We start from the raw sequence: 57,671 nt of genomic DNA on the forward strand, positions 1-57,671 counted from the left end.
CTTTCATCCGACCCTACAGGCGGCAACTGTGCGGTATCGCCCACCAGCATCAGCTTACAGTTTTCGCCGTTGTAAACATAGCGCATCAAATCGTTCAGCAAGGTTTCGTTACTGTTACCGCTGATGGAATCGGCTATCATGGAGGCCTCATCCACAATAAAAATGGTATCGGTAGCCATATTGTCGGCCAGCAGAAAACTTTCGTCGATAGTTAAGGCCGATTTTTTACGGTAAATGCGTTTATGAATAGTGTAAGCTTTCCGCTGCGCATAACTGGTGATCACCTTGGCGGCACGACCGGTTGGCGCCAGCAGTACATATTTATAATTGTACGATCGCAAGGCCTTTACCAATGCACCCAGTACCGTGGTTTTACCCGTACCGGCATAGCCTTTCAGTATAAAACATTCGTCACCAGTACCGCTGGTTAAAAACTGATGCAACTTACCAAACAGCTCCAATTGCTGGGCGGTAGGCTCATGCGGGAATGCTTTACGAATAATATCTGTAGGTGCGGACACTATGCAAAGGTAGTGAGTTTTTTGGCCTCACCCAACCCTCGCCAAACGATAGGAATTTTGCTTGTTTTTGTAAAAACTGAATGGGGTTAGCAAGCAAGACTATTTTTCGTTACCACCCCAACCGCATAGCAAATTCATTAATAACTGGGCCGAATCCGGGTTCATATCGTTTTTAAAGGTGGTAGTAGTATTGCCAAAAATATCATTTACCGTTTTTATGGATGATACCTCGCGGCCCGTTCTATCTACAACGCTTCGTTCTTCATTGCCAAAAATATCTGTCGAAGTTTTTTATGGTCGAATTGATTTGCCCGTTGCTATTGCTGATCTCTATGATCTCGTTGCCAAAAATATCCTTTGATTTTTTAACCGAACCAATACGCTCATAGTTGGAGCCGGTCACTTCCTTTGTTTCGTTACCAAATATATCTGTTGAGGTTTTTATGGCTAAGGTTCTTTGTCCGTTTCCGTCAAGCATTTCGATGGTTTCATTGCCGAAAATATCTTTCGATTTTTTAACCGAACCAATGTTTTCATAGTTTGCCCCGGTTACACTTTTTGTTTCGTTGCCAAAAATATCTTTCGATGTTTTTATGGTTTTCGCGGGCCTGCCGTTGCCGTCGCTTATCTCAACAATATCATTGCCGAAAATATCCCTTGATTTTTTAACAGATCGTATTTCTTTGCCGCTGGCATCGGTAATGCTCTTTATTTTATTGCCGAATATATCGGTAGAGTTTTTTATAGTCGCCGCGGTGTGCCCTGTTCCGTCAGAAAGTTCAATGATCTCATTCCCGAAAATATCCTTAGATTTTTTTACTGATTTTATCTTTTCGCCATTGGGGCCGGTAACCGTTTTTATTTTATTGCCGAATATATCGGTAGAATTGGTGACTACTACGGCCTTATTGCCGTTTTGATCTTTATAGGTTTCAATACTATCCCCGGTGATGGTTACAGTTTTTGTAACGCTATACTCCTGGGCATTAACCGCTACGGTAGTTATTAATAAAAACAGTGATAGAAAAAATCGCGTTAGCATAGGTGTTCAATTGAAAATATTACTCTTAGGATAGTATTTTGGGTATAAGGTTTAATCATTAATTGCTGTTTACTGCGGGTTATAATTGCTCTACTCATACCCGAACCCCAAACCTGAAACCCCGAACCTCATAACAGAAGAAGTCAAATATTTGCCACAACAAAAAAAATACTACTTTTGCTTAGCTCATGAACGAACCTGACTATAATTATTACGATGACGACTTTAGCCTCGACCAGGCCGAAGGTTATGTATTGCTGTTGCAAATTGAGGCAGCTTCGTTCGCTTACGCGGTAACGCAAGGCAGTAGGCTATTGGCCTGGGGCAGCGGCCATCCGTTAGATGAGCTGACCAATCCTGATGAATTGCGCGACCTGTTGACCGCCAAGTACAAACAGGTAATTACCGGCGTGCCTGCACTTAGCTTCACCCTTGTACCCGAAGGCGTTTACAGCGACGCGCATATTGGTTTATTAGCCCGCTTGTTAAATGTACAAGCCGATGAAAAGGTATTTGTACAGGAACTTGATACCGAAAACCGTGTGGTATACAAAGTAAGCAACGGCACTGTTGCCGCCGCCGAAAAATTTGAGCTGAACAATTCTGTTTTTGGCTTAAAGGGCTGGATAAAGGCTATTGCCAACAACAACCCTAACGACGATACGCTATACCTCGAACTCAACGAGAACAAGGTTAACTTTTTATATTACAACCAGAGTAAGCTGCGTTTTTTTAACAGCTTTGAGTTTTACAACGCCGATGAGCTAACTTATTATACTGCCTTTGTAGCCGAGCAATTGAAGCTGCAACCCGGCAGTATACACCTGAACTTAAGCGGCAAAATAAATAACGATGATGCCAATTTTAAGCGACTGGCTGAATTTTTTAAACACGTTGAGCTGAACACCGTACAATTACTGCAATTGCCTGTTTCGGTTAAGGCGCAACATATCCTGTCACTTTCGGCATTAACGTTATGCGGATAATTGGGGGTACATTAAGGGGTTTAAGGATCAATCCGCCGCAAAATTTACCTGTACGCCCTACTACAGATCTGGCAAAGGAAGCCCTGTTCAACATCCTGCAAAATCAAATTGATCTTGATGGCATTAAGGTGCTCGACCTGTTTAGTGGCACGGGCAATATCTCGCTGGAGTTTGCTTCGCGGGGCGCGTCGTTAGTGCAGGCGGTTGACCGTAACCAGGGCGGCATCATATTTTTAAAAGATACCGCGCAAAAACATCGCCTCGAAAACATCAAAACCTTTAAGGCCGATGTATTCAAATACCTGGATATAGAAAGCGAAAAGTACGATCTCATATTCGCCGATCCGCCGTATGATCTGAACAAGATCCCTGAAATCCCTAAGATCGTTTTCGAGAAAGAATTACTTGTAACCGGCGGTTTACTTATTGTAGAGCATCAATCGCTGCAAAACCTAAGTGGCCACCCCAATTTTACCGATCAGCGTAAATACGGGCATTCATCCTTCTCCTTTTTTAAAGCACCTTAACCTCGTTCATACATAAAATGACAAACGAAAAAATAAGAAACATACACACAGAGGTTTTATCGAACAATTGGTACACCTTAAATAAAGTAACGTTTGATCATCAATTAAAAAACGGGGAGTGGGAAACCATATCGCGTGAGGCTTATGACCGCGGCAACGGCGCTACCATATTACTTTACAACAAGCATAGCAAAACGGTAGTTTTAACCAGTCAGTTCCGGATGCCTACTTATCTTAACGGCAATAGCCAGGGTTACCTTATTGAAACCTGCGCGGGTTTGCTGGATAAAGACAATCCGGAAGATTGCATAAAACGCGAAACCGAAGAAGAAACCGGCTACAAGGTATCATCAGTAAAAAAAGTATTTGAGGCTTATATGTCGCCGGGCTCGGTTACCGAACTTATCTATTTTTTTGTGGCAGAATACGATAAGGGCATGAAAGTGAGCGAGGGCGGTGGTATTGAAGAAGAAACAGAAAACATTGAAGTACTCGAAATTCCGTTTGCAGCTGCACTTGAAATGGTAAAAACAGGCGAAATACGCGATGGCAAAACGATAATGCTGTTGCAGTATGCTCAAATAAACCTTGACTTGCTGGGGTAAACAGGGACCTTGATTTTTCTTGATTAGGATTGATTGATGAGATTTTGACTTTGATTGGTTAGGAGTGAAAGTAAACCATGATTTTCTTGATTAGGATTGATTGATGGGATTTGACCTTGAATGTGATTTACTTGAATGTGATCAATCCAATTTTGATTAAAGGATTTACTGATGCTTTAATCATTATTCTTGAACATTAATAGCTACTTTTGGGCAAACAATTGCTGATACTATGAATATCGCTCTTTTTCCGGGTTCGTTTGATCCTGTTACCAAAGCTCACGTTGATATTGTTAAACGCTCGCTGGCCTTGTTTGATAAGGTTTATATAGGCATTGGGGCAAATAGTTTAAAATCGAGCTTTTTAAGTATTGAAACCCGCCAGCAAATGTTGCGTGCCGTTTTTGAGCACGAACCCAAAATTCACATCATCGCTTACGAAGGCCTAACAGTTGATTTTTGCAAAAGCATCGATGCCAACTTCATGATCCGTGGGATACGTACCGTATCAGATTTTGAATACGAAAAGGGTATAGCTCAAATGAACCATACCCTTGCGCCCGATATAGAGAGTATCTTTATTGTAAGCAAACCCGGTTACTCGGCCATCAGCTCAACCATTGTGCGCGAAATTTTGCGCCACAACGGCGATATCAGCCAGTTTATACCAAAGGAGGCACTGGCTTTTCTTTAACCAGTTCGGTTTTTACCAGCACATCCATAATTGACGGGAAGGTATTTTCAACAATGGTACCTACCTGGCCTTTTTTAAACCAGCGTACATCGGTAATGCCTTCTTCTTTTTGAGGCTTCAGCTTTTCCTGGCCTTTATATTTCATTTTGTACCAATGCGTTTTCTTTAATACCACTTCTTTTTTAATGGTATACACATGGTAGGTTTTGCATATTTTTTTGCCCAGTTTATTTACCGATATGCCGCATTCTTCCTCTACCTCGCGCACCGCGCCTTCTTTAATGCCTTCGCCCTTTTCTATCTTTCCCTTAGGCAAATCCCACTTATCGTTACGGTAAATGAATAAAAAATGCCCATCTTCATTCTTTACCAGGCCGCCGGCAGCTACTATGGTTGTGGTAGCGGCTTCTATTTTTTTAATAAAGGCCTTTGCATCTTCACATACCACATAAAAAACGGCTTTGCCCGATTTTAAAATTTTAGGGTAAATAGTTTTCAAACTAAAAGTTTGAGCATCAATCAATTGATCGGCTTCAACTTTTTCGGGTGCGGTTTCTGTTATAAGAATAACCGTTTGGTTGATATAAATTCTGTATTTTTGAGCCATGTTTAATAATACTGAAATAGAACAGCAGGTAGCTGAATTCCTGTTGCAAATTAAAGCAATTAAATTACAACCTAACAATCCTTTTACATGGGCATCGGGCTGGAAATCTCCAATTTATTGTGATAACCGTGTTACATTGTCCCATCCGTCAATCCGTACGTACATCAGGCAAAAATTAACCACTATAATTCAGGAGACTTTTGGTGCTGTAGGATGTATAGCGGGCGTAGCTACGGCGGGTATTCCGCAGGGCGCGCTTGTTGCGCAGGAGTTAGGGCTTCCTTTTATTTACGTACGCGCCAAGGCTAAAGAACATGGCCGCGGTAACCTTATTGAAGGCGAAATAATGAGCGGACAAAGGGTTGTAGTAATAGAAGACCTAATATCGACAGGTAAAAGCAGCCTGCAAGCTGTTGATGCTTTACGCGAAGCCGGTTACGATGTAGCAGGACTGGCAGCCATATTCAGCTATGGCTTTGATGTAGCTACCGAAAACTTTAAAAATGCTAAATGCCCTTTTGTTACGTTATCTAACTATAACGCGCTGTTAAAATATGCCGAAGAACAACAGTATATTTTACCTGCCGACGTTGAAGTACTTAAACAATGGCGTACCTCTCCGGATACCTGGGGACAATAAAACATTAGCATCTACCTATGACATTATTTGAAAGCACTGTAAATATAGCCCGTCCGGTTAGTGAGGTTTATCAGTTTTTGAACAACCTCAACAACCACCAGCAACTAATGCCCGAAAGCATACAGGACTGGCGCTCAACAGCCGACGAAGCAAGCTTTACCATAAAAAACATGGCGAAGCTTGCCTTAGTGGTTGAAAGCCGTATAGAAAATTCGGTAATAAGTATTGTTGCTGCTGATACACCTCCCTTTGAAATTAAACTGCAGTGGTTACTGGCGCAGGAGGCGGAGTACACATCAGTTCAGTTCACCATTGCGGCCGAACTGAACATGATGATGAAGATGCTTGCTTCGGGCCCGCTACAAAAGCTGGCGGACCACGAAACCCAAACCTTAGGCACCATACTGGGCTAAGCTTGTTATATGTGTTGGCGGCTTATTAATAAAGCCCTCTTGGTGATGATTTGCGGGCCAGTACCACTACTAAGTTGATAACTACAAGGCTTGCGATTAATGCGATCATAACTTTGCTTTTTAAATTGTTATTGAAATCTGTTCCTGTTATAAATAAGTCAAAGTTTGTTCCAAAATTTCCCGGTTTTAATTGGCATGCGTAATAATGTATGTATAACGCTGTAAATCAGCATTTAGTTTACATTTAAGCCGTCATAATTGTGTAAAACAGCATTTTACAACCAAGGGTTGTAAGTTTTGATTGCACAAATTGGGGAAATACGGGAAATGCCGACAATCGCGCTGTGTAAAAGTGTGTAATTAAAATACAAAAAGTGTCAGCATTTCTCATCAACTGACAAACACCCTGAACGTAGTACCCTCATCTACCTTACTTTCCACATCAATTTTACCGCCCATAGCCTCAACCTGGCTCTTGGTGATGAACAGGCCCACGCCCCGTGCTTCTTTATTACCATGAAAGGTTTTATACATACCGAACAGGTTTTTGCCATGCCTGGCCAAATCTATCCCCAAACCATTATCGGCAACGGTTAATACCCTGCCCCCTACCGTATCGGTAAGGTTAATAATTATTTCGGGCTGCCTTTCGGGGTGGCGGTAGCGAATGCTGTTGGTAACAAAGTTGAGCAGTATACTTTCGAGATAGGCCGGGTGATACAGCACCTCTGCCGCGGGGTCAACATTATTTTTAATGATCACCCTGTGTTTGCTTACATCGCCTGCCACTACATCAATGGTACGCTCTATATAGCTATTAAGATTGATACTGGCCTTTTTAAGGTTACTGGTTTGTATAGATACCACATCGTTAAGGTTAACGATGGTGTCGCTCAACTGGGTTGATACGTTTTGCAGTAATTTCAGTAAATGTGTTTTTTCGTCGGGTTCCGTTTCGGGGTCGTTCACCATATCAATCAGCGACTGAAAATTCCCCGAATGCGTACGCAGGTTATGCGACACAATATAAGCGAAGTTAAGCAGGCGCTCGTTCTGATGGTTCACCACGTCGAGCGTGGCCTTTATTTGCTCTTCCTGTAATTTTTTATCGGTAATATCCTGTATCTGCGATACAAAGTGTAAAGGATTGCCCCTTTCATCGCGCACTAATGATACACTAAGCAGCGCCCAAATAACACTGCCGTTTTTATGAAAATAGCGTTTCTCCATTTGGTAATGGTGTACTTCGCCTTTTATCAGCTTGTTCAGCAGGTCGAGGTCTTTCTCCAGATCTTCCGGGTGGGTAATATCCTGAAAGGTGATCTGGTTCAGTTCATCTTCGGTATACCCCAAACAACTGATCAGGTTTTGGTTTACCTTCAGCCATTTACCTTCCGGCGATACCAGCGCCATACCAATGGTTGAGTTTTCAAAAGCTCCCTTAAAGCGCGCTTCGCTGCTTTGCAGTTCGAGCTTTATCTTCATTTCCTCATCAATATTTTGCAGCGTACCGAATAGCCGTACACATTTACCATCTTCAAACTCGGCATTGCCAATGGTGCGTACCCAAACCTCGCGCCCGGTGGTGGTGATCAGTAGGGCTTCTGTATCGTAGCTCTTCCCGGTTGCCATAGCCCCCTCTACCCCTTTACGCAATGCCTCGCGCCCCAACCCTTCCTTATAAAAACCCAGGGCATCATCTACCGAAGGTTCGTAGTTAAACGGCACTTCGTGTATTTGCTTGGTTACACGTGTCCAGGCCAGTTTATTGTTGGCTACATCGAATTCCCAGCCGCCAAGGCTTACGCTAAGGTTGGTTTTATTTAAAAGATCTTTGGTTTTTTTAAGTTTTTGTTCAATTACCTTATACTTGGTAATATCAATATGCACACCCACCATGCGCAAAGGCTGGCCATTCTCACCCCACTCTATTACACGGCCGGTACAGGTAACCCAAACTATCGATCCGTTTTTGTGGTAATATCTCACATCGGGGCTGTAGGCTATTTCGCCTTTACTGTTAAAATGGGCTTTTAAGGCCTCATCTACTATGGCGATATCATCGGGGTGCATTATATCCCGCCAGGTGGCAAACTCAACGAGCTCATCTTCGCCATAACCTATCATGGCTTTAAGGGAAGGCGATACGTACAGGTAATTGGCTTTAATATCCCAATTCCATGTTCCGGCCAAAACATCGTTCACCAATGTTTTATAAAGCCGTTCATTATTATGAGGCTCAATAGAATAAACTGTCATCAATAGTTATTATAGGGGGATATAAATACTACTGCCAACAGAATACACGGCACCTATTAAATTTAACAAAGGGGGTAATATTAAATTGAATACAGGAATATTTAATATCCTAAAATTACAAAATAATACCGCCACAGCAACACTTAGCCCCAAAAAATCGTCAAAAACATAAATGAGATGCGCAAAAGTTAACAAAACCGATTTTGATGTTAATTTCTCAGTCGCTTTTATCTTGAATTAATTAACCGTATTTTTGCGCCAAATTACAGGTGCAGCATGATCACAGTATCAAATTTAACATTACGCTACGGCAAACGTACATTATTTGAAGACGTTAACTTAAAGTTTACCCACGGCAACTGCTACGGTATTATTGGCGCTAACGGCGCGGGTAAGTCAACGTTTTTAAAGATATTATCAAAAGAGATTGACCCAAGCAGCGGCTCGGTAAGCTTTACACCCGGCGAGCGTATGGCCGTGCTGAAGCAAAACCACCACGAGTTTGATGAGTATACTGTTATTGAAACCGTACTGATGGGCCACAGCGAAATGTACGCTGTAATGAAAGAGAAAGACGCTATTTACCTAAAGGAAGATTTTAGCGATGCCGATGGCGAACGTGCCGGCGAACTGGAAAATCTTTTTGCCGAAATGGATGGCTGGAATGCCGAAAGCAATGCCGCTACCCTATTAAGCAACTTAGGTATTAAAGAAGACCTGCACTACAAACAGGTAAAAGAAATTGATGGCAAGCAAAAAGTACGTGTGTTACTGGCACAGGCACTTTTTGGTAAACCCGAAATATTATTGCTAGATGAGCCTACCAACGATTTGGACATTAACACCGTAAGCTGGCTCGAAGACTTTTTGGCAAGCTACGAGGCTATTGTACTGGTAGTATCGCACGACAGGCACTTTTTAGATACCGTGTGTACCCACGTGGTTGATATTGACTTTGGCAAGATGACCATTTATACCGGTAACTACTCGTTCTGGTACGAATCGAGCCAGTTGGCATTGAAACAACGCAGCGACCAGAACAAGAAACTGGAAGACCGCGTGAAAGAATTACAGGATTTCATCCGTCGCTTTAGCGCGAACGCGTCGAAATCAAAACAGGCTACCAGCCGTAAAAAGGCATTGGACAAGATCAACCTTGACGAGATCCAGCCATCGAACCGTAAATACCCGGGAATTATATTCAACAATCTTGGCCGTGAGGCGGGCGACCAAATACTACAGGTTGAAAACCTGGGTAAAACTCAAAATGGCGAGGTAATGTTCGGCAATATATCGTTCATGGTGAACAAGGGAGATAAAATAGCCATCATTTCGCAAAACAGTTTGGCTACCAGTGCTTTTTACGAAGTATTGATGGGCCGCGACACCGACTTTAAAGGTCAGTTTAAATGGGGCGTTACTATTAATGCTGCCGATATTCCTATCGAAAACTCTGAATATTTTGCCGGTAAAGATCTTAACCTGATCGATTGGCTGCGCGAATACTCACCGGGCGAAAAGGACGACCAGTTTATCCGTGGCTTTTTAGGCCGTATGCTGTTTAGCGGCGAAGAGGTATTGAAGAAAAGCAATGTACTATCGGGCGGTGAAAAAATGCGCTGCATGTTTAGCCGTATGATGCTGCAACAAGCCAACGTACTGTTATTTGACGAACCTACCAACCACCTCGACCTGGAATCGATCACGGCATTAAACAATGGCATGAAAGATTTCCGCGGAACGGTATTGTTTACCTCACGAGATCATGAACTGGTAGAAACCGTTGCCAACCGTATTATTGAGATAACCCCTGCCGGTTATATTGATAAACTGATGAGCTACGATGAATACATTAACAGCGAAGCCGTTAAAAAACAACGTGAAGAACTTTATGCTTTAGCATAACAACATACTTCATTAAATAAGCAAAGCGCTCCTGTAAACTACAAGAGCGCTTTTTTTGTGATTGTGATTTAGATGGATTGGCTATTTCCAATATTTTAACGTACCGGCAAAATTTGATCAGGACTGCTGTTTTTCCTTTGGTAGTGGTAAATGTAGGGTTGTCCTTATCAGTAAATCATCTTACCAATGGTGTAAAGATAGCACTGCATTATATTCCTGAAAGGGGTGAAAACACGGTATTATTTGTTGTTTTAACCCGGCAACAAAAAAAGGGTTATGCCGCAGCATAACCCTTCAAATCCGTTATAGTAACTAATGATCTATTTTACTGTTGCCGATGTAAAGTACAGGTCTTTATTTTTTAGGCCAGCGGCAGGAGCAGCATCGGGTACGGCGCTCGACATGCTGTACATTTTGCTGCCAATTAATATCATTTGCAGGTATAGCTTCGTTTTTTTAGCCGCGTTGTTGCCTGTTAAGCTATAAGTAGTATAACCTTTCCATTTGCCTATGGTAATATCGCTCAGTACTATACCTTGCAGGCTTTGCTCTAAACCAGCCTTAAGCTGACCGGCAAACTCTTCGGTATCTTTCATAGGCGCCAGCGCGGCCGAATCAAGATTGGCAACGGCTTGAAAGTCGACAATGTTCAGGGCATAGCCAACGCTATCTTTATCTTTCAGGCGATAAACGCCGTTTTCAACCTTTGGCGCCGATGGAAATTTCACCGATACCTTATCGTCTATTTTTTGTGTAACCCAGGCGGTTTGGGCATTAACTGCTGTAACTGCCAGTACAACAACTATAAATAATGAGAATACTTTTTTCATAGGAATTAATGTTTTTAACAAATATAACAGCCTCTTTTTAATATACAACCCTGCGGAATGTTATTATTCGGCGTGTGCATCTATCCCAAATAAATTTTTGAGAAATATTTTATCAAATAAATATAAATAAATCCTAAAAATCGGCCTCAGCCTAAAACACTTAATACAACGGCGGGTTGTATGTGCAACCAAATTTATAAATACCAATAATGCCAACCCACATTATAAACAGAATAACTGTTACCAATAATCATTTGATATCGACTGAAGCACACCCTCCGCTGATCAGTATTTAATAAGCATTATCAAAACCAGTTAAAATTCTTTACCCTAAATAAATCCGCCCAGTTATTTACTTCGTAGTTAATTTAATTACCTATAATTACTAATTTATTACTAATAAAATATGCACCCAAAAGCCAAGGCAGTGGCCAATAAAATAAGAAGGATGAGAGAAGACAGAAATTACAGCCAGGATTATCTTGCTGCAAAGCTGGGAATCTCGCAAAATGCTTACAGTAAAATTGAGCTGGGCTATTCGCAGGTAACTATTGAACGGCTATATCGTATTGCAGAGGTACTGGAGTATAACTTTGCCGATTTTTTTGATGAGGACGAGCTCCCCGGAAAGAACAACTTTCGCACTTTAGGATAATATGAACTACAGCTGCAATACGGCATTGCAACTGTAGTTCATCATCTATATTGTTATTTATCTTCTTTTATAGCCTTTAAGCCTTTTGCCCAACGTACCAGTTCGTGCAGTTGTACAGCGGCAGATTTTTCTGCGCTTTCGCTTGGGATAAATTGCCCGTCATCATTAATATATTGTGAGAAGAACGGAATATTAACCGCCTCATACAATGGCACTATCCTGAAGGTTGATAGATCGGCCTTTAAGCTGTTAGCCGCCCTTGTACCGCCCGATAAACCACCATAACTTACAATACCCGCCGGTTTATAACCCCACTCATGAAACAGGTATTCAAAAGCGTTGCGCAAGGCAGCAGGATAACCATAATCATACTCGGCGGTAACAAATATAAAAGCATCTGCCTCGCTAACAGTAGCGCTCCATTTTTGGGTATGCTCGTGCTCGTATTTTTGCATGGTTGGGTGATTGGCCTCGTTCATCAGCGGCAGGTTAAGCTCGCCCAAATCGATGTATTCCACATTGAAATTACCGGTTTGCTCGGCCAGGTTTTTGATCCAGTTAGCCACAATAGGGCCTTTACGGCCGGGCCTTACGCTCGAAGAGATGATTTTTAAGTTATACATACAGTTATTCTTTTTAAAATGGTGCAATTTGAAAACGGAATGCTAAACCCCGTTCGGTAAAGCTAAAATATAATAAGTATACATTTTAAAGGGCAAAAAAACATTACATTTTAATGGAAAGCCCAGCGATGTGTTGATAAACCGATGATCTACAATTGTCGTTATCAACCCCTTAAGCTGTCGCTTATTCACCCTGCCAATGCTTTTAGGGTACTGTAAATTTGTATTAGTTAAAGCAATCAACTCAATACAATTATGGAAACCACACTCAATAACTTCGAAAAAACCATTGGCGAATTCATCAATATCGTTTCATCGTTTGATGACCGGCAGATCAACACCGTACCATTTGCCGGTAGCTGGACACCCGGACAAGTCGCCCGCCACATCATCATGTCTAACTCAGGCTTCGCGGATATGCTAAGCGGCAGCGTTGCCAATACCACACGCGATGCCTCCGAATTTGCAGATCAGATCAAGGCCGATTTCCTGAACTTTAACATCAAGATGAAATCGCCGGATTTTGTAGTGCCCGAAGATACCGACTTTAAAAAGGCCGATCTTTTGAACGACCTGCAACATATTGAGCAAACTATTCAAAAGGATATAAAAACCATGGACCTCAGCAAAACCTGCACTTCTTTCGCGCTGCCGGTTTATGGCAACTTAACCCGACTGGAGGCTATTTACTTTGTAATATACCATACGCAAAGGCATATCCACCAATTAAAGAACATCCGTAATACGATGGTTAATTAAACCGCGCGCCTGCTTAATATGCTTGGGTAGTGTGTTCGTTTCCATACAAACATATAGGCGAGTGCCAATACGGAAATACCTGCTGAAAGATAAAATATGGCAGGCACCTTGCTGATCACGTCCTGGTACATCCAGCCTGCAATGAGCGCGCCGATGCCGATGCCTGCTTCCAGCGAGATATACATGGTAGCTACAGCCTTACCGCGCGATTTAGGGTCGCTCAGGTCAATCGTCCAGGCGTTAACGGCGGGCGATAATATGCCCGAGCCTATACCGTAAACTACGGCAGTAAGCATTAGTCCGCTTACCGTATCGGCATAACCGGCAATAAACAGCGATATCACGATGATGAGCAAACCTGCCTTGATCACCGAGATACGGCCATACCTGTCAGACACCTTACCGGCTATAAACCGGATGAGCAACGAAGCTATAGTAAACACCATGAAGAACAAACCTTTATTGCCGATGCCTAAATGCTGGCTCCAATCGGGTATTAGGGTAATGATAATGCCATAAGGCATGTACGATAAAAAGGTAACGATGCCTGCGGGAATCACCCGGATATCGATAATATCGTACTTCGATATTTTAAACAGCCTGAAACTGAACGGGTGTTTATGGCGTACGGTTTCTTTCATGTTCATCAATATAATAATGGACATGAGCGCGAATAACGATGAACAATAGAACAGTACATTGATAGAAAAGCTTGAAGTAATGGCACTGCCTATTGCCGGGCCAACCGCCATCCCTGTACTAAAGCAGAGGCCATGGATCCCCAAAGCCTCGCCCCAGCGTGACTGCGGAACAACATCGGCCACGTAAGCGGCGGTGGCGGTGGGTTTAAACCCTGTAGAAAAACCGTGGATCAACCTCAACAGCAAAAAGCCTGTAACATTAGCCAGCAATGGATACAAAAAGCCGCACACAAAACATACGATAGAGCCCACCGCCATCACGGGCACACGGCCTAATGTATCGGTAAGTTTACCACTGACCGGCGGGAGATACCGGCAGTTAAAGTGAACAGCGCGATGATAAGGCCCTTATATTCGGCACCGCCGAGGCCGCTTAAATAACCCGGCAACTCCGGAATAAGCATATTATAGCTTGCCGAAAACAGCAGCGAGCTTAAACATAACAGCGCGAATTGTAAATTATATATTGGCTGCGCGGCAGCCGTACCCGGTAATGCAGATGTAGCAGAGGAGCTACCCGGTCGATCTTCTGTTCCCATTGGCAAAGATAAAAATTATTGCTTTGTTTACCTTTAAAACGTAAGGTTTATTAGTAACGCTACAAAAGGTCGGGGCTAAATACATTCAAATATGATAAGCGGCTTTAAACAAATTTCATCCTGTTATTTTTCAACTGTTATAGTGGCAGATATGGCAATATCAGTGGTATAATTAAGTTTTTCAGCGCTTACCCATTTACCGCCAATTTCGCTTAATAACCAGGTAGTCGGCTTTTTATCTTTAGTACGGGGTTGTACTCCGTAAAGTATAGGATCATATTCGAGGGTATATTCAGCGTAGCCGCGTTTGCGGTGCTTTACTTCATCATCAAAATCTACATACCAGGTGCTCAATGTTTCATTGTAGGGTATAAGTAACCACTCTACCGCTAAAAAGAATTCCTTTTCGTTTATCAGTATATTTGATCTGCTCAAATCGATCTCTATAAACGTATTTCTTTTATTTTGCATTTCTATAATTTCCGTATTGATATCTTTTCCGGGGCCGCCGGTTATGGTGTCTACCCCGTAAATACGGATCCTGAAACGGGTATGCCCATTCTTGTAATTATAATAACCATAAAGCGTATCTTCAATTGGCATACGTATTAGTCGTGCAACGCGTACCGCGGTAAGCCTGGAAATATTCTTTGGAGATATAAATTTACGGGCGGCCTGAACATAATCCTGGTAATAGATGGGATTAGCTTCAAAACCGGGATCGTATACAGAAAACCCATTCAGCTTAATTTCTTTCCTTTTAACTTCTTTTGAGGATATTTTGACTTCATTCAATATTATTTCGTCCTCCTGCATTAAAATAACTCTCTTTTTAGCTAACGCGTTTGCCGCTATTTTAAGCGTTACATAACCAACAGAAGTAAATACGAGGCTATCATTCGGCAGTACTTTACTTGCATTGAGTCTAAATACTCCCTTGACATCGGTATTAGTAGCAATGTTCTCTTTGAGCAATGTTACGCTTACATAAGGTAATGGTTCCTCGTTTTTTTATCTATCACGTTACCAAAATAAACGTGTTGGGCAAACCCACTTAGCGGCAGCAGCAATACAAAGATTATTTTAAGGCAGATTGCTTTCATTTAATCATTATTATTTTTCAACCGCTATGACAGCCGATATCGCGGCATCAGCATTATACTGCAACTCAACAGCGCTCGTCCATTTACCATCGTGAGCTTCTAACAGCCATGTGGTTGGCAGCTTATCTTTGGTACGGGGTTTTACACCGTAAAGCACCGGGTCGTATTCGAGCGTGTATTCGGCATAGCCATCTTTGCGACCTTTTACTTCCTCTGCAAAATCAACATACCATGTACTAATGGTTTCGTTGTAAGGTATCATCAGCCACTCTACCGCTATAAAAAAATCCTTTTCGGTAATGCGGATGTTGTTTTTGGTGAGGTCTATCTCGATAAAGGTGTTCCGGTTATTTTGCAGTTCAATGGTATCGCGGCAAATGCTTTTGCCCGGACCGCCCGTTACAGGGTCGACCGCGTAAATGCGGATCCTGAAACGGGTTCGGCCATTCCTGTAATTGTAATAGCCCTCAACAGGGTCATCGATAGGGAAACGGATAAGCCTTGCCACCCGTACCGATCGGAGCCATGAAGTATTATTGGGCGAAATGAACTTGCGGGCAGCCTGTACATAATTACTATAATAGATGGGGCTTGCCCCAAAGCCCGGATCATACACCGAAAAGCTGCCCAACTTGATTTCTTTTCTTTTAACCTCCTTTGAAGTGATCTTTACTTCGTTCAATATCACCTCATCCTGCTGCATCATAATAACGCGGCTTTTGACCAAGGCACTTGCCGCTATCTTAACAGTAATGTAGCCTACCGAAGTAAAGGCGATACTATCATCACGAATAATTTTACGGGAGATAAGCCTGAACGCGCCTGTTGTGTCTGTACCGGTAACAATGTTTTCTTTTATTAAAGTAATGGTTACGTAGGCCAAAGGCTCTTTAGTGTTTTTATCAACTACGCTGCCAACATAAGTGCGTTGTGCCAGGCAGCTTAGCGGCAGCAGTAACATAAAGATTATTTTAAGGCAGATAGCTTTCATTAAAAAGTACTTATTTTTCAACCGCTATTACTGCCGAAATAGCGGCATCGGCATTGTATTGGTGACTTGCAGCGCTCATCCATTTACCATTAGGCACGGCCATAAACCAGGTACCCGGTATTTTATTTTTGCCGCGCGGCTGCACGCCATAAATTACCGGATCGTATTCGAGCGTATATCTCGCAAAACCTCTTTTGTGGTTTTTAACCTCATCATTATAAGCCTCATATGCTGTGGTAATGGTTTCATTATAGGGGATCAGCAGCCATTCTACAGCTATAAAAAACGCTTTATGGGTGATCAATATTTTTGACTCACTCAGGTCTACCTCGATAAAGGTGTTCCGGTTATTTTGCAGCTCAATGGTATCGCGGCATATATCTTTACCGGGGCCACCTGTTAGCGTATCAACATCATAAATACGGATCCTGAAACGGGTGCGCCCGTTCTTATAATTGTAACTGGCCATATCATTTGGGAAGCGAATGAGCCGCGCTACACGTACCGATTTGAGTATTGAAATATCATTAGGCGAAATAAACTTACGGGCCACCTGTACATAATTCAAATAAAAATCAGGCATTGCCGTAAACCCCGGATCATAAACCGAAAAGCTGTTCAGCTTCAGTTCTTTCTTTTTAACTTCTTTCGAGGTGATGTTTACCTGATTCAGTATCACCTCATCTTCTTCCATTATAATTGTCCGCTTTTTTGCCAAAGCCTCAGCGGCAATTTTTACAGGTATATACCCCACAAATGTAAATAACAGACTATCGTTAGCCTGCGCTTTGCGCGATGCAAGCCTGAAAGCGCCCTTCTCATCTGTGCTGGTAGCAATATTCTCCTTAATTAAAGTGACCGTTACATAAGCTAAAGGGGCTTTTGTTTTTTTATCGGTTACGTTACCAAAATAAGTTTGTGCAAACCCATTCAGCTGTATCAGCATAAAAGTCAAGAGTATGATACAGCCTTTTTTCATCAATAAACTATTTCGGCAGATATGGCCAGGTCAGTATAATCGGGCGAAAAGTAAGTGTAGGGCTTCCATATATTGTGGTAGGTTAAGGCCCACATATTCAGCTTTGTTCCCTTTTTGGGCTGGATACCGATGTACGGCGTATAGGTATCGTCATAAACAAAAGGATCATCATTTTTAAACGTCGGAATTTTAAGCTTACATACATTATACCCTATCCGCAACCACTCCACCGATACATAAAATGCCTTACCCGGAATTAAAACCGGTAATGGCGGTTTAACCGTTATCTCTTCCGACGATTTATTGGTTACCATTATCGTAGTATCCGACAGCTCCACTCCCGGTCCACCGGTATCCGGGTCAACATCGTATATGTGCACCAAAAATTTGGTCTGCTGTGCAAATTCAAGACTTTTGATGCGCATGCGCCCTATCCTGATACTTTTCAACTGCGTTTTTTCAACCGGAGCTTCCAACTTTTGCGCCACCTGTAAATAAGTAAAGCGTTCAACAGGTTTATCAAGACCGGTAAACTGTAAAACCTCATCGGTAATAGGGTTAAGTAATGCTTTTTCGGTTGTTTGCGTTTTTGCGGCAAGCGCAATTCGTTTAGGTTTTGGCCATGGATGCAATAATATGATCCAGTTGCTTACAAAATCGCCAACCGCCAATTTATGGGGCATGTAACCTGTACAGGTAATTAATAAGGAATCGGTAAGGTTTACATTGGTGCTGTACAGCATAAAAATGCCATCTTCTTCAGCGTTGCAAGATTTATCGGCGTTTAACAGCGCGACTGAAGCGTAAGGCACCGGCTGCATGGTTAAGTGATCTTTAATTTCGCCGCTCAGCAGTTTCATAGCCACCTTTGCGGGAGGCGGATGAAACCGGGGTTGCTGTTTTGACCTGGGCGATGACCATTGCGCCCATGCTAATAAAGGGCACAACCAAAGCACCAGTAAAATTTTAAGTTTCATGCTGATATGTGATCTCATGAATGTTTAGGTAAATGGTTACGTGCCTTTTCACAAAACACAAGGCCTGTGAAACGATGTTTAGACTGCCCAAAACTGCGAGGGTTTAACCGCGGGTAATATTTTCACCTGCTTATCAGCACAAGGTCATTTAAACCGTGAAACACTTTATTTTATTAATTAAATAAATTTGCTAATGAACAATCAGTTGCTTACCTTGTTGCAGGTTTAATGTTCACCATTTAATTTAAACATACCATGGGTTTAGGCACACCAGAGATTATCCTAATGATAATCACCTCAATATTTGTATTAGTACCGCTTTCTATTGTTTTCTTATTGTATAAGATATACAAACAAAAAGCTGAAGATGCCAGAAACCTTGTACCTGTAAGGGTAAAAGCTAACCGGAGATTTTAATTACAATACGGGTTTAGCACCCGTTACTATAAAAAGCCATACATTATGCTGATTTTTTTAGCATGGTGTATGGCTTTTGTTTTTAATTCAAAAGTTAAAATTCAAAATTCAAAAAATTTTCAGACTTAATTTAAAAAGACTTAAGGCTGCACGTCGCTCACTCCCTTTCCGCTCACAGCGCACTACTCACAACCTGTCTAATCCACTCAAACCCCGAACCTGAAACCTCGACCCTCATTCAAAAAACCTCAACATTTTCCCTATTTTATTGCGATTATTTTTCATCCGATTGTCTGCCGGTGCCATATTTGTCATCAAACTATAATAACAATGCCAAAAACCCTACTTGCCTTGTAAAACACTTGCAAGTAATACCAATACATTGTTACTTTTGCTAACACTGTTAGGATAAATAACACATGGGAATTTTAGAGCGCAAGTTAAGGCAGAAGGAAGAAGTGAAGAACGACATTATTTGTGCCGCCTGGAATATGGTTAAAACAGAAGGATGGCAATCACTTTCTATCCGTAAAATAGCTGACGCTATTGAATATAGCGTACCGGTTATTTACGATCATTTCGAAAACAAGGAAGCCATACTGCTTGAGTTTGCCAAAAAAGGCTTCAAAATGCTTACCACCCAAATGCTGGAAGCGAAAGACATGCACGTGGGCAACCCGGCAGCACAGATAAAAGCAATGGCTGATGCCTATTGGAACTTCGCCATTAACGATATAGAACACTACCAGCTGATGTTTGGTATAGGCATGGCCTGCTGCGAAATTGGTAAGGCAATGCCCGAGCAGGAATCATTCAGGGACCTGATGATGGAACCCATTGAAGACCTGATAGCGAAAAACAAACGTACTGATATCAACTCCTGCTTAAAGTACCACACATTCTGGTCGGTAATGCACGGACTTATTTCTATTAAAATAGTAGGTACCTCATCAATAATTAACGATGATGAGTTAAACAAAATGGTTTTGGATGACGCGATCAGCGGATTCATCAAAAATATGAGTTAGCGCCTTTAATTTTTTTTCAGTATATCTAACACTGTTAGGAAAATTAACAATGTTTAAACATCAATTCCTCAATATATATAAATTAACACACACCTCTTAAACAATTAACATAATGAACACGATCACAAAAGCAATCCTGAAAATCAGGCAAAACATACCACTCTTTTTAGCTATGGCGGGGATGGTATTGTACAGTAGCTGCGGCTCATCATCAGCTAACCAGGGCGCAGGCGCTCCACCACCACAAGAGTTACCGGTTGTAAGTATAGAAAGCAAACCGGTTACCACCTACAGCGAATTTACAGCAGCTATACAAGGTAGCCGCGATATTGAAATTCGTCCGCAAGTGGATGGTTACCTGCAATCAATACATGTTGATGAAGGCGCTTACGTACACAAAGGCCAGGCCCTGTTCACCATTGATGCAAGGCCATATACCGAGCAACTGAACAACGCTAAAGCACAACTGTTATCAGCTAAAGCAGCACTTGAAACCGCTTCAATTAACGTGGCTAAACTTGCTCCGCTGGTGGAGAACAATGTAATATCAGATGTTCAATTACGCTCGGCCAAAGCAGTGCAAGATGCCGCTAAAGCAAACGTAGCACAAGCGCAGGCGCAAGTACAATCGGCTAAAATAAATGTAGGTTACTCAACCGTTACTGCCCCGGCAGATGGTTATGTAGGCAGCATTCCTTTTAAAACAGGTAGTTTGGTTGGCAAAACACAAGTGGAAGCCTTAACCGTATTGTCAGAGAATCGCGAAATGCACGCTTACTTTACTATGAGTGAGGTTGATTTTATCAACTTTAAAGAGCAGTACGCAGGTGCTACCATACAGGACAAAATTGAAAAGTTGCCTGCTGTTGAACTGGTACTGGCCGACAATACTACTTACCCGCAAAAAGGTAAAGTTGAACTGGCACAAGGTCAGTTTGATAAAGTGAACGGCACTATCAGCTTCAGGGCTACTTTCCCTAATGCTAATGGCTTGTTAAGATCAGGCAACACCGGTAAAATTAAAATACCGAGCCTTAACTCTGGTTCGTTACTGGTACCGCAGGAAGCTACTTTTGAACTACAGGATAAAGTATTTGTTTACGCCCTTGCTGATAGCAATAAAGTTGTAGGCAAACCACTTACTGTAACCGGCACAAGCGGCCACTTCTACCTGGTATCGGCTGGTTTAAAAGCCGGCGACAAAATAGTTTACAAAGGTATTGACAGGCTGCGCGATGGTATGGTGATCACACCTAAACCAATATCGGCTGATAGCTTGCTGAAAACAGCTTCTTTATAATAAAGTAAGTCACCCTATATAACACCTTATTAACTGTACTCCTGAAACACTCAGGAGTACTTAATACCACAATCATGCTTAAAAAATTTATAGAAAGGCCCGTCCTTTCAACAGTAATCTCCATCCTGCTCCTGCTGCTGGGGATCATATCACTGGTGAGCCTGCCCATTACGCAGTTCCCGGATATTGCACCGCCTACCGTACAGGTTACCGCCTCGTACCCCGGTGCAAATGCCGAGGTGGTTGCCCGTTCGGTAGCTACCCCAATTGAAGAAGCCGTGAACGGTGTGGAGAACATGACCTACATGACATCCAACTCCAGTAACGACGGTTCAATGACCCTTAACGTTTACTTTAAACAAGGTACAGACCCCGATATTGCAGCCGTTAACGTACAAAACCGGGTATCAAAAGCATTAAGCCAAATACCACAGGAAGCTGTACAAACAGGGGTATCAACCCAAAAGGTTCAAAATAGTATCATTATGTTCGTGGCCCTGGCCAGTAAGGATACCTCATATAACGAAACCTTTTTACAAAACTTTATCAAGATCAACCTTATCCCGCAGTTACAACGTATCCCGGGTGTAGGTCAGGCACAGCCTTTCGGTACGCACGATTATTCTATGCGTATATGGTTAAAACCTGATAGGTTAACCTCATACAATCTTACTCCGCAGGATGTTACCAGCGCTATTAAAGATCAAAGCTTAGAAGCTGCTCCTGGTCGTTTTGGCGAAAGCAGCAAGGAAGTATTTGAGTACGTATTGAAATATAAAGGAAAACTGAATAAAGTAAAAGATTACGAAAACATCATTATCAAAGCCAACAGCGATGGATCGATCATTCACCTGAAAGATATAGCGCGTGTTGAATTCGGTTCTTATACTTATTCATCAAACAGTATATTAAATGGCGGCCCTACATCGGGTGTGGCTATTTTCCAAACCGCGGGTTCAAACGCTAACGACATCCTTACCGAAGCCGAACGCCAGATAAAAGAATTTGCTACTACCCTGCCAAAAGGTGTTGAACCTGTGGTAATGTATAACTCCAAAGAGTTTTTGGATGCGTCTATCGACCAGGTAAAACACACGCTGATAGAAGCCTTCGTACTTGTATTTATTGTGGTATTCATCTTCCTGCAAGATTTCCGTTCAACCCTCATCCCTGCTATTGCAGTACCGGTTGCTATTATCGGCACCTTCTTCTTCATGAACCTCTTTGGGTTCAGTATTAACCTGCTTACCCTGTTCGCGCTGGTACTGGCCATAGGTATTGTGGTGGATGATGCCATTGTGGTAGTAGAGGCGGTGCACTCCAAAATGGAGCGAACAACGCTTAATGCTAAAGATGCCACCGTTGAATCAATGAGTGAAATATCAGGTGCTATCATCTCTATTACATTAGTAATGGCGGCGGTGTTTGTACCGGTAGGCTTTATGCAAGGCCCGGCGGGTGTATTCTACAGGCAGTTTGCCTTTACGCTGGCCATCGCTATCTTAATATCTGCGGTTAACGCGTTAACGCTTAGTCCGGCACTGACAGCATTGTTCCTGAAAAACCCGCATGCACATGAGGGCGAAGAAGGACACGAAGCTAAGCCTAAAAACTTTGCCGCCCGTTTCTTTGCAGCGTTCAACATCGCGTTTAACGCCATGACTGATAAATACGTTAAATCCCTACAGTTTTTAATAAAACGCAAATGGGTAGGCATATCAGGTTTGGCATTGGTAGCAGCCATCACTTTCGTGATGATCAAGAAAACTCCTACAGGCTTTATCCCTACTGAAGATCAGGGCTTCCTGTTATACGCAGTGAATACTCCTCCGGGCAGTTCGTTAGATCAAACGCACAAAGCCATGAAGGAGATTGATAACATTGTGAAGAACAGCCCTATCAATAAAAACCACTACATGGTAGAAGGTTTGAACTTTATCTCTAACGCTAACGCTTCTCCTTACGGTGCCGGTTTTATCCGGATGAAAGCACAGGACGACCGTGGACCGATCAAAGATCTGGCAACCATCACCGCCAACATGACCGCCGAGGTAGCTACCAAAGTAAAAGGTGCAAGCGCGTTCTTCTTTACGTTCCCTACCGTACAAGGTTTTGGTAACGTGAGTGGTTTTGAGTTTATGCTGCAAGACAGGAACAACGGTACAATGGGCAAACTGGATTCAACCACACGTGCTTTCTTAGGTGCGCTGATGCAGAAAAAAGAGATTGCCTATGCCTTTACCACCTTTGCTGCCGGTAACCCGCAATACCAAATGGATATTGACAACGAGAAAGCCAGACAACTGGGCGTTAAAGTAGCCGACTTATTGCAAACCCTGCAAGTATACTACGGTAGTAGTTTCGTGAGCGATTTTAACCGCTTTGGTAAATACTACAGGGTAATGGTACAGGCCGATGCCGCTTACCGTGATAACCCTACCACACTTAACGATGTATTTGTTAAGAATGCCGAAGGTAAAATGGTACCGGCTAATGCCCTTGTAAAATTAAGAAGGGTATTCGGACCGGAGACTGTAACACGTAACAACTTGTTTAACGCCGTTACTATTAATGGTGTGCCAAAACCGGGTTATAGTACAGGTGATGCCATCAGGGCCATACAGGAAACCGCTAAAGAAACCCTGCCACGCGGCTTTGGTTACGAGTGGACCGGTATGACACGTGAGGAGATTCAGTCAGGTTCGCAAATACTATTGATATTTGCCATGAGTATGATCTTTGTATACTTCCTGTTATCGGCACAGTACGAAAGTTATATCCTGCCGCTGGCGGTTATCCTTACCATACCATTAGGGGTGTTCGGCGTAATGCTGTTCATCAACATGCTGGGTATCGATAATAACATTTATGTACAAGTCTGTCTCATCATGCTCATCGGTTTGCTGGCCAAGAACGCCATCCTGATCGTAGAGTACGCTGTACAACGCCGTAAAGCAGGTATGGATTTGGTTGAAGCAGCTTTAGAAGCATCAAAATTAAGGCTTCGCCCTATCCTGATGACCTCATTCGCATTCATCGTGGGTCTTATCCCGCTAATGAGGGCAAAAGGCGCATCAGCTTTGGGTAACCACTCTATTGGTGCAGGCGCTGTAGGCGGTATGCTTACCGGGGTTATTTTAGGTGTGTTCGTTATACCTGTATTGTTTGTAATATTCCAGGCATTGCAGGAAAAAGTTTCGGGCAAACCAAAACCAACTGTAGTAAAAAAAGAAGTTGAATTAGAAAATGCCTGAACAAAATAATATCATGAAAAAGAATAATATCATCATATATACGGGCCTTTTGCTCGCGCTGTTCATAAGCGCTTGTAAAGTGGGTAAAAACTACGAGCGCCCATCGGTGGATTTGCCGAAGCAATTTGGCACCACCGCCTTTGCCGATACCAGCAGCATTGCCGATATTGAGTGGAAGAAGTTTTTTACCGACACCACCCTGCAAAACCTAATTGATAAAGGCATTAAATACAATTACGACCTGCAAATTGCCGTAAAACGTATCGACATTGCCAATCAGCAATTAAAACAGGCTAAGTTGTTATTGCTGCCTAACCTTAACTTACAGGTTACCGGTTCATACAACCGCCCTTCAGATAACAGTTTGAACGGTTTAAGCACCAGTCAGTTTTTAGGTACCAGCCATATCGAAAACTACAATGCCAACCTTAACCTGCAATGGGAGCTGGATGTATGGGGTAAGCTGCGCCGCCAAAAAGAAGGCGTATTAGCTCAATACCTGCAAACTTACGAAGCTACCAAAGCGGTGCAAACCCAACTGGTGGCTGATATTGCCCAAGGTTATTATAACCTGCTGATGCTGGATAAACAATTGTTGATTGCCAAACGCAACTTAAGCTTAAACGACAGCACCCTGCAATTAACCCAACTGCTTAAAAATGCAGGTGAGGTTAACCTGTTAGCTGTACAACAAGCCGACGCGCAAAAGCAAACTACCGCCCTGCTTATTCCGCAACTGGAGCAGAGCATTGCTATACAGGAAACCGCTCTGCAACAATTAGCAGGTCAGTTACCATCGGCGGTGAACCGCAGCGCGAGTTTAGAGAGCCTGAACCTGCCTGTTACCCTGCCAACCGGTTTACCGGCAGCAGTAGTAAGCCGCAGGCCTGATATCCGTTCGGATGAAATGGCTTTGAAAGCGGCCAACGCGCAGGTTGGTGTAGCGCAAGGCAGCATGTATCCATCATTGACCATATCGGCACAAGGCGGTTTGGAAAGCTTTAAATCAAGCAATTGGTTTAATGTACCGGGTTCATTGTTCGGCCTGGCATCGGGTACTGTTTTGCAGCCTATATTTAACAGGCGCGCGCTTAAAACACAGTTCGAGGTAGCCAAAATACAACGCGAACAAGCTGTGTTACGTTTCAGACAATCGGTATTGAATGCCGTTGGCGAAGTAAGCAACGCTTTGGTACAAAACGAAAAACTGGCGCAACAACGCCAGATAGCTACCGGACAGGTGAACACCTTACATACGGCTATTAAAAATGCTCAATTACTATTTAAAAGCGATATGGCCAATTACCTTGAGGTAATTACAGCCCAAAGCAACGCCCTGCAAGCCGAGCTTAACCTGGCATCAATACAACGCCAGCAAGCCGGTGCAACGGTAGAACTTTACCGCGCATTAGGCGGCGGCTGGAAATAAGCAGCCAAACACAACAACCGGAAGAAACACCGGAGGCACGAATTGTGGTTTAAAAGGATAGTGTGTAGTGCCCGAGGTTTACAAAAGCCCAGGATTACAGAACTCAGGTTCTGTTTTCCGGGCTTTTTTTGTTTTGATGAGATTTTCGGGGTTTAGTTTTAACCGCTGAGTAAATGAGTTTGCCGCGGAGGGCGGGGAGTTTTGATTTTACCACAAAGGACACAGAGTTTTTCACGGAGTTACACAGAGATTTTTGTTTTTGGGGTTGAACCGCTGAGTAAAGGAGTTTGCCGCGGAGGGTGGGGAGTTTTAGTTTTACCACAAAGTACACAGAGGTTTTCACGGAGTTACACAGAGATTTGGAGGGGTTGGTGATAAAAACTATCAAATCCCAGCGGTAAAATTTTATCATTATATTGCAGCATAATTAACTGATCTCATACATGAAAAAACTTTTACTTGCAGGGTTCATGGCTTTCAGTTCGTATGCTTTTGCGCAAACAAAGGCCGGCGATGTGAATACCTTCACCCTTAAGAACGGGATGAAATTCCTGGTGATGGAAGATGCTTCTATCCCGAATGCCAATATGTACCTTTTTTACAAGGTAGGTTCGCGCAATGAATACCCGGGTATTACCGGCCTCTCCCACTTTTTTGAGCACATGATGTTCAACGGCTCTAAAAAATTCGGTCCTAAGCAATTTGATAACGTAATGGAGTTTAACGGTGGCGCCAATAACGCGTATACCAACCAAAACGTTACCGTATATACCGACTGGTTCCCTACTTCGGCTATGGAAACTATTTTTGATCTTGAGGCCGACCGTATAGCTAACCTGAGCATCGACCCTAAAATGGTGCAGAGCGAGCGTGGCGTAGTAGCTTCGGAGAAAAGTACCGGTTTGGAGAATAGTCCGTGGAACAGGCTGAACGAAATGGTGAACGCCACTGCTTTTACCGAACACTCGTACCACTGGCCGGTTGTAGGTTACCAAACCGATATTGACAACTGGACCAAGGAAGACCTTGAACGCTATTTTAAAACTTATTACTCGCCAAACAACTGCGTGGTGGTAATAGTGGGCAACGTTAAAACTGCCGACGTTAAAAAGCTGGCCGATAAATATATGGCCCCTATCCCGGCGCAACCTACCCCGCCTGCCGTAAACCTGAAAGAGCCGCCGCAAGTTGGCGAGCGCCGCGTGCTGTTACAAAAGGAACTACCTGTGCCATACATGATCATGGGTTACCATACCCCCGACACGCAAAATTCCGATTATTACGCTTTAAGTATTTTGAGTGATATTTTGTCGAGCGGTAATTCATCTCGTTTATATACCGCCTTGGTTGATAACAAACAAGTAGCAACCGAAGTATCTACCGATTTTGGCGAAAACTTTGATCCAAACCTGTTCAGTATATATGCCGTGGTAGCCAAATCATCAAACGAGGCTGATGTTGAAAAAGCCATTGATGCCGAGATTGAAAAGGTGCAAAAAGAAAGCGTTACTGCTGTTGAACTACAAAAAATAAAAAACCAGAAACTGATACAGCTTTACAGGCAGTTAGAAACCATTAACGGTAAAGCTAACGCGCTGGGCACTTACGAAGTATTTTTCGGCGATTATAAGAAACTTTTCGACGCGCCCGAGGCCTTTAATAAAGTTACCGCTGCCGATGTGCAACGTGTAGCCAAAGAATACCTGAAGAAAACCAATCGCACTGTAGGTGTAGCAAAATCAAACGTTGAATAAATGAAGACCATCATCATAAAAAATATATTCCCGGTTGTTTTGGGCTTTATGCTTACAACCGCAGCCGCGGCACAGTCGGCCTTTAAAGTGCCCCCTTTCGAAAAATTCAGGCTCCCTAACGGACTTACAGTTTACCTGATGGAGCAGCACGAAGTTCCGTTGGTAAGTCTATCGGTAGTACTACCCGCCGGTGCCATTTACGATGGCGAAAAGCACGGCCTGGCCTCTTTAACCGCGCAGGGTTTACAATACGGCACTAAAAGTTATACCAAGGCTAAAATTGAGCAGGAGCTTGATTTTATCGGTGCCAACCTGAACACCTACTCATCAAAAGAATACGCTTCGGTTAGTGCCAAGTTTGCCGCTAAAGATGCAGACAAAGTGCTGCCCATACTTAACGAGGTACTAACCGCGCCTGTATTTCCGGCGATAGAGTTTGAGAAGGATAAAAAAAGGAACTTATCGTCGCTTGAGCAGGCCAAGAACAGCCCGAGGCAGGTAATTAACGCTTATTGGGATCACTTTATTTATGGCAATCACGTATATGGTAACAGCGTAACGGGTAGTCCGCTTACTATAGGTAAGTTAACAGCTGATGACCTGAAAGCCTTTTATAAAGCGAACTATGCACCTGATAATGCAGCCATCGCTGTAGTAGGTGATTTTAACGCCAAGGTGATGAAGCTGAAATTAAGCCGGCTTTTCAGCACATGGAAAAAGAGCGGTGTTGTGCAAAACAACCAGGCAGCACAAGCCATTGCCACACCTACCGGGGCAAGGGTTCTATTGGTTAACAAGGATGATGCCCGTGAAACCACCATGCTGATCGGCGGTATCGGCGTAAAACGTAACAATCCGGATTATGTAGCTATCGAAGTAGTGAACACGCTTTTTGGCGGCCGCTTCACTTCTATGCTGAATGATGAGCTACGTGTAAATTCAGGCTTAACCTATGGCGCGCGCAGCAGCTTCAACTCGTTAAAAAATTCGGGTACATTCAATATTTCTACCTTTACCGCTTTAAAAACTACCGAAGCTACCGTAGATAAAGCGCTGGAAGTATTGGCTAAATTGCATAAAGAGGGCATCGACGAAAAATCGCTGGCATCTGCTAAAAACTATGTTAAAGGTCAGTTTCCACCACGTTACGAAACATCGGGCCAGTTGGCTGATCTGCTTACGCAGATGTTCTGGTATGGCTTTAACGAATCATTTATCAATGATTTTCAGGCTAATGTGGATAAGCTTGATCTCGCCCAAGCGAAAGCAATCATCGCCAAATACTATCCGGCCAATAATCTACAGTTTGTACTGGTAGGCAAAGCCGCCGATATTAAAAAGATTGCCGAGAAATACGGTAAGGTTACTGAGAAACAGATAAAAGAGGACGGGTTTTAAGAAATATTAATTTGTGAGGAAAAGGGTCATGGTGAGCTTGTCATTAAGTTAGGAAGTACATATTTAAACCAACCGCGAGTTTAGTCAACTCACGCAAAGATCGTGAAAATTTGAGTCCCCTCTTTATGCGTAGCATAGAGAGGGTGGTCGAGCGAAGCTAAGACCGGGTGAGTTGAAATCGCCGAGCGCTTAACTTAATGACAAGCTCACCATGACACCCCGCTTTAATCACCTTCCAGCCTTACGAAGTTTTAAAAACTTCGTAAGGCTTTTTCTTTACCAGACATTTACTTCCCTTTGGCTTTACTTATCAGCCATTGCGCCAAATCATCGGCGGCTTTGTCGTTTTCGTATTCTTTGGGGAGGCGGCCATTTACATATTCATTATAAAGCCAGGGGTCGCTAACGACGAAAACAGTGCCTTTACCATATTTTAGGGCGATCGCTATGGCAGCAGTGCCATCGGCAGATTTGAGTACCGTTTTGGCTGATTTACCCGCTGTAATAGTACATACATCTTTTAAAAATACCTTTTGCGTGGTTTTAAATAAGGTACGGTCTGCTATTACCGCGCTGCCATCGTTAAAGTGGTTATCATCAACTACATGGTTCTGCATTTCATTATTAAAATGCAGCCCGAACTTTGCTGCCAGTATGTTAAAATTTTCAAGCTCAACATTGGCGCTGTCATTGGCCATTAACACCAACACACCGCCTGCTTTTACCCATTGCGCTATCTGTGCTGCATGCGCATCGCTCATATAATTGGGTGCCGGGCTTTCTTTGGCATTGTCGGGATCTACAATAATGTAGATGGATGTTCCTTTCAAATTATTAATAGTTGGTGCCACATCCAGCGAATTTAGCGCAGCGCCATGCTTTTTAAAGATCTCGCCCCAAATAGAAAAACCGGTATTATCGGCATCTTCCCACAGGTAATGGAAGCGTTGCTGCTGCCCGTTTTTACCGGCGTGGGTTTCGTGGTTAAAATAATAATCGAGCGTAACGGTTTGCGCATGTACCGTGCCCGTTATAAGCAATGCTAAAAGCACTGTCCACCAATGTTTCTTTATCATGTTATACTCCCCCATAAATTGAGAAACCGCCATCAACACAAATCATCGAGCCGGTTACAAATGCCGAAGCATCGCTTAGCAACCATACCAACGCGCCTATCAATTCATCGGGCTGCCCAAAACGTTTGAACGGCGTTTGGCGGATCACCGCCTCCCCTCTTGGCGTATAACCACCTTCGGGTTTAGTAAGCAGGTTCCGGTTTTGTTCGGTAAGGAAAAAGCCGGGTGCAAGGGCATTCATGCGGATAGCATCACCGTAACGATTAGCCAGTTCAACGGCAAACCACTGGTTATAACAATCAACCGCTGCTTTGCCCATGTTGTAGCCTAATACCTTGGTAATAGCCCGTTTGGAGTTCATGGATGAAATATTAACGATGCTCCCCCTGCCTGTTTCGGCAATAGCCTCACCAAAAATTTGCGTAGGGATGATGGTGCCCCAGAGGTTAAGATCGGCAACACGCTTCATACCTTCAATGCTCATATTAAAAATATCATCTTCGGGTTGCAAAACACCGTCGGGCATATTGCCGCCCGCCGCGTTCACAAGGCCATCCAACCGGCCAAACGTTAGCATCAGCTTTTCTTTGGCATCTGTAAGTTCGGCTTCGTTGAGTACATCGGCCACTAAAGCGACGGCCTTACCTCCGTTTTGGTTAATGGCATCGGCACGCTCGTGGGCAACATCCGCATTGCGGCCCAGTATCCCCACGGCACCACCGGCTGCTACAATACCATTCACAAATGAGTTGCCCAGTATGCCTGTGCCGCCCGTAACTACAATTACCTTGCCTTTTAAAGAATAGTTATTTTCCAATGTTGTGATATTAATGTTAGCGCAAATCTGTTATCGCAATGGCATCCATATCGGTATAGTCGAGGTTTTCGCCGGCCATGCCCCATATAAAACTATAGCTGGCCGTACCGCTGCCCGAGTGGATGCTCCACGGTGGCGACACTACCGCTTCGTGGTTATCTATGAGGATATGGCGGGTTTCATTACCCTCGCCCATGTAGTGGAATATCTTTTGTCCGACAGGCAGGCCGAAGTAAAAATAGGCTTCCATCCGCCTGTCGTGCACGTGCGCGGGCATGGTATTCCATACACTGCCGGTGTGCAAAATGGTTAAGCCCATCACCAACTGGCAGCTTTGTATTCCCTCGGCATGAATATATTTATTGATAGTACGATGATTCGCTGTTTCGGGCGCACCTGCTACTACCTTTACCGCTTCTTCGTGCGACATCAACCTGTTGGCATACACGGCATGCGCCGGTGCCGATAGCAGATAAAACACCGCAGGATTTGCAGCATCCCCGCTTGAAAACACAACACTTTTTACGCCTTTACCCAAGTAAAGGCAGTCGAGCTTATTTACCTCATAAATTTGCCCGTCGGCTGTTACCGTGCCATTGCCGCCTACATTGATAATACCTATCTCGCGGCGCTCCAGAAAATAATTGGCCCGGAGGTTTGGGTAATTGCCCAACTCCAGGGATTGATTAACCGGGTTGGCCGCCCCTACGATCATACGGTCGTAATGGGTATAGGTGCAATTGATCTGATCGGGCTGAACGATGCCGTCTATCAAAAACCGCTCCCTGATGGTATCGGTTTGGTAGCTCTTAAAATCGTGAGGATGAACGCTGTGTAGTACTTTCAAGGTAGTATGTTTTTTCAGGTTAACAGATAGATATTCGGTAAAGCAAGTGTACAATTTATAGCGGCTTATTCAAAGCCGGATATTGTTTTTATGCCTTGGTGATCAGTTTCAGTGCCTCCTGTATATAATGCAGTCCCTGATCGGAATAAGTTAAACCTAAAGCGAACTGATGCCCGTGACTATCCATTTTCAGTAAAGATTTACGCAGGATATTGATCACCTTATCGGCATCGTGCTTTTGGTAGAATTCTTCGTATTGGTATTGCAAAAACACCAGGCAAAGGGCGTTCTCCATGGTTTGTACTTCGGCATCTGCCTTAATTTTTTGTTTCAGGATGATTTGCCTCACCCGTGCTATCTGCTCATCACTGTAGCCCAAATTTTGTAATATAGCGGTTGCCGTTTCGGCATGGAAAAGACCAAGATCTTTACGCCATTTAAGGTAGGCTTCGCGGCCATCGGGGTAGGTATTGCGGGGTATTTCCCAGCGGCCAATATGCTGGCTGCGAGAGGCCAGCAGCAACTCTTCACTTGCATCAGGGGCGAGCTGTAAAACCCACTCGTACAATTTAACAGCTAAAAAATATTCCTGCGGATAGGTTTCGCCCTCCCAGGTAAAGGTGTGCGGGTCTTGCTTGTTATAGTTATCAAATTGTTCAAAAGCGGTTTCTGTACGGCTCATCATTAAATAAGGTATTAAAAAATTAAAGATACTTATTCAATATAAATATCTTTAATTTGATTGAGCCGTTAACGCAATTAAACCACGGCCAACTCTTCCAGCGAAAATTTAACGGCCGCCTGTGAGTGTATCAGCGTGGTATCAAAAACAGGAATGCTGCAATCTTCGGGCGATATCAAAATAGGCAATTCGGTGCAACCTAATATCACACCCTGCGCGCCTTCAGACACCATTTTATTAATTATAGTGATAATATGCTGCTTGGTACTATCGCTGAATATTCCATTGCAAAACTCATTTCTAATGGCATCATGCAAATAATCCCTGTCTGCATCGTTTGGTACTATGGTGTCAATGCCAAACTTTTGCAGGATGCGGCTCTTGAAAAAATCGCCTTCCATCGTAAACTTTGTACCCAACAGCGCTATTTTGGTTAAGCCTGCTTTTTGTATCGCTTCACCGGTTACATCGGCAATATGGATCAGCGGGATGCTGATCTTTTGCTCCACTTCATCGGCAATACGGTGTACAGTATTACAGCAGATCAGGATGCATTCCGCGCCTGAAGCTTCCAGTTTCACAGCGATATCTGTAGTAATATCGGCTACGCCCTGCCAGTTTCCAACACGGCCCATTTCAACAATCGGGTCGTAATCAACACTGTGCATTTGTATTTGTGCCGAATGGATGCCACCTAATTGCTGATGAACCATTTTATTGATATGCCTGTAATAAAGTGCTGAGCTCTCCCACGACATGCCACCTATTAATCCGATTATTTTCATTTTATGATGATCGTTATTTGTGATTAGATAATTACTTAATTCAAAAATCAGCAAAAACAAGCACCGAAAACAGATGCAGAATTTATATATTTGACCATAACAGATTTTCACAATGGAGCATAACAGGGTACAGCAGCACGATGAGTTTTTATACAACCAACTGGCCGAAAAGCTGGAAAGGAACATTACCGACGGTGTTTTAAAAACCGGCGACAAACTGTTATCGGTACGTGCGTTGAGTAAAGAGCAGGGTATTAGTTTAAGCACGGCCTTTAAGGCTTACACCCAACTGGAAATTCGCGGATTGATAGAAGCGCGTCCAAAATCGGGCTATTATGTGCGTTTTTATAATCAGCGTCACCGGGCTGTTCCGCAGGCATCCATCTATAAAAAAGAACCCGAAAATGTAAGCGTGGACGAAATGCTGGCCATGACCTACAAAAACATACGTACCGAGGGTGTAATAAAACTAACCAATGCCACACCCGCGCTTGAACTGCTGCCCGAAAGCAAGCTCAACAAAACCATGGCCGAGGCGATAAGGAGAAGTCCGCATAGCTGCATTAATTACGACGACGTGCAGGGGAATATTGAGTTACGCAAGCACATTGCCCGCAACGCCTTTAGCTGGGGTGGCAGCATCAGTGCCGACGATGTAGTAACTACCCAGGGCTGTATGGAAGCCATGGTATTTTGCCTGAAAGCAGTCGCCGAACCGGGCGACACCATCGCTATAGAGAGCCCCACCTACTTTGGTATTTTCAACACCATGAAAAGCCATGGGCTTAAAGTGCTCGAAATACCTACCGACCCCGAAACCGGTATCAGCCTCGAATACCTGGCCGATGCTATTGAGAAAGTGAATATTAAGGCCTGCCTTTTCGTGACCAATTTCACTAATCCACTGGGCTGCACCATGCCCGACGAAAAGAAGAAACAACTGGTTGAGCTACTGGCCGAAAAAGAGATCCCGTTGATTGAAGATGATATTTACGGCGAACTATATTTTGGTAAAACCCGCCCCCGTACCTGCAAAAGTTATGATAAAAAAGGCCTGGTGCTGCTATGCTCTTCAGTATCAAAAACATTGGCGCCGGGTTACCGTGTGGGCTGGTGCATACCGGGCCGGTTTACCGATAAGGTGATCAACAGCAAACTCATCCATACCGTAGCGGCCGCAACGCCAACACAGGCTGCCGTGGCGTTGTTTTTTGAAACAGGCAGGTTTGATCTACACATGCGTAACCTGCGCAAGGCGTTGCATACCCAATGCCTGCGTTATATACAGGCAGTCACCGAGCATTTCCCGGATGACACGAAGGTAAGCCAGCCCAAAGGCGGCTATGTTTTATGGATAGAGCTGCACAAAAACATTAACGCCTTTGAGGTTTTTAAAGCGGCTTTAAAGTACAATATCATATTTTACCCGGGCCATGTATTTAGTACCGATGCACGCTTCACGCATTGCATCCGTATCAGCTTTGGTTCGCCATTTACCAAGGAGATTGATCACTCGTTGAAAATTGTGGGGACGTTGGTGAAAAGTTTGTATAAAGCACAGTTGAATATTGGAAGTTAAAGGGTTGATTGAAAACCCGTATAAGCGACGAAACTGCTTTATTACATTTCCTAAAAGACGCAATCTATACGTTGGTGTGTTTGTGCTATTATTAATGTCAGCCTGCTCTTGGCCGCAGGGCCCATTACTTTTGAGGGCAAAAGTAACAAAACCCTTGTCCAGCAAAAGGCTTCTTTACCGCACAGGGCCTTTGCGCTGCAAAGCGTGCAGAACTTTGGGCTGGAACTTTTGCCCCACCACTCAATCCCTCACATGCAACAAGCTCCTATGCCCGCCTTTACGCTCCTGGCTGCCGCAGTTCTGCCCGCTTTCACCCGAAGCTGTTTGCTGACGAGAGAAGTGACAGACTCCCCTTGTCGTCATTACAGCGATGAAAAACCTAAATAATGAAAAGGCAGCTATTACACTGCCCTTTTTCATTATTGTAAACTCTTTTCGCGGATTGCTTTAAACTCCGAGCCTTCTTTCCAACCGGGGAAGGTGGTTTCGTTGCTTAGCTTTTCGCCTACATCAAACAGTAAGCGCAGATCTTCCACCATGCCTGAGAAATCCCATTTTTCGGGTTCAAAGTTATCTGCCGGGGCATGGTAACGGTTCTCGTTGTAGTCTTCCTGCTGTTTTTTGCCCCATTCTTTGCCATGAGCAATATTATCAATTCCGTTGCCTGTGAATATGGATGGTATACCCACCTTGGCGAAGTTAAAATGATCTGACCGGAAATATGAACCTGCCGATGGGTTAGGGTCTTTCACTACTACCCTGCCCTGCTTTTTAGCGGCTTCTTCGAGGTATGTTTCCAGTTCGGATTGGCCGTAGCCTATAGCCACAATATCTTTTGTTTTGCCCGATGCTTCCATGGCATCAATATTAATATCGGCCACGGTTTTATTTACCGAAACCAGCGGATGCGCCGAATAATACTCAGAGCCCAACAAGCCCTGTTCCTCCGCGGTTAACGCGATGAATAAGATAGAACGCTCGGGCGGAGTTGGTAATTTTTTGAAAGCGTGCGCCAGTACCAGTAACGCAGCAGTACCGGTAGCGTTATCAACCGCGCCGTTGTAAATAGAATCGCCGTTTACGGCTTCGCCTTTGCCTAAATGATCCCAGTGGCCTGAGTAAATGATGTATTCGTCGGCACGTTTGCTGCCCGGTAAAATGGCGGCTACGTTATTTGAGGTGGATCTTTTAATAGTATTGTTTAGGGTGATAGATAATTTCAAGCCCAGATCAATCGGTTTAAAATCCGGCTTACCGGCTTGCTGTAATAAATCGGCCGGTTTACCAGCCAGTTTGAATAGTTTTTTGGCTACATCTGAAGTGATCCACCCTTCTACCGGCACGCGTGAACTATTATTATCGGCGGCAGCCAAATACAGTTTCGATTTCGACCATCCACTGCGAATTACCGTCCACGGATAACTGGCCGGGGCGGTATCATGAATAATGATGATACCCGATGCACCCTGACGGGCGGCTTCTTCAAACTTGTAAGTCCAGCGGCCATAATAGGTCATGGTTTTGCCTTTAAACAAGGTAGTATCAGAAAAACCGGGATCGTTCACCATTACCACTACCGTTTTGCCTTTTACATTCAGTCCGGCATAATCATTCCATTTATATTCGGGCGCTACTATACCATAGCCAGCAAATACAATATCTGAGTTCTCCACCTTCACCTGCGGCTTTACATGGCGCGTAGCGGCTACAAAGTCGTCAAGGTATTTTAATGATAAACTGCCTGATGCCCCTTTTATCTGCATATCACCCGCCGGGGTCGACATAATATCAACCATAGGCACTTTTTGAAAATAGCTATCGCCGTTACCCGGTTTAAGACCCGCCTTTTTAAACTCGGCTTCGAGGTAATTAATGGTTTTGGTTTCGCCGGTGGTGAATGGCTTGCGGCCTTCAAAGTCATCAGAAGCCAGTACGCTGATATATTTAGAAAACGAAGTATCGTCAATAGCCTTCAGGGCTGTTGAATCGGTCATGGTATCGCCTTCTTTTTTGGCAGACGGGTTACATGCAGCCAAACCTATTGCAGCGGCAGCCAGTATTAAAAAATATCTTTTCATGTTATGTATTTCTAATGGTAGTTTAATATGGTATCGATCAAAAATAAAACTTCGGCCATTAAAACTGAAGTTAATATGAATAGCCTTATAATTGTTACACAAGCTTATACTATACTGTTTACCCGCCATGCAAACACTAATAAAATACAGCAATGTAAATTATTGTTTAACTTAGATAATGCCTTATCGTATAAAAGAATTATAAAACCGTATACGTGATCAACAATTTAAGCGCATCTACATGTTAAAAAAACTGTATTTATCGGTTTTATTGCTTGGCTTATGCTGTAGTGTTTCGCTTGCAAAACAGGCTATTATAAAACAGGACAGCTTAATTGACTACATAAAACTAACCGACAGGTATACCCGCGAAAAAAAGCTGGTCAACTACTTAAAAGTGCGCTTTCTTTTCGCGCCCGAAGCCGCGCTGGCAACCAGCAGAAAAAACCTCACCGATACCCTTTACCGCTTTAATATTGAAAATAAAGAAGCGCTTAAATACTTTATTGATTGTATTTACTACAAACGCTTTTTACAACTCAAAGAGGCTGAAAACGCTATACTAAAAGCCATTGAATATGCCCATAAAACCGACGACCATTATCTGCTTTACCTGTTTTACAGCAATATGGGTTTCTTACAAACCGATAAGGGCAATGCCAATAGCGCGGTATACAGCTACGGCCTCGCTAAAAAGGAAGCTATAAAACTGAACGACATCTACCTGCAAAACCTGCTGAATATCAATATATCAGATGTGTATTATAAAAATGGTTTCTACAGCCAGTCGTTATATTACCTGAACAAGGCGCAGGCGGCATATTACAAGTATAAGCTTGATTACCCTAATCTGTTTACCCTCATCAACTATAACAAGGCCGAAAACTTTTTCAGGATAAGGAATTACGATTCGTTGCTGCTTTATAACAAAAAGCTGAACGGTCCCGGTAATTCGAGCTATAAATTGGTTACTTACCAAAAACGTACCGCGTATTATTTATCCCTGCTAAAGCATGATTATAAAACGGCCATAGGGTTGATCAAGACCCTGCTTAAAGATAGTGTATACGTAAAAAGCGACCTCGAACCGCAACACCTCGCCAATGCGTATTACCACAATAAGCAGCCTGATTCGGCCCGACGTATCCTGGAACAAATGCTGAACGAAAAAACGCAGCTGCACCACCCGGAGGTTAAATACCAGCAGTACGAACTACTGGGTAAAATAGCCGGCGAGCATAACGATCACAAACAGGAAGCCGAACAATATAAAAACGCGCTTAACGAACTGAAAGGCTACGTTAACAACCTTACCGAGGTGGGCGATAATTCTTCGCAGCTGAGAATATCCGACATGGAATCAACCTATATTGCCAAGGCGGCCAAATACCGTAAGGAACGGATGATGCTGATATTTGTGATCATATTCATCTTTTTGGCAGTGGTGGTACTGGTGATGTTTTACCTCAACATTAAGCAAAAAAGAAAGTACGAGCAACTGCTGTTCACCAATAAAAAGGAAGAGATAGCATTTATTAATTCGCACGAGGTACGCAACCACCTTTCAAATATTATTGGCCTGTTGGATATTATGCGTGCAAGCGATAACCCCGAAGAGATCAGAAAAACAAAGGAATACCTTGGTTATTCGGCCGAGCAGTTGGATAATGCGATAAAGACGATATCGCATAAGTTGAGCGAAGAACATTGACCTTGATTGGACCTTGATTTATAGAATTTTTCTTGATTGACCTGATTTTGACCTTGATTCAACCCTGATTTATGGGATTAGGTCTGATAATTTTAATTTGGTCTTGATTCCTGGTTTATCTTAGGATGGTGATTGAGCCGGCCAGTCGGGGGCGGCCGTTTCTTTGGTCTATCATGTAATAGTATGTTCCCGAGGGGATTGCAGAGCCGCTCGATGTGCCGTCCCAGGGTTTTGAATAACCTGTTGACTGGTAAACTATGGTGCCATAACGGTTGTACACGTTAACAACACAGTTTGGTGCTTTGCTTAGGCCGGTGATTGTCCAGGTATCGTTATATCCGTCGGCATTTGGGGTGAAGGTATTCGGTATTTTAACTACGCATTCACTTTCGGGTAACACAGCTACAGTAATAGCGTTAGACACCGCGAAAGGATTAACAATACATAATCCGCCGGAATTTATGGTACAGGTAATAACATCACCATCCATTAAACCACTTGTAGTAAATGTAGCACTGTTACTACCGCTTGCATTACCGTTTATTTGCCATTGAAAAATAGGTATTTCCTGTGTGTTTTGCGCGGTAGCCCTGAATGTTACAGGTGTAGCCCCGCAAACCGGTCCTGTAATATTACTGCTTATAGTTACTGAGGTGGTTGTAAGCGGCTCAATAATGACAGTTATAGCATTTGATGGGTCGGAGGATAAAGGCACACATGTGCTATTATTAGTAACTACAGCGGTAACTTTATCCCCATTTTTTAAGGTATTAATGGTAAACGAGCCCCTTGTTTCGTTTGCCGCTACGTCATTAACATACCATTGATAGGTAGGATTATTACCCGCGCCAACAGGTACGGCAGTGTAGGTTACATCTCGCCCGTCGCATTGTAAATTTGCATTTGTGCCTATGGTTAGTGTCGGTTTATCAATACTGTTAACCGTTAGGGTTTGCTGTATTGGCGGCGGGTTACCATCGTTAGCTGTAATAATGGTAGTGCCCGGCCCGGTAATGTGTATTTTGCCCGCCACAATAGTAGCAACCAAAGGATTACTACTGGTATAAAATATTTGGTTTACGCTACTTGCGCCAGGTGCAAAATCAACATCGCAAATATTTTTCACCTGCAATGGCGGAAACGTTAGCGTCATGTTTGATTCTACACTTATAGTAAGTGTTGCCGCAGGGCCGTTACCCGCCGCGTTGATAGGAGTTATCTTGTATTCGGTTACCGGTGACGGCGTTGTTGGCTTGCCGCTTATTACCCCGGTTGTTGTGTTAAAGGTAAGCCCGGCCGGTAAAGTTTTATCTATAGCATAGGATGTGGCCGTACCACTGTTTTTAATAGGGGCCAAAGGTGAAATAGCTTCATCAACTATATAAACCTGTGGTGTTTGATAACTTATTTGAGGCAGATCTGCCGATGGTAAGACTACTTCAATGTTTACAACTGTACTTCCTGTACCATACGCATTGGTAGCCGTAACAAAGTAATCTGTTGGTGGCCATAATTGGGTTGGTGTGCCAGTAATATTACCGGTGGCAGTATCAAATATCAAACCGGGAGGTAACTCTTTATTAATTTTATAACTACCGAATGATATGTACCTGATGAGACGGTTATTGGTATCGCCAATGTACAGGTTGCCATACTTATCAATCAGTATGCCATTTGGCGAGTAAAAGGTAGCCTGAAGATTATTGCCATTCCTGGAGCCCTGCAGTCCCGTTCCGGCAACGGTACTTACAAAGCCATCGTACTCCACTCTTCTGATGAGGTTGTTTTTTTGGTCGGCTACGTACACACTATTGCTTGCATCAACTACAATACCAGACGGATAATTAAAACTGGCATTATTAGCCACCCCATTTTCTTTACCTGCCGCACCGCTTCCGGCAAGCCTTACCACATCACCGGCGGTGTTTATTTTGCGGATAAGATTATTGTCAGAATCGGCCACATACAAATAGCCATCGCGGTCAAACGCCAGTGCCGACGGACTAAAAAAGCGTGCGCCGGTACCATTACCGTCTGTATTACCCTGAGCCCCACCTGCAAATGTTGTCACTTTACGCGTAGCCACATCTATTTTACGAATGCGGTTATTATAAGTATCGGCAATAAACAAGTTACCAAACCTATCAATGGCGATGCCATAAGGTCTGAAAAATTGGGCTGTAGTGCCGTCGCCATCAGCAAAACCTGCTATACCTGTACCGGCAAACGAACTCACTGTACCATCGGGTTCAATTTTGCGAATCATATTATTGAAGGTATCCGCAACGTATAAATTACCTAAGTCATCGGCTACTACATTACAGGGCACGTTAAAGCTGGCTATGTTAGGTGATCCGTTATCTTTTCCGATCTCGCCGCTGCCTGCATATGTTTTTACCTGTCCCGCCGGGGTTATCTGCCTTATTTTATTATTCTGTTCATCGGCGATATACAAATTGCCCGCCTTATCTATTGTAATCCCCCCGGGGGCATCAAATGTTGCCGATTGCCGGTCGCCGTTATCGGCTCCTTTAGTACCTGTACCTGCGTAAGTAGTGGTACCGGCTGCTATACCCGGTATAGTTCCGCCACGACTTATATCGGGCGAAAGTGTTGGTATGGCATTGTTAATTACATATTTTTTAGGAGTTTCGTAACTGATATTCGGCGCATTTAGGTTTTGATTTGATGATCGTTTTATTTCTATAGATACACTGACGTAGCTTACACCCGTTGCGCTATACCCGGCTATAATGTAAGGTTTTTGCCCTATTACAGCGATTGGCGTACCGCTTATTACCCCCGTAACCGGATTAACGTTTAACCCGGGCGGTAATCCCGGAAAAAAGTCGCGAAAAGAACCGAAGGACACCAGCCTGATCTTGTTATTTCGTGTGTCTGAAACGTACAAATTGGTATACAGATCAAGCATAAGGCCACCCGGCGCGTTAAATGAGGCCGACAAATTTTCTCCGTTATCACTGCCTCTTATAGTAGTACCTGCAACTGTGGTTACGTTAGCAAGTGTAAGTTCTCTTATCGCATTATTTCCCTGATCGGCCACATAGATATGCCCATGCCTATCCTGCACAACCGCAGACGGATGATCAAAAGTAGCATTCGCTATTGGCCCGTTAGCATACCCCGCCCGTCCTGTACCGCCAACAGTACTCACCACACCTGATGGATCAACCAACCGGATAAGGTTATTATCTGTGTCGGCAACATATATTACTTGTCCCACGCCTATATAAATACCGGTTGGCCGGTTAAAACGGGCGGCCTGGCCTCTACCATCATCCCTGCCCTTTGCCGGGTCGCCTACTAGCGTGGTTACCTGCATATCCGGGGCTATTTTGCGGATGCAGTTATTATCTGAATCGCTTACATATAAATTCCCGCTTGCATCAAGCGCCATACCAAACGGGTGATTAAATTTCGCTGCCGTACCGTAATCGTTCTTATATCCCACTGTACCGTCGCCTGCTATGGTGGTTACATCACCATCTGGTGTTATTTTTCTGATCAGGTTATTCTCACTATCGGCCACGTACAAATTATTCTGTGCATCGATAGCTATTCCCCTTGGCTTATTAAAGCTCGCGGCTGTGCCTTTGCCGTCATTTTTACCTGCTGAACCGCTGCCTGCAAAAGTGGTAACATCACCCGAAGGTGTTATGCGTCTGATGAGGTTGTTATCTGCATCGGCCACAAATAAATTACCTGCCATATCTGTGGCACCACCGTCCGGAGCATTAAATGTGGCTGTGTTCTTATCACCATTAGTAGCTCCGCTGTTGCCGGTACCGGCGAGGGTAGTTGTCCCTTTAGGTATACCCGGTATTGTGCCATCTAAAACAGGAACAATGGGTGTAATAGGCGTGTTAACCTCAAAAGTATACGAGCCCGGATATTTAATATCAGGAACCTGCGCGAATACATTACCGCAGCAAAATACAGCTGCCATTATAAACAAAAAGACAATATTAAAACGGTGGTGGTTTACAGGCACGGTTATTTAATTGGTTTAGCACAAGTGCTTATCAACAAATTTAAAAAAACTTAGCACATGTTAAAGCTTTTATAGCATAAGGAAAATGCAGGGCTAAAATGAACGTAATGAATAAATAACAAAAGGTCGCGGATAATTATTTTTACTACAATAACATCCTATCTAACCATTATGTATTATGAAAAACCCGAACTGAAATGCCATAAATGCGGCTTTCCGTTTCATTTTCCGAAACCACCTGATTTTATCTGTCACTTGTTTTTCTTTTTACCTATCAAGGTTTTCTTTTGTGCCAAATGTTTAAAAACAAGGCACCTTCTTATCAGTACTAAAGAATATCGAAAATATAAACGGGTAGTGTAAAGCTGAACCATTAATGGTTTAGCAAACAGAATAAGGCTGGGCTTAACAACCCGGCCTTTTCTGTTATTTATGTTTTCCCATTTTCATCCTATCCTTCTTAATAGTACAACCGTATTACTACAATGGGGAAGCATAATCTTAAATATCAGCAAATCAAAATGTTTTGTTTATCACAATTATGTATTTACATAACTACATTTTATTTAAAAAATTAAAAAATCATGTAAATACGCCTCATACCTGTCTTCACCAATAGAATGGCAACATTCAACTAAATGACAAATATTTAAAATGTTATAACATATAATTATATGTAGATGTTTATTTCATATATCTACATAAATATTACTTATACTATATAACGTTATAAAAATCATTTAATCAGCTAAATCAATTTATTATTATCAAATAATCAGTTAGTTAAATTATTATTTACAAACATTTGTTTATTCAAATTTTAGAATGTATCTATGTACATACATTAATTTAACTCTATCGTTTAACACTTACTCTAAACCATTATGAACCAAAGAATTTATCCCTGCCACAGGGTAAAATTTCTGTGCTGCCTGTTCGCGTTACTGCTGTTCGGGATAGCCGCGCGGGCACAAACCCCATTTACCCTAAGCGGTAAAATTACCGACACCAAAGGTCAGCCCATGCCGGGGGTGAGCGTATCCATTAAAAATACCCCCACGGGTGTAGTGAGCGATACATCCGGCCGGTATTCCCTCCGGATATCTGACCCGGCAACTACCCTGGTATTTTCCTTTATAGGGTACGTTAAGCAGGAAATTGAAGTTAAGGGCCGTCGTACAATCGATGTAAAACTGATAGACGATGAAAACTCCCTTAACGAGGTAGTGATAGTAGCCTACGGCCAGCAAAAGAAGGAAAGTATGGTAAGCGCCATTACTACCATAAGCCCTAAAGAGCTTAAAGGCCCTACCAGTAACTTAACCACCATGCTTGCCGGGCGTATTTCGGGTATTATATCCTACCAGCGCAGCGGCGAACCGGGTGCAGATAACGCGCAGTTCTTTATCAGGGGTATCACCACGTTTGGTTCGGGTAAAATAGACCCACTGATACTGATAGACGGTATGGAATCGAGCAATACGGCACTTGCCCGTTTGCAACCCGATGATATTTCGGGCTTCTCGGTACTGAAAGATGCCGCGGCATCGTCGCTGTACGGTGCAAGGGGCGCGAACGGCGTTATCCTCGTGACTACCAAATCGGGCAAAAGCGGCGAAACAAGGTTTAACGCGCGCTTTGAAAACTCGGTATCAACCAATACCCAAAACTTTAAACTGGCCGATAACATTACCTATATGCAACTGGCTAACGAGGCTGCCTTAACCCGCAACCCTTTGGCGCCGCTACCTTACAGCCAAAATAAAATAGATCATACCATAGCCGGCGATAACCCGCTGCTGTACCCAAGTAACAATTGGATAGGCTCGCTGATTAAAGATTATACCTCAAACCAGCGCCTTAACCTTAACTTACAGGGCGGCGGTAAAGCGGCGCAATACTATCTGTCGGGTACGGTTAACCAGGACAATGGTGTACTTAAAGCAGACCAGGGCAACAATTTCAGCAACAACGTTAACCTGAAAAGTTACCAGGTACGCTCAAACGTGAACGTTAAATTCACCCCAACATCCGAAGCTATTATTAGAACTTCGGGCAGTTTTGATGATTATACCGGCCCTATCGGTGGTGGTGGCGCTATTTTTAACAGCGCGCTTACCTCAAATCCGGTACTTTTCCCAGCTACTTTCCCTGCATCTAAACTTCCTTTGGTAAAACACCCGCTGTTTGGTAACGCCCCGCGCGGACAAAATGGTGAGGTGTTCAGCAACCCTTACGCGCAAATGGTATCGGGTTTTCAGCAATATAATACATCAACGTTAAACGTACAGCTGGAGCTGAAGCAGGATTTCAGCTTTGTTACCCCCGGTCTTTCGGCTCGTGGTATGGTGTATACGCAACGTTACTCTTACTTTAACCTGTCGCGCCAGTACAACCCGTTCTTTTACTCGGCAAGCCCATCGCAGGATGACCCTAATGGTTATAACTTAAACCTGCTGAATGAAAAAACAGCTACCGAATACCTCAATTACAGCCAGGGCGATAAAATTGTAAACACCACTACCTATGCCGAGCTTGCCGTTAACTATAACCGCACCTTTAACGAAAAACACAACATCAGCGGTTTGCTTATCGGTATCCGCAGAAACTACCTGAATGGTAATGCCGGCGATTTGCAATCATCGCTGCCATTCCGTAACCAGGGGGTGTCGGGCAGGTTTACTTACGGATATGATAACCGTTACCTTTTTGAAACCAACTTTGGATATAACGGATCGGAACGTTTTGCCAAAAGCAGCCGTTACGGTTTTTTCCCATCAATAGGTGTAGCCTGGAATGTTAATTATGAGAAATTCTTTAAACCGTTTGAAAATGTAGTTACCAAACTGAAATTCAGGGGTACTTATGGACTGGTGGGTAACGACCAGATAGGTAACGCCAACGACAGGTTCTTTTACCTATCCAACGTAAACCTTAACGATGGTAACTACGGCGCTTCTTTCGGTGAAAACTATGGTTTTAACCGCCCGGGAGTTTCAATATCCCGTTATGCTAACGAGGGTATTACCTGGGAAAAAGCTACCAAAACCAACATCGGTATGGATTTGGGGTTGTTCAACAACTTTAACCTGATAGTAGATATATACAAAGAGCGCCGTAACAGCATTTTAATGCAACGGAGCTATATACCAACCACTTTGGGCCTTACCGCCCCTGTAAGCGCCAATGTAGGCGTGGCACAGGGCAAGGGCATCGACCTGAGTGCTGATTATAACAAAAACTTCAGCAGCAAATTTTCGGTACAGGCAAGGGGTACATTTACCTACGCCACCAGTAAGCTACTGGTTAACGAAGAGCCTGAATATCCTTCAAATATGTTCTACCTGTCGCGGGTTGGGCAATCGCTTACACAGGCTTACGGTTTAATAGCCGAAAGGTTGTTTGTGGATGATGAAGATGTGAAGAACTCTCCGCGCCAAAACTTTGGCGAAGTAAGGGGCGGCGATATCAAGTACCGCGATTTGAATGGCGACGGACAGATCACTGACCTGGATAATATTAACGGCTTAGGCTACCCTACCACTCCCGAAATTATTTACGGTTTCGGTCTATCTGCTATTTATGATGGATTTGAGTTCAATACATTTTTCCAGGGTTCGGCACGGTCGTCTTTTTTCATCGACCCGGCTTCCATTTCACCTTTTGTGGTTAATGGCGCCAACCAGAATGGCCTGCTTGATGTGATAGCGAAAGACCATTGGTCGGAAGATAACCGCAACTCCTACGCCTTTTGGCCGCGCTTAGGGCCAACTCAAAGTAACAATAACAACCAACGCTCAAACTGGTGGATGCGCAATGGCGGCTTTCTGCGATTAAAAACCGCGGAGGTAGCTTACAACTTCCGAAGCAGCTTTATCAAAAAGTTCCACGTACAGGGCTTGCGCTTATATGTAAACGGCACCAACCTGTTCCTGCTGAGCAACTTTAAACTTTGGGATCCTGAGCAGGGCGGTAACGGACTTGGCTACCCGGTGCAAAAGGTATTTAATATAGGGTTAAATGTTCAGTTATAAGCCCATTAAAAAGAATCAATTATGAAATTTACACATACTCAAAACAAATTTTCAAGGCTAAGCAGTCTGAAATTTATTGGATTAGGGTTACTGCTGATCACTATAGCGGGGATATCATCGTGCAAAAAAAGCTACCTTGATATTATACCCGACAACGTGGCCACGCTCGACAATGCCTTTGCCAACCGCAACGAGGCCGAAAAGTACCTGTTCACCTGTTATTCGTATTTGCCGCAGGAAGGGCATCCCGATAAAAATCCCGGTTTTAACGGCGGCGATGAGCTGTGGATCTACTGGCCTTTCCAAACCGATTACTTTTTCCTGGATCCCTACAATATTGCCCGTGGCTTGCAAAACAAGGCCAACCCGTACCTCAACTATTGGGATAGCTTTGATGGCCGTTCGTTATGGCAGGGCATCAGAACCTGTAATATATTTTTAGAGAATGTAGAAAAGGTGCCTGATCTGCAACCCTACGAAAAAGCACGCTGGATAGCGGAAGCTAAATTTTTGAAAGCTTATTTTCACTGGTATTTGTTCAGGATGTACGGGCCTATTCCTATCCAGGATAAAAACCTCGACATTACCGCGTCGCCGGAACAGGTAAAGGTTTCAAGACAACCGGTTGATTCGGTAGTGAACTATATTACCCGCCTTATTGATGATGCCGCTGCCGGCGATGACAATACCGGCCTACCCAGCAGAATTACCAGCGCCGCTACCGAACTTGGCCGCATTACTAAAGTAGCCGCGTTATCTATCAAAGCACGCGTATTGGTTACAGCTGCAAGCCCGCTGTTTAACGGCAATACCGAACTGGGTGGCATGAAGAATAAGAACGGCCAGGCATTATTCAATACCCAATATGATGCCGCCAAATGGACGCGCGCTGTAGATGCCTGTAAAGCCGCTATTGATTTGGCCGAGGCAAACGGCGTTATCCTTTACCATTTTAATCCGGGTGTAATTAATGTAGATGACGCTACCAAAACTCAAATGAACATACGCAATGCTGTTTGCGAAAAATGGAACAGCGAACTGATATGGGGATCAACCGCGAGCGCTAACCCTACCTTTTGGCTGCAATTGTTTGCCTGCCCGCAGCTTGATCAAAACAATATCAACCTCGATTTAAAAGGACAAATGGCACCTACCCTTAAAATGGCCGAGTTGTTTTATACCAAAAACGGCGTACCTATTGAAGAGGACAAAACCTGGGATTACGCCAACAGGTTCAAACTACGCCCCACTCCTTCCGGCGATCCTAACCTGCAAGCCGATTATCAAACCGTTGGCCTGCATGTTGACCGTGAGCCGCGCTTTTACGCCGATATCGCTTTTGATGGTGCCAAATTTTTTATGAAGAACGGCAACTTCAACATTCAAAGTAAGGCCGAGCAGTATTCGGGTAAAAAGCAAAGTCGCTTATACTCCATAACCGGTTACTATACCAAAAAACTCGTGAACTGGAACTTAGTAGCCACATCAACCAACGTAACGGTTGAATCGTACCCGTGGCCTATTATACGCCTTACCGATCTTTACCTGCTTTATGCCGAGGCATTAAACGAAAGCGGCAGAAGCGCCGAGGCTTTACCCTACCTGAACCAGATCCGCGATCGTGCCGGTTTAAAATCGATAGAAAGCTCATGGTCTACCTATTCAAAAAATCCGGGCAAGTATACTTCGGTTAGTGGCTTGCGGGAAATTATACAACAGGAACGCGGTATAGAACTGGCCTTTGAGGCAAGCCGTTTCTATGACCTTCGCCGCTGGAAAACAGCACCGCAGGTAATGAGTACGCCTATTTACGGCTGGGATATTAACCAAACCAGTTTTGAAGATTTCAACAAGCGGGTGTTGCTGTTCAGTCCGAAGTTTACCGGTCCGAGAGATTACTTCTGGCCTATTAAAGAGTACGATTTGCAGATCAACCCTAACCTGGTACAAAACCCAGGCTGGTAAGTACGCAGTTGAGTTAAACACAATTTATATATAAATATAAAACGATGAAAAAGATACTATATATATGCTGTACCGGCTTGATGATGCTACTGATCATCAACTCGTGCAAGCAGGGGGTATTAGCACCTGTAGAAAACGACGGCAAAGCACCGGGACCGATAACCAACGCGGTGATCACCAATCTGAATGGCGCGGCAACCATAAGCTTTAACGTACCGTCGGACCCGGACCTGTTGTACATCAGAGCCGTGTATACCACCAAACAGGGCGTAGTGCGCGAAACCAAAGTGAGCCGTTATAACAGCCAGCTTACTGTAGAGGGCTTTGCAGATACATCGGCCTACCAGGTTACTTTATATGCGGTCGATAAGGGCGAAAACGCTTCGGCACCGTTAATGGTTACTGTGCACCCAAAACGTCCACCATTTCAACTGGTACGCGACAGCCTTGCCATAACACCGGATTTTGGCGGGTTAACCGTTAATTTCAAAAATCAAACAGGCAATAGCCTGGCCGTGGTGATATTATCAAACGATAGCCTTGGCGAATTTGTACCCATCAACACCTTTTACACGAAGCTTAAAAAAGGCGATTTCGCTACCCGCGGGCTGCAATCTGTAGAAACCAAATTCGGCATTTACGTGCGCGACAGGTTCGGCAATTTGTCGGATACCTTACTGTTTAACCTTACCCCATTGTTTGAAGAAAGGCTGGACAGAACGAGAATGAAAGGCCTTGTTTTACCTACCGACGCACCGCTGGGCTATAGCGGTAATATAGCCGGTTTGTTTGATGGCAATCTCGGTAACGACCTCATGTACCATACAGGCGATGCCGCGCGTATGCCACAATGGTTCACTTATGATATGGGCGTATCGGCCAAATTGAGCCGTATGAGCTACTTTATGCGGATGGGTTTCTATTTCAACCTGCACACACCGCGTGTGGTTGAAATTTGGGGAACCGAAAACCCTAACCCCGATGGCAGCTATACCGGCTGGACACTGCTGGCCACCCATACACAGGTTAAGCCATCAGGCTTACCGAACGGACAGCTATCGCAGGATGATATTGACGCGGCCAATGCAGGTGAAACCATCACCTTCTCTATCGATGCGCCTAAAGTGCGTTACATCAGGTTCAAAACGCTCAAAAACTGGTCGAACGGCTCGTACGTGAACTTTAACGAAATAATGATGTGGGGCGACACAAAATAGGTAACAATTAAAATATTAAGTTTATGAAACCAATAAAATATTTAGTGCCGCTATACCTGCTCATTATGGGCATGCTATTAGCCGCATGTACAAAAGAAGACGCATACAAAAGTTTTGAAAAGGGCGGCGAAATTACCTATCCCGGCCGGGCAGACTCGGTGATCGTGCAACCGGGTTATAAAAAATTGAGGCTGGCGGTAGTGCTGGGCAACGATCCGCTGGTAACCAAAATAAAAGTTTACTGGAACGATGGACAAGATTCTACCGAACTTGCCGTAACACGCACCACAGGTAAAGATACCGCCAATATCGATATCAGCGATCTTAGCGAGGGCAATTACAATTTCAACATCTACACCTTTGATAAAGAGAACCACAGATCGGTAGTGGTAAACGTGGCGGGTATTGTTTACGGCGATAGCTACCTTACCTCCTTAGAGAATCGCACGCTTAAATCGGTTGGTTTTTCGGCCGATGGCAAGGCGCAATTACTTTGGGGCGATGCCGCAGGTGGCGAGGTAGGGATAGAATTAAAATATTTTGACAGTAATGGCGCTGCCAAAACCATCATCATCCCGCCATCGGAAACCGATACCCGCTTAAGCGACTATAAAGATGAAAGTTCATTAACTTACAGGTCATTATTTAAGCCTGATTCGCTGGCGTTTGAAACATTTTCACCGCCAGTCGCGGTAACTAAACTGCCGTTTTTTGAACGTATGCTTGATAAATCAAAATTTGTGGCGATGCTATTGCCGGGTGATGTGGACGAAGGCGGCTATGGCTGGCTGCTACCCTATCTTTGGGATGAGCGTTACAGCACACCTGGTTTTGCCAGTAAATCAACCAAACCGGTTCCGTTTACTTTTGATACCGGGGTAACCACCAAACTAAGCCGCTTTAAAATGTGGCAGGCTAACGACAGGCTGTACAACCTCGAAAGCGCCAAAACATTTGAAGTATACGGCAGCAATAACCCAAACCCTAACGGAAGCTGGGATAGCTGGACCAAATTACTTGATTGTGAATCTATCAAACCATCAGGCTTACCACTCGGCCAAAACAGTGCCGCCGATGTGGCCTACGCCCTTGCGGGAGAGGAATTCAAATTCCCTGCCAATATTGGTAAATACCGGTACTTGAGGTTTAAACTGCTGACCAACTGGGGTAATGGCAGCTTCATGACCATGGAAGAACTAACCTTTTACACACAAGATCATTAGTAGTTACGAGTCATATATAATTAATGATGATAGAGGGAGCCTTCGGGTTCCCTTTTTTATAGCACCTGTATACCGGCTTCTACGTATACTTTCAACTCCTCACTTTCGGGCGATACATCGGTGATCACCGTATCCAGGTCAGTAATAGGGCAAACGTAAAAGGCTTCGGCAGTATTGGTTTTGGTAATGGTAGATAGCGCGATGATGTGTTTTGAGGTGGCAACCATGGTCTTTTTCAGCTGCGCATCTTCGTAATCCATTGTGGTGAGGCCGGTTTCGGCATCAATACTGCATACACCTAAAAAACAAATATCGGCCCTTACGTTCTTAAATGCCTGCACGGTTTCGTAGCCTGTAGTGGTAAAAGACGATTTGCTAAGCCTGCCGCCCGCAAATATCACATCGGTAGCAGGGTGATCTTCCAGTACGCTCGCTATCGGAAAACTGTTGGTCACCACCGTAATTTTCAGGTCGTCGGGCAGGTTTTCGGCGATAGCTAAGGCCGATGTACCACCGTCAAAGATTACCACTTGCCCATCTTTTAAAAAACTTAGCGCTTTACTTGCAATAATTTTCTTTTGGCTGATGTCCTGCTTCTCCCTGTCCCTAAAATTGTGCGGCACCGGCGAATGCGCCATAGCTCCTCCCCTTACCGACTTAAGTAATCCCCTGTCTGACAACTCCTTAATATCACGGCGAACAGTATCTTCAGATACATTGAGGTGCTGGCTCAAATTACCCAACAGTACTTTTCCGTCTTTAGATACCTGCCCGAGTATCAATTGTAAGCGCTCTTCTTTGATCATGATTGCAATGTTAAGCAAATATAAATATTAATTTTGCAATATATTGCAATTATTTAGATATTTGTTGCAAAATATTGCATATCGAAATGAATGCTATTATTTGTTTAATCTTTTTTATCTTACATATATAAATGGTTTACGCACCAAAAATTATCCGCACCGCAGTAGCTGCCATGTTCTTTGTAGCCGGTTTATGTTTCGCCAGCTGGGCTTCGCGCATTGCAACTATACAACAAAAGCTTAATCTTTCAGACGCCGCGCTGGGCGGTGTGCTGTTTGCCCTGCCGGTTGGCCTGATGATCTCCCTGCCCCTATCAGGCTGGGCCGTTACAAAAATTGGCAGCCGCAAGGTATTGGCAGCGGCCATTAGCACTTATGGCTTAATGCTGGTTACCCTCGGCGCGGTAACAGAAGTTTACCAGTTAGTTTTATGTTTAATATTGTTCGGTATCAGCAGTAATGCCGCCAACATATCGGTTAATACCCAGGCCGTTGCCACCGAAGGCTTGTATAGCAAACCCATTATGGCTTCATTTCACGGCGTGTGGAGTTTGGCGGGTTTTGTGGGTGCCAGTATAGGTACATTTATGATAGGCAAGGGCGTATTGCCTGCGCCGCACTTCGCCATTATAGCCGCCATTACCATTATAACGGTGATAGTTAGCTGGCGTTACCTGCATAACGACCACACCCCGGCAAGTACAGGCCCTGCATTTGTAATGCCCGATAAATCATTGATCACCCTCGGCCTGATCGCCTTTTGTTCGATGGTGGTTGAAGGTGCCATGTTTGATTGGAGCGTAATCTACTTTAAAAAGATAATACTGGCCGAAAAAGGCTGGATAGGCGCAGGCTACACGGCCTGTATGTGCACCATGGCATCCGGCCGTTTCGTTGCCGATCGTTTTGCCGCACGTTTTGGTCTTAGGCGTACCTTGCAGGTAAGCGGCACGCTTAGCGCCATCGGTCTGCTTATAGCGGTATTGTTCCCGAGCCTGTTAACGGCTATCATCGGTTTTATGTTTGTAGGCGCGGGTATCTCATCGGTAGTGCCAATGGTATACAGCGCGGCAGGTAAATCAACAACCATGCAACCAGGCGCGGCAATTGCGGCGGTATCTACCATCGCGTTTATCGGCTTTTTGATCGGTCCGCCGGTTATTGGCTTTTTAGCCGGGGCATTTACGCTGCGTGCATCGTTCAGCTTTTTGGCTGTAATGGCGGTGGCCGTAGTGGTATTATCTACCAAAGCAAAGGTTTAGCGCCTTCGCTTTGGCGTGTTACATACCTGCCAGTTTTATCCCCGAATCTTTAATATCCTGCAAAATAGTTTCCTGCAAAGCCAGCTTGGTGTCGTAAAACCCATGGGCATTCACCCAAACGTTCACACCTATTTTGTAACCATCGCTCTCTAAAACGGCAACGCCTATACGGCGTTCCGGCTTTTCGAGGATATTTTGCGAACGGTTGATAGATTCGTTAATTACCGATTTTACTTCTTTAATATCAATAGCATTGCTGAATTTCAGTTCGATATCGAGCCTGCGGTTTCCCTCGCGGCTGATGTTGATGATCACCTCGTTAGAGAGCTTGCTGTTGGGCACAATTACCGAACGGTTATCAAACGTACGCACCAGCGTATAAAATATCTGGATGGATACTACCGTACCTTCCAGTCCCTGGGTAATAATGTTATCGCCTACTACAAAGGGTTTAAGCAGCAGGATGAGGATACCGCTTGCAAAATTTTGCAAAGTTCCGGATAAAGCCAGTCCCGCTGCTACGCCAATGGCGCCTACAACTGCCGTAAATAAGGTTAGTTGTATCCCGATGATCTGCATTACGGATAGCACCAATATCACCCGCAGTACCACACCTACCAAACTCATCAGGAAGGGCTTAACCGTTGGGTCGACTCCCTTTTTATGCAAGCCCGATTGCGACCGGTTGAGTATCAGTTTAATGAGCCAAAGCCCTGCAAATAAGATCACCATACCCAGTATGAAACGAGGACCGTAATCGATAAGCCAGTTAACAGCGTGATTATAAATCTTGTTAATATCCATAGTTAAAAGATCCGCTAATAATAAATCAGCCCCATCTCAAACAGCCTCTAAACACCTGCGGGACTTCCTTTACAACTTAAATTAATACTGTTTGGTTTTAATCAGGCCATAACGATGCAATTATGGCGATGGTAACAGCACGTCAATCCGCCCTAAATAAATATTGATGAGTAAGCCTAAAAGCTTATTTTTATATTCCTAATAAACCAATTATGAAAAACCATAAATACATCGTGGCTCTGCTTATTGTCTGTGCTGTTTGCTTTACTCATTTGCAAAGTATAGCGCAAAAACCCGTTGCTAAAAATGGCTGGCTACAGGTAAAGAACGGGCAGGTAGTTAACCAGCATGGCAAAGCGCCGCAATTAAGGGGCATCAGTATGTCCTGGAGTATTTGGGAAGGGCAAAAGTACTACAACAGCAATGTGGTCAACTGGCTTTGTACCGATTTTAAGGCGACCATCATTAGGGCTTCTATGGCTATTGAGCATGAAGGCGGGTATTTGCAGGATTCTGTTAAGCAGGTAAAGCTGATCAGCACCATTATAGATCAGTGTATTAAAAACGGCGTATATGTATTGATAGACTGGCACGATCATAACGCGCATCAGCACCTTGGGCAGGCCAAACGCTTTTTCGCGACTATGGCACAAAAATACAAGGGCGTACCCAACGTAATTTACGAGATATGGAATGAGCCCGAAGACATCAGCTGGCTGGTTATAAAAAAGTATGCGAATGAAGTAATACCGGTGATACGCAAATACGATAGTAAGAACCTGATCATTGTGGGCAGTCCGCGTTGGGATCAGGATGTAAACATTGCCGCGCTCGATCCTATCAAGGATTACAATAACATCGCCTATTCCTTCCATTTCTACGCATCCGACCCATACCATCAGGAAAATTTGCGGGCAAAAGCAGACAAAGCGATCAAGGCAAGGCTACCGCTATTTGTTACCGAATGGGGTGTGGGTGAATCAAACGGCGATGGTGTATTCGACAAAGCTAAAACCGAAGCATGGCTTAAGTGGCTTGAATACAACCAACTCAGCTGGGCCGACTGGAACCTTACCGACAAAGCCGAAACCACCGGTATATTAATTGGCGGCGCCAATGTAAACGGCAACTGGAAACCGGCAGAACTAAGCCCGGCAGGAGCCTATATTAGGGATAAGCTGCGGTTGTACAATAAGTAACTAAGCATTTACACTGATGTAGCCATCATTTACCATCACGTAACAATAGCTTAACTTTAATAAGGTTATTTGCCTGCTATGAGAAAGTCACTTTCAGTTATCACCGTTTTGTGTACGTTTCTGCATATTAGCGCAATAGCGCAGCAACGGCCGGGCAAGGTTAAGCAAAGCAACCAGATCATGCTGCCCAATGGCTGGAAGATCAGTCCGGCGGGGCGGACGTTAACGCTGGGCGATTTGCCGTTGAATATGCAGTTAAGCGCGTCGGGCAAGTTATTGGCAGTAACTAATAACGGCCAAAGCACTCAATCGGTACAGCTTATAGACCCTAAAACGGAACAACTGCTCGATCAAAAGGAGCTTGGCAAATCGTGGTATGGTTTGGCCTTCAGCCGGGATGAAAAACAACTGTATGTATCGGGTGGTAACGATAACTGGATATTGAACTTCAGCACGAAAAACAATAAACTGGGGCAGGCTGATACTATAACACTGGGCCAGCCATGGCCAAAGGGTAAAATTTGCCCGACAGGTATGGTGGTAAACAAAAGCAATAACCGTTTATACGCCGTAACTAAAGAGGACAGCTCGCTATATGTAATTGATCCGGCAGCACATAACATCTTAAAAAAGGTAAAACTGGCTAACATTGCTTACAGCTGCGTTCTATCTCCCGACGAAAAAACGCTATATATTTCACTTTGGGGAAGCGATAAGGTGGCCGTTTATAATATCGCTGCGGGCAACATCACAACTACCATTATCACAGGCAATCACCCCAACGAATTATTGCTCAACAAAAAAGGCAATACGCTTTTTGTGGCTAATGCCAGCGATAATACGGTATCCATCATAAATACGCTTAACAACAAGGTGGTTGAAACCATATCCACCTCGTTATACCCTACCATGCTCACCGGGTCAACCACCAACGGGCTGGCACTGTCATCAAACGAAAAAACACTTTATATTGCTAACGCCGATAATAATTGCCTGGCCGTTTTTGATTTAACCAAACCCGGTTACAGCAAAAGCATGGGTTTTATCCCCGTGGGCTGGTACCCTACCAACGTAAAAACACTGGGGCGCAAAATACTGGTGGCCAATGGCAAAGGTTTAACATCAATGGCTAACCCACAAGGGCCGCAACCTGTTTCAAAGGCCGATAACAGCGGTTACCATACAGGCAGTACACCCAACAGCAAACTGCAATATATAGCAGGCTTATTCAAGGGATCGTTGTTATTTATTGATGCGCCTAAACCTGAAGTGCTAAAAACCTATACCCGAGAAGTTTATGCCAATACGCCCTTTACCAACAAAAAAGTAGCACAGGCCGAGGGCGAAGCCAATAACCCGGTTCCGCGTAAGCCAGGCGAAAAATCGCCCATTAAGCATATTTTTTATATTATAAAAGAAAACCGCACGTACGACCAGGTGCTGGGCGATATGCCTGAAGGCAATGGCGATACTACGCTTTGTTTGTTTGGCCAAAAGGTTACTCCAAACCACCATGCCCTCGCCAAAGATTTTGTATTGCTTGATAATTTTTACGTGGATGCAGAAGTAAGCGCCGACGGCCATAACTGGAGCATGGCCGCATATGCTACCGACATAGTTGAAAAAACATGGCCTACCAGTTATGGTAACCGTGGCGGCAGTACCTCTTTTGAGGGCGGCCGACCGGCCACCTACCCGCGCGACGGCTTTATATGGGATTATTGTAAACGAGCCGGCATCAGCTACCGCAGCTATGGCGAATTCAGCGACAATGGTAAGGCCAACATTAAAGCACTGGAAGGGCATATTTCACCTAAATCGCCGGGCTTTAATATGGATATTAAAGATCAGGTGCGTGTTGATGCCTGGCAACAAGATTTTGATTCGTTGCTTACTATTAACGCCGTTCCGCAGTTTAATACCATCCGCATTTCAAACGACCATACCAGCGGACAGCGTTTAGGCAAAATTTCGCCTGCCGCGGCTGTGGCTGATAATGACCTGGCTATAGGCCGCTTTATAGAACATTTATCAAACAGCCCGATATGGAAGGAATCGGTAGTGTTTATACTGGAAGATGATGCCCAAAACGGCCCCGACCACGTGGATGCGCACCGTTCGCCTGCTTTTGTGGTTGGTCCTTATGTAAAACGCAACGCCGTGGTACATACCATGTACTCCACCTCCGGCTTTTTGCGTACTATGGAACTCATATTAGGCCTGCCGCCGATGAGCCAATACGATGCTGCCGCTATCCCGCTATACGAATGCTTTACCAGCAAAGCAGATTTTACGCCTTACAAAGTAAAACCAGCGTTGATAGACCTCGACAGGCGCAATGTTGCCGTAAACGAAAGCAGCAAAAGATCGGCCTTGTTCAACTTCGCCAAAGAAGATGCCGCCCCCGATCTGGATTTGAACGAAGTGGTTTGGAAATCTGTGAAAGGAGAAGACTCCGTAATGCCATCACCTAAACGGAGCGCCTTTGTAATACTGGAAATCAAAAAAGATGACGATGATGATTAGTAAGAAATCCGTTTAATTAACAATTGGCGTAAATTGTTGATTTGTGTGATGATAAAATAGTTCGTTATCTTGTAATATGGTATCCATCTTAAAACAACAATATGCCTTATTA

General features: G+C 44.0%; 45 protein-coding genes and 1 pseudogene (1 of these 46 only partly in view). 24 read left to right on the top strand and 22 right to left on the bottom strand.

All coding sequences use genetic code 11. The features are described from left to right. Both ABD894_RS05930 and ABD894_RS05935 read right to left on the bottom strand, forming a co-directional pair. Positions 1-524: the beginning of an ATP-dependent DNA helicase gene (locus ABD894_RS05930; protein ID WP_425562925.1), read on the bottom strand. Its footprint begins 892 nt before the window's first position; the window shows 524 of its 1,416 coding nt (coding positions 1-524); the start codon lies at positions 522-524; its stop codon lies beyond the left edge, outside the window. Between the two features lie 259 nt (positions 525-783). Then, on the bottom strand, positions 784-1,563 hold the full coding sequence (locus ABD894_RS05935; protein WP_345210073.1) for a hypothetical protein: 780 nt from the start codon (positions 1,561-1,563) through the stop codon (positions 784-786). Between the two features lie 188 nt (positions 1,564-1,751). On the opposite strand from ABD894_RS05935, the gene ABD894_RS05940 reads away from it, so the two are divergent. The 4 genes from ABD894_RS05940 to coaD all read left to right on the top strand — a co-directional run bounded on the left by ABD894_RS05940 (position 1,752) and on the right by coaD (position 4,375). After that, complete coding sequence (locus tag ABD894_RS05940) at positions 1,752-2,549, top strand: DUF3822 family protein (protein WP_345210074.1); 798 nt, start codon at positions 1,752-1,754, stop codon at positions 2,547-2,549. Continuing rightward, positions 2,540-3,076 (top strand): RsmD family RNA methyltransferase, encoded by a 537-nt coding sequence (locus ABD894_RS05945; protein ID WP_345210075.1) that lies wholly within the window; start codon positions 2,540-2,542, stop codon positions 3,074-3,076. The genes ABD894_RS05940 and ABD894_RS05945 overlap by 10 nt, the downstream gene beginning before the upstream one ends. Before the next feature lie 17 nt (positions 3,077-3,093). After that, the gene (gene nudK / locus ABD894_RS05950) at positions 3,094-3,681 is read left to right on the top strand and encodes a GDP-mannose pyrophosphatase NudK (protein ID WP_345210076.1); all 588 of its coding nucleotides are present in this window, start codon (positions 3,094-3,096) and stop codon (positions 3,679-3,681) included. A 232-nt stretch (positions 3,682-3,913) separates the two neighbouring features. Continuing rightward, the gene (gene coaD, locus ABD894_RS05955; RefSeq protein ID WP_345210077.1) at positions 3,914-4,375 is read left to right on the top strand and encodes a pantetheine-phosphate adenylyltransferase; all 462 of its coding nucleotides are present in this window, start codon (positions 3,914-3,916) and stop codon (positions 4,373-4,375) included. Here the strand turns inward: coaD and ABD894_RS05960 are convergent. Then, positions 4,344-4,982, bottom strand: a complete 639-nt coding sequence (locus ABD894_RS05960) for an NUDIX hydrolase (RefSeq protein WP_345210078.1) — start codon at positions 4,980-4,982, stop codon at positions 4,344-4,346. The two genes, coaD and ABD894_RS05960, sit on opposite strands and share 32 nt — an antisense overlap. Between ABD894_RS05960 and pyrE the strand changes: the two genes are divergently transcribed. Both pyrE and ABD894_RS05970 read left to right on the top strand, forming a co-directional pair. Continuing rightward, a complete protein-coding gene (gene pyrE / locus ABD894_RS05965) occupies positions 4,981-5,622 on the top strand; it encodes an orotate phosphoribosyltransferase (RefSeq protein ID WP_345210079.1) in 642 nt (213 codons plus the stop codon). The two genes, ABD894_RS05960 and pyrE, sit on opposite strands and share 2 nt — an antisense overlap. Before the next feature lie 17 nt (positions 5,623-5,639). Next, on the top strand, positions 5,640-6,035 hold the full coding sequence (locus ABD894_RS05970; protein ID WP_345210080.1) for an SRPBCC family protein: 396 nt from the start codon (positions 5,640-5,642) through the stop codon (positions 6,033-6,035). A 390-nt stretch (positions 6,036-6,425) separates the two neighbouring features. On the opposite strand, the gene ABD894_RS05975 is transcribed toward ABD894_RS05970, so the two are convergent. After that, a complete protein-coding gene (locus ABD894_RS05975; RefSeq protein ID WP_345210081.1) occupies positions 6,426-8,294 on the bottom strand; it encodes a PAS domain-containing sensor histidine kinase in 1,869 nt (622 codons plus the stop codon). Between the two features lie 276 nt (positions 8,295-8,570). On the opposite strand from ABD894_RS05975, the gene ABD894_RS05980 reads away from it, so the two are divergent. After that, positions 8,571-10,199, top strand: a complete 1,629-nt coding sequence (locus ABD894_RS05980; RefSeq protein WP_345210082.1) for an ABC-F family ATP-binding cassette domain-containing protein — start codon at positions 8,571-8,573, stop codon at positions 10,197-10,199. A gap of 320 nt (positions 10,200-10,519) precedes the next feature. Here the strand turns inward: ABD894_RS05980 and ABD894_RS05985 are convergent, their stop codons facing one another. Next, positions 10,520-11,029 (bottom strand): hypothetical protein, encoded by a 510-nt coding sequence (locus tag ABD894_RS05985; protein WP_345210083.1) that lies wholly within the window; start codon positions 11,027-11,029, stop codon positions 10,520-10,522. A gap of 406 nt (positions 11,030-11,435) precedes the next feature. Between ABD894_RS05985 and ABD894_RS05990 the strand changes: the two genes are divergently transcribed. Then, positions 11,436-11,684, top strand: coding sequence for a helix-turn-helix domain-containing protein (locus ABD894_RS05990; protein WP_345210084.1), 249 nt, complete (start codon positions 11,436-11,438; stop codon positions 11,682-11,684). Positions 11,685-11,737: 53 nt separating this feature from the next. On the opposite strand, the gene ABD894_RS05995 is transcribed toward ABD894_RS05990, so the two are convergent. Continuing rightward, a complete protein-coding gene (locus ABD894_RS05995) occupies positions 11,738-12,307 on the bottom strand; it encodes an NADPH-dependent FMN reductase (RefSeq protein WP_345210085.1) in 570 nt (189 codons plus the stop codon). 255 nt (positions 12,308-12,562) lie between these two features. Between ABD894_RS05995 and ABD894_RS06000 the strand changes: the two genes are divergently transcribed. Next, positions 12,563-13,066 carry a DinB family protein gene (locus ABD894_RS06000; protein ID WP_345210086.1) on the top strand — a complete coding sequence of 168 codons (504 nt, stop codon included), beginning with the start codon at positions 12,563-12,565 and terminating at the stop codon, positions 13,064-13,066. On the opposite strand, the gene ABD894_RS06005 is transcribed toward ABD894_RS06000, so the two are convergent. The 6 genes and pseudogenes from ABD894_RS06005 to ABD894_RS06030 all read right to left on the bottom strand — a co-directional run bounded on the left by ABD894_RS06005 (position 13,063) and on the right by ABD894_RS06030 (position 18,356). Next, on the bottom strand, positions 13,063-14,025 hold the full coding sequence (locus ABD894_RS06005) for an MFS transporter (protein ID WP_345210196.1): 963 nt from the start codon (positions 14,023-14,025) through the stop codon (positions 13,063-13,065). The genes ABD894_RS06000 and ABD894_RS06005 overlap by 4 nt on opposite strands. Positions 14,026-14,039: 14 nt before the next feature. After that, positions 14,040-14,306: a hypothetical protein gene (locus ABD894_RS06010; RefSeq protein WP_345210087.1), complete on the bottom strand. Its 267-nt coding sequence runs from the start codon at positions 14,304-14,306 to the stop codon at positions 14,040-14,042. A gap of 123 nt (positions 14,307-14,429) precedes the next feature. Then, positions 14,430-15,302 (bottom strand): annotated as a pseudogene (locus ABD894_RS06015) (peptidase associated/transthyretin-like domain-containing protein); the annotation flags it as partial. A 117-nt stretch (positions 15,303-15,419) separates the two neighbouring features. Then, on the bottom strand, positions 15,420-16,400 hold the full coding sequence (locus ABD894_RS06020) for a carboxypeptidase-like regulatory domain-containing protein (RefSeq protein WP_345210088.1): 981 nt from the start codon (positions 16,398-16,400) through the stop codon (positions 15,420-15,422). A gap of 10 nt (positions 16,401-16,410) precedes the next feature. Continuing rightward, positions 16,411-17,379, bottom strand: a complete 969-nt coding sequence (locus ABD894_RS06025) for a carboxypeptidase-like regulatory domain-containing protein (RefSeq protein ID WP_345210089.1) — start codon at positions 17,377-17,379, stop codon at positions 16,411-16,413. Further along, positions 17,379-18,356 (bottom strand): peptidase associated/transthyretin-like domain-containing protein, encoded by a 978-nt coding sequence (locus ABD894_RS06030; protein ID WP_345210090.1) that lies wholly within the window; start codon positions 18,354-18,356, stop codon positions 17,379-17,381. The genes ABD894_RS06025 and ABD894_RS06030 overlap by 1 nt, the downstream gene beginning before the upstream one ends. Positions 18,357-19,192: 836 nt before the next feature. On the opposite strand from ABD894_RS06030, the gene ABD894_RS06035 reads away from it, so the two are divergent. From ABD894_RS06035 to ABD894_RS06060, 6 genes are all read left to right on the top strand, one after another. Next, the gene (locus tag ABD894_RS06035; RefSeq protein ID WP_345210091.1) at positions 19,193-19,801 is read left to right on the top strand and encodes a TetR/AcrR family transcriptional regulator; all 609 of its coding nucleotides are present in this window, start codon (positions 19,193-19,195) and stop codon (positions 19,799-19,801) included. 112 nt (positions 19,802-19,913) lie between these two features. After that, a complete protein-coding gene (locus ABD894_RS06040) occupies positions 19,914-21,101 on the top strand; it encodes an efflux RND transporter periplasmic adaptor subunit (RefSeq protein WP_345210092.1) in 1,188 nt (395 codons plus the stop codon). Between the two features lie 74 nt (positions 21,102-21,175). Further along, positions 21,176-24,355, top strand: a complete 3,180-nt coding sequence (locus ABD894_RS06045; protein WP_345210093.1) for an efflux RND transporter permease subunit — start codon at positions 21,176-21,178, stop codon at positions 24,353-24,355. A gap of 13 nt (positions 24,356-24,368) precedes the next feature. Then, the gene (locus ABD894_RS06050; RefSeq protein WP_345210094.1) at positions 24,369-25,784 is read left to right on the top strand and encodes an efflux transporter outer membrane subunit; all 1,416 of its coding nucleotides are present in this window, start codon (positions 24,369-24,371) and stop codon (positions 25,782-25,784) included. A 443-nt stretch (positions 25,785-26,227) separates the two neighbouring features. After that, positions 26,228-27,538 (top strand): M16 family metallopeptidase, encoded by a 1,311-nt coding sequence (locus tag ABD894_RS06055; RefSeq protein WP_345210095.1) that lies wholly within the window; start codon positions 26,228-26,230, stop codon positions 27,536-27,538. Continuing rightward, positions 27,539-28,936, top strand: coding sequence for a M16 family metallopeptidase (locus tag ABD894_RS06060; protein WP_345210096.1), 1,398 nt, complete (start codon positions 27,539-27,541; stop codon positions 28,934-28,936). A 287-nt stretch (positions 28,937-29,223) separates the two neighbouring features. Here ABD894_RS06060 and ABD894_RS06065 read toward each other — a convergent pair whose 3' ends face one another. The 5 genes from ABD894_RS06065 to ABD894_RS06085 all read right to left on the bottom strand — a co-directional run bounded on the left by ABD894_RS06065 (position 29,224) and on the right by ABD894_RS06085 (position 33,143). After that, the gene (locus ABD894_RS06065; protein WP_345210097.1) at positions 29,224-30,012 is read right to left on the bottom strand and encodes a DUF4350 domain-containing protein; all 789 of its coding nucleotides are present in this window, start codon (positions 30,010-30,012) and stop codon (positions 29,224-29,226) included. A 1-nt stretch (position 30,013) separates the two neighbouring features. Next, positions 30,014-30,829 carry an SDR family oxidoreductase gene (locus ABD894_RS06070; RefSeq protein WP_345210098.1) on the bottom strand — a complete coding sequence of 272 codons (816 nt, stop codon included), beginning with the start codon at positions 30,827-30,829 and terminating at the stop codon, positions 30,014-30,016. Between the two features lie 16 nt (positions 30,830-30,845). After that, positions 30,846-31,676, bottom strand: a complete 831-nt coding sequence (gene kduI / locus ABD894_RS06075) for a 5-dehydro-4-deoxy-D-glucuronate isomerase (RefSeq protein ID WP_345210099.1) — start codon at positions 31,674-31,676, stop codon at positions 30,846-30,848. A gap of 88 nt (positions 31,677-31,764) precedes the next feature. Then, entirely contained in the window at positions 31,765-32,361 is a 597-nt protein-coding gene (locus tag ABD894_RS06080; RefSeq protein ID WP_345210100.1) for a DUF4202 domain-containing protein, read from the bottom strand. A gap of 74 nt (positions 32,362-32,435) precedes the next feature. Beyond that, positions 32,436-33,143, bottom strand: a complete 708-nt coding sequence (locus ABD894_RS06085) for an aspartate/glutamate racemase family protein (RefSeq protein WP_345210101.1) — start codon at positions 33,141-33,143, stop codon at positions 32,436-32,438. A 112-nt stretch (positions 33,144-33,255) separates the two neighbouring features. Between ABD894_RS06085 and ABD894_RS06090 the strand changes: the two genes are divergently transcribed. After that, complete coding sequence (locus ABD894_RS06090) at positions 33,256-34,722, top strand: aminotransferase-like domain-containing protein (protein WP_345210102.1); 1,467 nt, start codon at positions 33,256-33,258, stop codon at positions 34,720-34,722. 240 nt (positions 34,723-34,962) lie between these two features. On the opposite strand, the gene ABD894_RS06095 is transcribed toward ABD894_RS06090, so the two are convergent. After that, the gene (locus tag ABD894_RS06095; protein ID WP_345210103.1) at positions 34,963-35,142 is read right to left on the bottom strand and encodes a hypothetical protein; all 180 of its coding nucleotides are present in this window, start codon (positions 35,140-35,142) and stop codon (positions 34,963-34,965) included. Further along, positions 35,142-36,800 (bottom strand): M28 family metallopeptidase, encoded by a 1,659-nt coding sequence (locus ABD894_RS06100; RefSeq protein ID WP_345210104.1) that lies wholly within the window; start codon positions 36,798-36,800, stop codon positions 35,142-35,144. The genes ABD894_RS06095 and ABD894_RS06100 overlap by 1 nt, the downstream gene beginning before the upstream one ends. A 241-nt stretch (positions 36,801-37,041) precedes the next feature. Here ABD894_RS06100 and ABD894_RS06105 point away from each other — a divergent pair, with 241 nt between their 5' ends. Next, positions 37,042-38,511: a hypothetical protein gene (locus tag ABD894_RS06105; protein ID WP_345210105.1), complete on the top strand. Its 1,470-nt coding sequence runs from the start codon at positions 37,042-37,044 to the stop codon at positions 38,509-38,511. Positions 38,512-38,626: 115 nt separating this feature from the next. On the opposite strand, the gene ABD894_RS06110 is transcribed toward ABD894_RS06105, so the two are convergent. Continuing rightward, the gene (locus ABD894_RS06110) at positions 38,627-42,478 is read right to left on the bottom strand and encodes a T9SS type B sorting domain-containing protein (protein ID WP_345210106.1); all 3,852 of its coding nucleotides are present in this window, start codon (positions 42,476-42,478) and stop codon (positions 38,627-38,629) included. A gap of 929 nt (positions 42,479-43,407) precedes the next feature. Between ABD894_RS06110 and ABD894_RS06115 the strand changes: the two genes are divergently transcribed. From ABD894_RS06115 to ABD894_RS06130, 4 genes are read left to right on the top strand one after another with little or no spacing between them, the layout of a single operon-like run. Next, on the top strand, positions 43,408-46,557 hold the full coding sequence (locus ABD894_RS06115; protein WP_345210107.1) for a SusC/RagA family TonB-linked outer membrane protein: 3,150 nt from the start codon (positions 43,408-43,410) through the stop codon (positions 46,555-46,557). Positions 46,558-46,578: 21 nt separating this feature from the next. Then, positions 46,579-48,522, top strand: coding sequence for a RagB/SusD family nutrient uptake outer membrane protein (locus ABD894_RS06120; RefSeq protein ID WP_345210108.1), 1,944 nt, complete (start codon positions 46,579-46,581; stop codon positions 48,520-48,522). A gap of 44 nt (positions 48,523-48,566) precedes the next feature. Next, positions 48,567-49,739, top strand: a complete 1,173-nt coding sequence (locus ABD894_RS06125; protein ID WP_345210109.1) for a DUF5000 domain-containing lipoprotein — start codon at positions 48,567-48,569, stop codon at positions 49,737-49,739. A gap of 23 nt (positions 49,740-49,762) precedes the next feature. Next, on the top strand, positions 49,763-50,962 hold the full coding sequence (locus ABD894_RS06130; RefSeq protein ID WP_345210110.1) for a DUF4998 domain-containing protein: 1,200 nt from the start codon (positions 49,763-49,765) through the stop codon (positions 50,960-50,962). 56 nt (positions 50,963-51,018) lie between these two features. On the opposite strand, the gene ABD894_RS06135 is transcribed toward ABD894_RS06130, so the two are convergent. Beyond that, positions 51,019-51,768 (bottom strand): DeoR/GlpR family DNA-binding transcription regulator, encoded by a 750-nt coding sequence (locus ABD894_RS06135; protein ID WP_345210111.1) that lies wholly within the window; start codon positions 51,766-51,768, stop codon positions 51,019-51,021. A gap of 131 nt (positions 51,769-51,899) precedes the next feature. On the opposite strand from ABD894_RS06135, the gene ABD894_RS06140 reads away from it, so the two are divergent. Further along, entirely contained in the window at positions 51,900-53,030 is a 1,131-nt protein-coding gene (locus tag ABD894_RS06140) for an MFS transporter (RefSeq protein ID WP_345210112.1), read from the top strand. A gap of 18 nt (positions 53,031-53,048) precedes the next feature. Here ABD894_RS06140 and ABD894_RS06145 read toward each other — a convergent pair whose 3' ends face one another. Then, the gene (locus tag ABD894_RS06145) at positions 53,049-53,834 is read right to left on the bottom strand and encodes a mechanosensitive ion channel family protein (protein WP_345210113.1); all 786 of its coding nucleotides are present in this window, start codon (positions 53,832-53,834) and stop codon (positions 53,049-53,051) included. 212 nt (positions 53,835-54,046) lie between these two features. Here ABD894_RS06145 and ABD894_RS06150 point away from each other — a divergent pair, with 212 nt between their 5' ends. Together ABD894_RS06150 and ABD894_RS06155 are read left to right on the top strand one after the other, a co-directional pair. Next, a complete protein-coding gene (locus tag ABD894_RS06150; protein ID WP_345210114.1) occupies positions 54,047-55,033 on the top strand; it encodes a glycoside hydrolase family 5 protein in 987 nt (328 codons plus the stop codon). A 78-nt stretch (positions 55,034-55,111) separates the two neighbouring features. Beyond that, entirely contained in the window at positions 55,112-57,559 is a 2,448-nt protein-coding gene (locus tag ABD894_RS06155) for a bifunctional YncE family protein/alkaline phosphatase family protein (RefSeq protein WP_345210115.1), read from the top strand. Positions 57,560-57,671: the final 112 nt, after the last annotated feature.

Origin of the sequence: Mucilaginibacter gynuensis (assembly GCF_039541195.1) — a bacterium.
Classification (GTDB): Bacteria; Bacteroidota; Bacteroidia; order Sphingobacteriales; family Sphingobacteriaceae; genus Mucilaginibacter; species Mucilaginibacter gynuensis.

Bases quoted from the DNA above. Each gene is read 5' to 3' on its own strand.
- ABD894_RS05935 (WP_345210073.1), bottom strand. From the start codon at position 1,563: ATGCTAACGCGATTTTTTCTATCACTGTTTTTATTAATAACTACCGTA.
- ABD894_RS05940 (WP_345210074.1), top strand. From the start codon at position 1,752: ATGAACGAACCTGACTATAATTATTACGATGACGACTTTAGCCTCGAC.
- ABD894_RS05945 (WP_345210075.1), top strand. From the start codon at position 2,540: ATGCGGATAATTGGGGGTACATTAAGGGGTTTAAGGATCAATCCGCCG.
- nudK (WP_345210076.1), top strand. From the start codon at position 3,094: ATGACAAACGAAAAAATAAGAAACATACACACAGAGGTTTTATCGAAC.
- coaD (WP_345210077.1), top strand. From the start codon at position 3,914: ATGAATATCGCTCTTTTTCCGGGTTCGTTTGATCCTGTTACCAAAGCT.
- pyrE (WP_345210079.1), top strand. From the start codon at position 4,981: ATGTTTAATAATACTGAAATAGAACAGCAGGTAGCTGAATTCCTGTTG.
- ABD894_RS05960 (WP_345210078.1), bottom strand. From the start codon at position 4,982: ATGGCTCAAAAATACAGAATTTATATCAACCAAACGGTTATTCTTATA.
- ABD894_RS05970 (WP_345210080.1), top strand. From the start codon at position 5,640: ATGACATTATTTGAAAGCACTGTAAATATAGCCCGTCCGGTTAGTGAG.
- ABD894_RS05975 (WP_345210081.1), bottom strand. From the start codon at position 8,294: ATGACAGTTTATTCTATTGAGCCTCATAATAATGAACGGCTTTATAAA.
- ABD894_RS05980 (WP_345210082.1), top strand. From the start codon at position 8,571: ATGATCACAGTATCAAATTTAACATTACGCTACGGCAAACGTACATTA.
- ABD894_RS05985 (WP_345210083.1), bottom strand. From the start codon at position 11,029: ATGAAAAAAGTATTCTCATTATTTATAGTTGTTGTACTGGCAGTTACA.
- ABD894_RS05990 (WP_345210084.1), top strand. From the start codon at position 11,436: ATGCACCCAAAAGCCAAGGCAGTGGCCAATAAAATAAGAAGGATGAGA.
- ABD894_RS05995 (WP_345210085.1), bottom strand. From the start codon at position 12,307: ATGTATAACTTAAAAATCATCTCTTCGAGCGTAAGGCCCGGCCGTAAA.
- ABD894_RS06000 (WP_345210086.1), top strand. From the start codon at position 12,563: ATGGAAACCACACTCAATAACTTCGAAAAAACCATTGGCGAATTCATC.
- ABD894_RS06005 (WP_345210196.1), bottom strand. From the start codon at position 14,025: ATGGCGGTGGGCTCTATCGTATGTTTTGTGTGCGGCTTTTTGTATCCA.
- ABD894_RS06010 (WP_345210087.1), bottom strand. From the start codon at position 14,306: ATGGGAACAGAAGATCGACCGGGTAGCTCCTCTGCTACATCTGCATTA.
- ABD894_RS06020 (WP_345210088.1), bottom strand. From the start codon at position 16,400: ATGAAAGCTATCTGCCTTAAAATAATCTTTATGTTACTGCTGCCGCTA.
- ABD894_RS06025 (WP_345210089.1), bottom strand. From the start codon at position 17,379: ATGAAAAAAGGCTGTATCATACTCTTGACTTTTATGCTGATACAGCTG.
- ABD894_RS06030 (WP_345210090.1), bottom strand. From the start codon at position 18,356: ATGAAACTTAAAATTTTACTGGTGCTTTGGTTGTGCCCTTTATTAGCA.
- ABD894_RS06035 (WP_345210091.1), top strand. From the start codon at position 19,193: ATGGGAATTTTAGAGCGCAAGTTAAGGCAGAAGGAAGAAGTGAAGAAC.
- ABD894_RS06040 (WP_345210092.1), top strand. From the start codon at position 19,914: ATGAACACGATCACAAAAGCAATCCTGAAAATCAGGCAAAACATACCA.
- ABD894_RS06045 (WP_345210093.1), top strand. From the start codon at position 21,176: ATGCTTAAAAAATTTATAGAAAGGCCCGTCCTTTCAACAGTAATCTCC.
- ABD894_RS06050 (WP_345210094.1), top strand. From the start codon at position 24,369: ATGAAAAAGAATAATATCATCATATATACGGGCCTTTTGCTCGCGCTG.
- ABD894_RS06055 (WP_345210095.1), top strand. From the start codon at position 26,228: ATGAAAAAACTTTTACTTGCAGGGTTCATGGCTTTCAGTTCGTATGCT.
- ABD894_RS06060 (WP_345210096.1), top strand. From the start codon at position 27,539: ATGAAGACCATCATCATAAAAAATATATTCCCGGTTGTTTTGGGCTTT.
- ABD894_RS06065 (WP_345210097.1), bottom strand. From the start codon at position 30,012: ATGATAAAGAAACATTGGTGGACAGTGCTTTTAGCATTGCTTATAACG.
- ABD894_RS06080 (WP_345210100.1), bottom strand. From the start codon at position 32,361: ATGATGAGCCGTACAGAAACCGCTTTTGAACAATTTGATAACTATAAC.
- ABD894_RS06085 (WP_345210101.1), bottom strand. From the start codon at position 33,143: ATGAAAATAATCGGATTAATAGGTGGCATGTCGTGGGAGAGCTCAGCA.
- ABD894_RS06090 (WP_345210102.1), top strand. From the start codon at position 33,256: ATGGAGCATAACAGGGTACAGCAGCACGATGAGTTTTTATACAACCAA.
- ABD894_RS06095 (WP_345210103.1), bottom strand. From the start codon at position 35,142: ATGAAAAAGGGCAGTGTAATAGCTGCCTTTTCATTATTTAGGTTTTTC.
- ABD894_RS06100 (WP_345210104.1), bottom strand. From the start codon at position 36,800: ATGAAAAGATATTTTTTAATACTGGCTGCCGCTGCAATAGGTTTGGCT.
- ABD894_RS06105 (WP_345210105.1), top strand. From the start codon at position 37,042: ATGTTAAAAAAACTGTATTTATCGGTTTTATTGCTTGGCTTATGCTGT.
- ABD894_RS06110 (WP_345210106.1), bottom strand. From the start codon at position 42,478: ATGGCAGCTGTATTTTGCTGCGGTAATGTATTCGCGCAGGTTCCTGAT.
- ABD894_RS06115 (WP_345210107.1), top strand. From the start codon at position 43,408: ATGAACCAAAGAATTTATCCCTGCCACAGGGTAAAATTTCTGTGCTGC.
- ABD894_RS06120 (WP_345210108.1), top strand. From the start codon at position 46,579: ATGAAATTTACACATACTCAAAACAAATTTTCAAGGCTAAGCAGTCTG.
- ABD894_RS06125 (WP_345210109.1), top strand. From the start codon at position 48,567: ATGAAAAAGATACTATATATATGCTGTACCGGCTTGATGATGCTACTG.
- ABD894_RS06130 (WP_345210110.1), top strand. From the start codon at position 49,763: ATGAAACCAATAAAATATTTAGTGCCGCTATACCTGCTCATTATGGGC.
- ABD894_RS06135 (WP_345210111.1), bottom strand. From the start codon at position 51,768: ATGATCAAAGAAGAGCGCTTACAATTGATACTCGGGCAGGTATCTAAA.
- ABD894_RS06140 (WP_345210112.1), top strand. From the start codon at position 51,900: ATGGTTTACGCACCAAAAATTATCCGCACCGCAGTAGCTGCCATGTTC.
- ABD894_RS06145 (WP_345210113.1), bottom strand. From the start codon at position 53,834: ATGGATATTAACAAGATTTATAATCACGCTGTTAACTGGCTTATCGAT.
- ABD894_RS06150 (WP_345210114.1), top strand. From the start codon at position 54,047: ATGAAAAACCATAAATACATCGTGGCTCTGCTTATTGTCTGTGCTGTT.
- ABD894_RS06155 (WP_345210115.1), top strand. From the start codon at position 55,112: ATGAGAAAGTCACTTTCAGTTATCACCGTTTTGTGTACGTTTCTGCAT.